The organism is Methylobacterium sp. J-030 (assembly GCF_022829545.1).
Classification (GTDB): domain Bacteria; phylum Pseudomonadota; class Alphaproteobacteria; order Rhizobiales; family Beijerinckiaceae; genus Methylobacterium.
Window position 1 is genome coordinate 1 of sequence record NZ_JAKSYM010000168.1, and the last position, 56919, is coordinate 56919.

Sequence of the window (56919 nt, forward strand, 5' to 3'; positions counted from 1 at the left end):
CGCTTGCCCCGCGCCTGGACCTTCAGGACGCAGAAGCCGGTCTCGGGGCTGTGAAAGGTGACGCGCTCGATGGTACCGGCCAGCGCCTCGATCTCTGGACCGGCCGAGCCGGGGAATGCGCGCGCAGCCACGGCGGCTATGGGATCCTACGAGCCTGCCTCGGAGATTGACGCCGCGACGCTTTACGAGGCGTTTCAGCAGTATGGGCCGCCGCTCACTTGATGTCATGGTGCTGATCGACTCAGCGGGCAGTGTTGGCGTTCACTCAGTCTGCAAGGCACCAGCCATGTTCGATGTGACGAAGATGCTGGCTGACGCGCTGGGCGAGCACCTTGCGCTAACCTACCAGCGTACCTTCGGCAGCCGCGAGCCAAGGTTTGCCGAGGTGATCGAGGCGTCCGCACGCTTGACCATTGAGCGCATCGTCGGCAGCGACGCGCTCTACCACGACGGCGACCACACCGCCCTCGTCACCCTCGTGGCTCAGGACATCCTGCGCGGCCGGTTCCTCGACAAGGGCATCACGCCGGAGGATTGGCTGCACATGATCCTGGCGGCCCTGTACCACGACATCGGCTACGTGCGCGGCGTCTGCTCAGGTGACCGGGCGAACGCCTTCGTCATCGATGCCCAGGGCACCACCATCAGTCTGCCTCGGGGAGCCTCCGACGCAGCGCTGGCGCCCTACCACATCGAGCGCTCGAAGCTGGCAGTGCAGGAGCGCTTCGGTACGAATGACCTCGTCGATGCGCAGCGGGTGATCCGGGCCATCGAGTTGACCCGTTTCCCCGTGCCTGCGGACGACGAGCATCGGGAGACCGACACCGAAGCCGGCCTGATGCGCGCGGCCGACCTGATCGGGCAACTCGGCGATCCTCTCTACCCACGCAAACTGAACGCGCTGTTCCACGAGTTCGCCGAAATCGGCTTCGACCGCCAGCTTGGCTACGCCGGCCCGGCCGACCTCGCGGAGAGGTATCCGGCATTCTTCTGGGGCAAGATCGAGCCGGTCATCGGGGACGCAGTTCGTTTCCTCGATCTAACGGTTGAGGGGCGGAGCTGGGTGGCCAACCTGTACAGTCATGTGTTCGCCATCGAGCATGACCGTCGCCGAATGGGTCCTCACTCCGGTTGAGCTATCGGAGTGGCTCTCGACGATATCGGCGCGGGCGATGATAGCGATCAGCAGGTTTCCCCTCGCGCACGCGAGGCCACATTGTCCAATAAAGTCCGGTACAAGCCGTTACGAAATGTGGGGCATAACGTGGGCTGACTACCTCAGCCGTCCCAATTTTAAGAGTTAAATCAGTAACTTAGGCCACCTGAGTGGCGGAGACGGAGGGATTCGAACCCTCGATACCCATTTCTGGGTATGCTCATTTAGCAAACGAGTGCCTTCAGCCGCTCGGCCACGTCTCCGGCGCCTTGGCTCTAGAAGGTCGGGCCGGGCGGGTCAACCCGATCCCGGCGGGCCGCCGCGAGGCGGCGGCGCTCGACGTGCTTGGCGATGCGCAGATGCCGCGAGATCGCGTAGTTCATCGCCGTCAGGAAGCCGTAGGTGCCCCGCACGAAATGCCGGCGGCCGAGATAGGCCTTCAGGAAATTGCCCGGCAGCTCGACGAAGACCCGCCAGCGCGGAATCACCACCCCCCGGGCCTCCAGGTCGTCCGCCTGCTGGTCGGAGTAGCGGTTGAGCTTGTCGAGCTGGTCGCCGAGCGAGCGAACCGAGAAATGGTGGATCACGCCCCTGAGCCGCCCCGGCGTTACCCCCGGCTCCAGCGCCACCCGGTCGTGGACCGGGGAGGCGGCGTAGCGGCCCCGGTCCTTCCGGTAGAGCCGCACCGGGGTCAGCGTATAGGCGAGCGGGTGCGGGCGCGCCTCGCCCGGAAAGATCTCGGCGATGCCGATCCGCCACGCCGGCCGGCGCGGCTCGCCCGCCGCGAACAGGGCCCGGATCTGCCGCGAAAGATCCGCCGGCACCACCTCGTCGGCGTCGAGGTTCAGGAGCCAGACGTGGCGGCACTGCTCCTCGGCGAAGCGCTTCTGCGGCCCGTAGCCCGGCCAGGGGTTGTGGATCACCCGCGCGCCGAGCGATTGGGCCAGCGCCTGCGTGCCGTCGGTCGAGCCCGAATCGACGACCACGAGGTCGTCGGTCAGGTCGCGCACCGCCCTGAGCGTCGCGCCGATCCGATCCGCCTCGTTGTACGCGATGACGAAGATCGACAGGGGGAGCGGACCGGCCGCGCTTGCCGCCAGGGCGCCTGTCGGCGCGCCGCTCACGCCAGCCAGTCCGGCACCCGGTCGAGGGCGACGAGCGCCTCGACCGCGACGCGCGGGCGCACGATCGCGGCCTGGCCGGCCCGCACCAGAACCTCCGGCACCAGCGGCCGGGTGTTGTAGGTGCAGGACTGGACCGCCCCGTAGGCGCCCGCGCTCATCACGGCGATCAGGTTGCCGGCCTGCACCTCCGGCATCTCGCGGTTGAGGGCGAGATAGTCGCCGCTCTCGCAGACCGGGCCGACCACGTCGGCGACCATCCGCGGCGTGTCGGGCCCCGGCTCGGCGACGGGGCGCAGGCCGTGATAGGCCTCGTACAGGGTCGGGCGGATCAGGTCGTTCATCGCCGCGTCGACGATCACGAAGGTGCGGCCTTCGCTGTGCTTCACGTAGAGCACCCGGGTCACCAGAATGCCGGCATTGCCGGCGATCATCCGGCCGATCTCGAAGACCGGGCGCAGGCCGAGCGGCGCGAAATGCGGCCGCAGGGTCGCGGCCAGCGCCGCCGGGTCGGGGGGCGGGGCGTTGTCGTCTCGGTAGGGGATGCCGAGGCCGCCGCCGAAATCGATGTGGCGGAGCGGGTGGCCCGCCGCCATCAGGTCCCGGGCGAGACCGGCCAGCAGCCGCGCCGCGTCCGCGAAGGGGGCGAGATCGGTGATCTGGCTGCCGATATGCATGTCGACGCCGTGCACCGCGAGGCCCGGGAGCGCCGCCGCCGCTCGGTAGACCGCCGGCGCCCGGGTGATCGGGATGCCGAACTTGTTCTCGTACTTGCCGGTGGAGATCTTGGCGTGGGTGCCGGCATCCACGTCCGGATTCACCCGGATCGAGACCGGCGCCGTGCGGCCGAGCGCCGTGGCGGTCGCGGAGAGGGCCGCGAGTTCCGGCTCGCTCTCCACGTTGAAGCAGTAGATGCCGGCATTCAGCGCCGCCTCCATCTCGGCGCGGGTCTTGCCGACGCCGGAGAAGACGATCTTGGCCGGATCGACCCCCGCCGCCAGGGCCCGGTGCAGCTCGCCGCCCGAGACGATGTCCATCCCGGCGCCCTGGCGCGCGAGGGTGCGCAGCACCGCCTGGTTGGAATTCGCCTTCATGGCGAAGCAGACCAGGGCGTCGTCCCCCGCGAAGGCCTCGGCGAAGACGCGGTAGTGCCGCTCCAGCGTGGCGGTGCTGTAGCAGTAGAACGGGGTGCCGACCTCCGCGGCGAGGTCCGTCAGGTCGACGTCCTCGGCGTGCAGCCGGCCGTCGCGGTAGTGGAAATGGTGCATCTCGGCCGTGTCTCGTCTGGCACCGGGGAGGCGTGTTTCCCGTGAAACATCCGGACTCGGACGGCGATACGGGGACCCGGCTCCCGCCCTCTACAGCAGCGGATCCAGAATGAAAGGTTCCTTCGGCACGCGGTAGCCCCGTCGTGCGCCGCGGCTGGTCTGCACCGGCGCATCGGTGCCGCCCGGCGGCACGGCCGCCGTCGACAGCTCGTCCCCGGCGCGGACCGAGGCCGGGTCCGGCTCCGGCGCACCGCCGCCGAGGCCGACCGAAACCGGCAGGGTCCGGCGGCCGTTCACCGTGTCGGAGCCCGCCGGCGCGGCGGTCGCTGCGGCGGGCGCGGTGGTCTGGGGCGGTTCCAGGGCGCCGCGCCGCCCGCAGGCGGAGAGCGCCAGGGCGGCAAGGCCGGACGCGGCGAGGATCTTCAGGGCGGGGTTCGACAACATCGCGCGCGGGTCCGGCGGTCTCGGCACCGGCGCGCGGGCGCCGGCGGGAGCCCGAGCTTAGCGGTTGCGGCGCACGGGCGCGAGCGCGCGGCCGCAACAGAGCAGGGCTGCCGGCTTCAGCCGCGGCGTTCCTTGCTGCCCTGGGCGCCCTGACGGCCCTTGGCGGGGGTGTTCTGCTTCTGCTCGGCCTCGTAGGCGTCGATCGCGCGGCGGCAGTTCTCGCTGAGCTTCTTCCAGTTCTTCTGGAAGCAGGCATCGGTGGCCGGATCGTCGGGGGCCAGGTTGCCGCAATAGCTCAGGTAGTCGCCGGTGCAGTACTTCTTCAGGGTCTCGTTGCCGCGCTTCGACTGTTGGGCCGCGGCCGGCAGCGTCAGGGCAGTGGCCGCCGCGACGGCGAGGACGATTGGCTTCAGGCGCATGGGTATCCGTACCATTGGTCGACAATGAACAGTGCAGAACGCGTCGGCGCTGCGATGGGGCCTTCGCGTGGTCGAAACAAGGCGGGCGGCGCGGGTTTCCGCGCCGGGTCCGGCCGGTGGGTTCGGTCAGACGCGCTCGGGCTGCGGCACCGGGTAGGCCGCCCGGGGCATCCGGCCCTGGCTGGTCACGGCGTCGGCCACCTCGGCGATTCGCCGGCGCAGATCCGCGTTCTCCCGCTCGATGCCGGCCTGCCGGTCCGCCGATCGGTCCGCCAGCGTCAGGGCCAGGGCCTCCTCGGCCGCCCGGAGGCTTGCGCGCAGGTCGTCGCGCTCGGCCGTCACGGCATCCGGGTCGGCCGCTCGGGATCCCGCCTGCCGCAGGCCCAGGAGCGTGTCGAGGAGGTCGGCATGGGCCTCCTCAAGGGCCTGGAGCGTGGCGAGACTCGCGGTACCGTCCTCGCTGGCCAGCGCGAGCTCGGTTTCGAGCTCGCGGGTCTTGGCCTGAACCTGGGCGATCTCGGCGTCCCGGGCCGCGACGTCGCGGGCCAGCGCGGCGACCCGCATCGTGCCGGCGCCGAGCGCCGCCATCTCGGCCTGGCGCTTGGCCTCCGCGGTCTCGGCCCTGCGCTCCAGGCGGCGCTGCTGGACGGCGAACTGCGCGCGCAGGAAGTCGCGCTCGGCGGCGATCTCGGCCGGCGAGAGGGGCAGGCGCGCCTCGGCCCGCCGCCGGGCCAGCCGGGCGGCGCGGGCATTGAGCGCCGGCAGCAGCAGCAGGCCGAGCAGGCTCGCCGCCAGGAAGCCCAGCGCGAAGATCATCACCGCTTCGATCACGAGGGAACAGCCCGCGCATCCGGCCGGACGACCCGGCCCGCCTTTACTCTAGCCCAGGTTGATCGGAAGGGTGAAATCCGATCTCGCCATTCCATCAGAACGGGTTCCAGGTCGGCTCCCGGGTGAACTTCAGATAGCCGACATTGATCCCCAGCCGGGCGCCCACGCCGCTGCGGATCGGCACCACGACGATCCGGTCGTTGACCACCGCGGTCATGCCGAAGCCGCCGACGAGGTAGGCCGAGCCGTCGATGCCGGCGAAGCGCCGGTACAGGTCGCGCACGTTCGGCAGGTTGTAGACGAGCATCATGGTGCGCGCGCCGTCGCCGCCGACGTCGAAGCCGACCGACGGCCCCTGCCAGTAGATGCGCCGCTGGCCGGCATTGCGGGTGTAGAGCGTGCCCTCGCCGTAGCGGACGCCGGCCACCACCGCGCCGCCGCCCTCCTGGCCGAGGATGTAGCCGTTCGGCTCACCCCAGCGCCGGCCCGCCTCCTCGACGGTCAGCGCGAGCCCGCGGGAGACCGAGCCGAAGAACCGGTGGCCCGATTCCACGATCTCGCCGGGGCGGAAGGTCTCGGGGGTGTCGGCATCCTCGCCGCGCGCCAGGGCGGTTCCCGGGATGCCGAGGGGGGCGCCCAGGGGCGCGCCGAGCGCCAGGGCGAGGCCCGCGCGCAGCAGGCGGCGCCGGTCGGGGCCGTGATCGTCTCGTGCCGTCATCGTTGTCTCCTCGCCCGGTTCGATTATCGGTTCGTGCGATGGATCTGTGCCGCGCTCTCGTCCCGCCCGGCCGGCACCGGCTGCGGCCCGGGGGGCTCGTCCCTCCGGGTCCACGGGGATCCGGTCGGATGAGTCGGAACAGCTTCCGGGGGAATTCGCAAGATGTGGTTAACGCGTCCCGACCCCGCAGCCCGCAGCCCGCGCCGGTCGGGCAGAGCCCGCGCGGTCGCCGTCTGCGCCGCCCTGCTGCTGGCCCGGCCGGCCGCGGGCGAGCCCGTGGGGGCGCCGATCGCGCTGCTGACGCTCAACGGCTTCGATCCGGTCAGCTATTTCCTGGAGGGCGGCCCGCAAGCCGGGACGGGCCGGTTCGAGTTCACCTGGGGCGGGCGGGTCTGGCGCTTCGCCAGCGGCGCCAACCGCGCGGCCTTCCGGGACGATCCAGCCGCCTACGCCCCGCGGCTGGGGGGCTACGACGCCGCCGGGATCCTCGAGGGCCGGCTGGTGGATGCCGATCCCCTGGTCTTCGCGGTGATCGGCGAGCGGCTCTACCTGTTCCGCGACGCGGGGCGCCGGGCCCGCTTCCTGGCCGATTCCGCTCTGGCCGCGCAGGCGGAGGCGGCCTGGCCGGGTCTGCGCGACCAGATGGACGGGCCGCCTAAGACGCCGCGCTGAGCGTCGGGCGGCCGGCGCCGCGGGTCCCGCAGGAGGCGGGCAGGGTGAGGCGCGGGGCCAGGGACGGGTCGCCGAGCGCCGCGAAGGGTCCGTTGCGGTGGTCTGACCCGTGCCGGCCGTAGCGGATCGGGCCGCCCCCCGGCACCACCACGCAGCCCCCGGCGGCCGCCACGATGTGGTCGCCGGCGGCCGTGTCCCATTCCATGGTCGGGCCGCAGCGCACGTAGAGGTCGGCCTCGCCGGCGGCGATCAGGCCGAACTTGAGGGCGGAGCCGACCTGTCGCGTCTCCATCACGGGGAGGGCGGCGAGGCAGGTGTCGGTCGCGGCGTCGCCGTGCCGCCGACTGCCGAGCGCCAGGAGGCCGGCCGCCGGCACGGTCCGGGCGTGCACCGGATGCCCGGCGCCGGGGCGCCCGGCCACGACCGGGGCCTCGACGGCCGCGGTGCCCGCCCACCAGACCCGGTCGAGACCCGGCGCCGCCAGGGCCGCCGCCACCGGGCGCTCGCCCGCCACCAGGGCGATGTTGACCGAGTAGTCGGGCGTGCCGGCCAGGAAGTCGCGGGTGCCGTCCAGGGGATCGACCAGGAAGAAGGTCCCGACCGCCGCCGCCGCGGCGCCCTCGGCCCGCGCGGCGGCCGCGCGCTCCTCGGCCACGACCGCGATGCCGGGGAACCGCTCGGCCAGGGCGGCGACGATCAGATCCTCGGCCTCGACGTCGGCGGCGCTCCACGGGGAGCCGTCCGGTTTCAGGGCGTGGGGGCAGGGACCCCGGTGGTAGCGGCGCAGGATCTCGCCCGCCGCGCAGGCGATCTCGGCGAGCGCCGCGGCAATCCGCTCGCGCTCCGGTCCCGAGATCGTCGCCGCGCTTGTCATCGTCCCTCCCGAGACCCCTTTGCATGCCCGAGCGGACGCGGGATGTCGACGGTTTTCCGTACGGATCGCCCCGGGGAGGATGCGGGTGCTGCTCAATCGTCCCGCCGCGGCCGCATTCCGGCGAACCGCCCGGCAGCCTGCTCCGCCGTCCGCAGCAGGTCCGTTCAGGCATCGGGCGGATTCCCGGCCTCGAGCATGCCGGCAAAGGTGGCGCGTCATTTCAATTCGCGCCGGATCCGCGCGAGCAGCGCCTGGCTCCGGCGCCGGTGGCGGCGCAGTTCCGCCGCGAGGCTGCGGGCATCCGGCAGGCCCACGGCCTTGGCGATCTGCCGGGCCGCCGTCTCCGCCGGCTCCGCGGTGGGGTCCGCCATCACCAGCCGCTGCCACTGGTAGACCGAATCGAGGAACCCGTAGGTCTCGGCGAGGGCGTCGGCCGACTCGGCCGGCAGCAGGCCGCGCGCCGCCGCCCCGCGGAAGACGGCCTCCGCGCCGAGCCCGATGCAGCCGGGCCAAGCGTGCGCGTGACTCAGCACGATGGCCTGGGCCAGGAAATCAAGGTCGAACAGGGCGCCGGGGGCGAGCTTCAGGTCGTAGGGCCCGGCATGACCGCGCTCCCGGGCGACGAGCGCCCGCATCGCCCTCGCCTCGGTGCAGACTTGGGCCGGCTCGCGCGGGCGGGCGAGGATCGCGGCGATCTCGGCCATGACGGCCGCCCCCAGGCCGGCGTCGCCCGCCACGATCCGGGCCCGGGCCAGCGCCATGTGCTCCCACAGCTCCGCCGCCTCGCGGTGATAGGTGGTGAAGCCGGTGCGCTGCACGGCCGGCGGGCTGTGGCTGCCGTAGGGCCGCAGCCGCAGGTCGACCGCGTAGAGCCGGCCGCGCCGGGTCGCCGTGGTGAGCGCCGCATGGAGGCGTTGCGCGAGGCGGTTATAGGCCACGACCGCGTCGAGCGGGCGCGGGCCGTCGCTGGTGCGGTCCACGAGGTCGAAATCGTACAGGAACACGAGGTCGAGGTCGGACCCGGCGCTGAGCTGGCGCGACCCCAGCCGGCCCAGCGCCAGGACGCAGCACCGCCCCTGCGGCACCGCGCCGTGATCCTGCGCGAAGCGGCGCGCCTCCGCCTCCAGGCTCAGCGCCACCGCCGCGTCGGCCACGGACGCGTAGGCCTCGCCGGCCTGCCGGGGCGTCAGGATGCCCGAGAGCAGGCGCGCGCCGGTCACGAAATTCATCTGCCGGGTAGCGCCCCGGCAGCGGTCCAGGAACTCCTCGTGGCTCCCCGGCTGCCCGACCAGCGCCCGGTACTGGGCCCGCACCGCCTCCGGATCCGGGCTCGGCGTGACGAAATCCGGGTCCAGCACGGTGTCGAGGACGTGCGGGCTCTGGCCCACCGTGTCGGCCAGGCGCGGCGCCGTGCCCAGGATGTCGGCGAACAGGAGCCGCAGCCGCTCGTGCGCGCGCAGGATCGCGAGCAGCTCCGCCACGGCCGGCATCCGCGCGAAGGCCCGGTCGAGGGCGAGCAGCGCCGCGTCCGGATCGGCGGTGCCGCCGAGCGCCCGCAGCAGGGCCGGCAGCATCCCGGCGAGGATCTCCCGGGCTCGGCCCGCGCGCAGGGCCGGGCGGCGACCGCGGTGCCAGCCCCGCACGGTCTCCCAGGCGCGCTCGGGCTCGCGGAACCCGAAGGCCGCGAGCCGCGCCAGGGTCTCGGGCTCCGGCGCCTCGCCCGCGCCGAAGACGAGGCTCGCTTCGGCGGCGGGGTCGTCGGCCTCGAACAGCAGGGCGTAATGGGCCTGGACCCGGCCGGCCTGATGGAGGAACGCCGCCTCGAAGGCCGCGCGATCGGGAAATCCCGCGAACAGGGCGAGCCCGGTCAGCGCCTCGGGGCCGGTCGGCAGGCGCTGGGTCTGCTCGTCGCGGACCATCTGGACGCGGTGCTCCAGGGTGCGCAGGAAGCCGTAGGCCTCGGTCAGCTCGTCGCGGGCGCGTCCGTCGATCCAGCCCGCCGCGGCGAGGCCGTCGAGCATCGCCACGGTGGCGCGGCCCCGTAAGGACGGCTTGCGGCCGCCGAAGACGAGCTGCTGCGTCTGGACGAAGAACTCGATCTCCCGGATGCCGCCGCGGCCGATCTTGATGTCGTGGCCGGCGACCGCGAGGGTCTCGTGGCCGCGGACCATGTGGATCTGCCGCTTGAGGGCGTGGATCTCGGCGATCGCGGGAAAGTCGAAGTGCCGCCGCCAGATGAACGGCGCGAGGTCCGCGAGGAACGCGTCCCCGGCCGGGATGTCGCCCGCGATCGGCCGGGCCTTGATGAAGGCGGCGCGCTCCCAGTTCTGGCCCAGCGTCTGGTAGTAGTCGAAGGCGAAGCCCGTCGAGAGCGCCACCGCGGTGGAACCCGGGTCCGGCCGCAACCGGTAATCGATGCGGTGGACGTAGCCTTCCGGGGTCCGGTCGGACAGGAGCTTCACCAGCCCCTGCGCCAGCTTGACGAAGAACGGTTTCGGATCGCCGCCGGTCGCGTCCGCCGCGGGGGCGGTCTCGTAGAAGATCACGAGGTCGATGTCGCTCGAATAGTTCAGCTCGCCGCCGCCGAGCTTGCCGAGCCCCAGGACGATCAGCCCCGATCCGACCTGCGGCGCGTCCGGATCCGGCGGCCGGAACCGCCCAGCCGCCATCCCCTGCCGCAGCAGCGCCTCGGTGGCCGCGCTCACCGAGGCGTCGGCGAAGTCGGACAGCGCCCGGGTGACGGCCGCGACGTCCCAGCCGCCGCCGAGATCGGCGAGCGCCACGAGGAGCGCGTGCGCCTCCCGGTTGGCACGCAGCCGCCGGCCGACCTCCGCGAGATCGGGATTCGGGCCGCAGGCGGCGCCGACCGCGCGCTGGCGGGCGATGATGTCGCGGCTCGCCGCGTCCGGCGGCTGCTCCAGCAGGGCGACGAGGCGCTCCGGCGCCCGCCGGCACGCCTGCCAGAGGAACGGGGAATGGTCGGCAAGACCCAGGAGCAGATCGCGCACTGCCGGCGTCAGGAAGCCCGGGGGCAGGGCGGGCGCGATCTCGGCGAGCCGGGCCTGCGCGGTGTCCGGATCCGCGACGCGGAGGCGGGGATTCAGGCTCTGACGCAGGGTAGGGGCGGGCTGCATGGGGCGGACCTCAGCGTCAGGAGCTGGCGGGTCTACGGATCGTCGGAGTCCTGGACCGTCGACCACGCGCCCTCCCGCACCCGCGGAGGGTAACGGATTCGCGCTTCCCCGTTGAAGAGGCAAGGCGCCAGCTCCGCGCGTCTCCCTCGCCCGCGGAGCCCGCACGGGAGAGCGGACCCGCGCTCCATCGTGCGGCGGCGTCGCCGGCGCGACGCGAATCGGACGCCGCCCGGCCGATCCCGCAATCCCGGTAACGCTTTTCAAAGGCGAGCGTGGCGTCTATCCGAGCGGACCGGTCGTCGCCCCCGGTCCGAAATGCCGCGCGCGGTATCCGTTGGGCGACGTGTACGCCGGATGCGGCGGTCGACGAACGGCCGCCAGTCGGGCCCCCGGCCCGCAGACGCCCGAACCAGACCCGCCCGGAGCGCACCATGTCGTCCCCGAACTCGCCGACCCTGACCCTCGACGGCCTCGACCTCGCGGCCCTGCTCTGCTCCCGCGTCTGCCACGACGTGATCAGCCCCGTCGGCGCGATCGTGAACGGGCTCGAGGTCCTGGAGGACGACCAGGACGAATCGATGCGCACCTTCGCGCTGGAGCTGATCGGCAAGAGCGCCCGGCAGGCCTCGGCGCGGCTGAAATTCGCCCGGATCGCCTTCGGGGCCGCGGGATCGGCCGGCGCCTCGATCGACCTCGCCGACGCCGAGAGCGTGGCCAAGGGGATGTTCTCCGACGACAAGACCAAGCTGACCTGGGCCGCCCCGCAGGCACTGTTCCCCAAGAACAAGGTCAAGCTGCTCCTCAACCTCGTGATGATCGCCACGACGGCCATCCCGCGGGGCGGCGTGATCGACGTCGTGGTCTCCGGCGACGGCGAGGCGCCGCACTTCGTGCTGAAAGCCAAGGGCTCGCACGCCCGCATCCCCCCGCACGTGGAGGAACTGATGGCCGGCAGCCCCGAGAGCGGCACGGTCGACGCCCACGGCATCCTGCCGTTCTACGCCGGCCTGGTCGCGCGCGCCGCCGCCATGGATGTTCGATTCGCCATTCAGGATGACGAGGTGACGATCACGGCCGCGCCGACAGTGATCGAAGCATCCGATGAGGCCTCCGGCACGGGTTCGAACACCACGCACGCCTGAAAATCTGAAAAACTCCGGCGCGGAGGTGGAACTGAAACGCTTCCCTAACCGCGCCCGAGTAAGTACGGTGCGCGAGACCTTCTTCCGGTAACGAGTTGCGCCTATGGACGACCTGCTTCGCGAGTTCCTGACTGAGAGCGGCGAGCATCTCGACACCGTCGATGCAGAACTCGTCCGGTTCGAACAGGATCCGAATAACGAGACGATCCTGCGGAACATCTTCCGATTAGTCCACACGATCAAAGGAACGTGCGGATTTCTCGGACTTCCGCGCCTCGAAGCCTTGGCGCACGCGGCCGAGACCTTGATGGGTCGGTTCCGGGACGGGCTGCCCGCCACCTCCGCCTCGGTGACGCTGATCCTGCTGACCCTGGACCGGCTGAAGGAGATCCTGGCCGATCTGGAGGCCACCGGCACCGAGCCTGCGGGGTCGGACGACGACCTCATTTCCGCCCTCGAGCGGATGGCCGAGGGCGCGCCCGAGGCGTCCGAGCCGGAGCCGGCGGCGCCCCCGCCGCCGCCCGAGCCGGTGCTGCCCGAGCCGGTGGCCCGCGAACTCAAGCCCGGCGAGGTGTCCCTCGACGACCTGGAGGCCGCCTTCCTGGCGGCGCCGGGACCGGACGAATCGGCTTTCGCGGCGGCCCCGGCACCCCAGCCTGCTTCTGCTCCCGCCCCCAAGGCGGGCGCGGCGCCGGTCGAGGCGGCCGAGGCCGAGCCGGCGCGCGCCGAGAGGGCCGAGGGCGGCGGCGGCGAGGGTGAGGCCACCACGGCCGCCAAGAACAACCAGACGATCCGCGTGAGCGTCGACACGCTCGAGCACCTGATGACGATGGTCTCGGAGCTGGTGCTGACCCGCAATCAGCTCCTCGAGATCGCCCGCCGGCACGAGGATTCGAGCTACAAGGTCCCGCTGCAGCGCCTGTCCCACGTGACGGCCGAGCTGCAGGACGGCGTGATGAAGACGCGCATGCAGCCGATCGGCAATGCGTGGCAGAAGCTGCCGCGGGTCGTGCGCGACCTCTCGGCGGAACTCGGCAAGCAGATCGAACTCGTGATGGTCGGGGCGGAGACCGAGCTCGACCGGCAGGTCCTTGAGGTGATCAAGGATCCGCTGACCCACATGGTCCGCAACTCGGCCGATCACGGCCTCGAATCGACGGCCGAGCGCGTGGCGGCGGGCAAGCCCGCCCGCGGCACGATCCGGCTCGCCGCCTACCACGAGGGCGGCACGATCACGATCGAGATCGCCGACGACGGCAAGGGCCTGAACCTCGCGGCGATCCGCCAGAAGGCGGTGCAGCGCGGGCTCGCCTCCCAGGCCGACGTCGACCGGATGACCGACGCGCAGGTCGCCAAGTTCATCTTCGATGCGGGCTTCTCCACGGCGGCGGCGGTCACCTCGGTCTCGGGCCGCGGCGTCGGCATGGATGTGGTCAAGACCAACATCGAGACCATCGGCGGCCTGATCGACATCGCCACCACGGCGGGCCGGGGCACCACCTTCACCATCAAGATCCCGCTGACGCTGGCCATCGTGGCGGCGCTGATCGTGCGCGCCGGCGAGCACCGCTTCGCCCTGCCGCAGGTGGCGGTGCTCGAACTGGTGCGGGTCGATGCCGGGGCGCAGCGGGTCGAGCGGATCAACGGCGCGCCGGTGCTGCGCCTGCGCGAGCGGCTGCTGCCGATCGTCTCGCTCACCGGTCTGCTCGGGCAGGATGCGGCCGGGACCGAGACGGAGCAGGCCGGCTTCGTGGTGGTTGCCCAGGTCGGGCGCGAGCGCTTCGGCATCCTCGTCGACGAGGTCTTCCACACGGAGGAGATCGTCGTGAAGCCGATGTCGGTGAAGCTGCGGCACATCCCGATGTTTGCCGGCAACACGATCCTCGGCGACGGCGCCGTGGTGCTGATCGTCGATCCCAACGGCGTCGCCCGGCAGGTGGCGCAGGGCAGCCAGGGCAGCGGCGGCCACGCGGATGCCGACGACGACGCGGCGAACGAGGTGGCGGATTCCAAGACCACGCTCCTGGTGTTCAAGGGCGGCCAGGGCAGCTTCAAGGCGGTGCCGCTGTCGCTGGTCACCCGCCTTGAGGAGATCGAGTGCGCCAAGGTCGAGTGGCTGGGCGGCCGCGCGCTGATCCAGTACCGCGGGCGCCTGATGCCGCTGGTCCCGGCCGATCCGGGCATCACGATCAAGTCGGAGGGGACCCAGGCCCTGGTGGTGTTCTCCGACGGCGAGCGCGCCATGGGCCTGGTGGTCGACGAGATCGTCGACATCGTGGAGGAGCGCCTCGACATCGAGATCGCGGCCGACCGCTCGGACCTGATCGGCTCGGCGGTGCTGCGGGGCCGGGCGACCGACATCATCAACATCGCCCATTTCCTGCCGCTCGCCTACGACGACTGGGCGCGCGGCCTGAAGCGGCCCGAGCAGTTCTCCACGATCCTGCTGGTCGACGATTCGGCCTTCTTCCGCGACATGCTGACCCCGGTGCTGAAGGCGGGCGGCTATCAGGTGGTCACGGCCGCGAGCGCGGAGGCGGCGCTCAGCACGCTCCAGTCCGATCAGCGGATCGAGGTGGTGGTCACCGATCTGGAGATGCCGGGCCGCAGCGGCTTCGACCTCGTAGCCGCGATGCGCCGGGCCGAGCCGCGGGTCGCCGGCCTTCCGGTGATCGGCCTCACCGGGGCGATCGGCGCCGACGCGGTGGAGCGGGCCCGGGCCCTGGCGATCACCGATCTCGTGGCGAAGTTCGATCGGGCCGGTCTGATCTCGGCGCTGGCCGAGCTCGGCGCCGAGACGGTCTCGAAGGCGGCCTGATCCCGCCGCCCGCCCCAAATCGATCGAATCGATCATCCGGAGAGTTCCGATGCAGGCAGCCAATGCCAACGCCACCGGCGCGAATGGCGCCACCACCAACGGCGCCGAGACCGGCGCCACCGACGACTTCGTGACGGTCTATGTCGGCGAGACCCTGTTCGGGCTGGCGATCGAGCGGGTCCACGACGTGTTCGTGCCCTCGGGGGTGACGCCTGTGCCGCTCGCGCCGGCCGAGATCGTCGGCCTCCTGAACCTGCGCGGCCGCGTGGTCACCGCCATGAGCCTGCGCCGGCGCCTGGGCCTGCCCGACGCGCCGGACGAGGCGGACGGCGCGAAGGCCAGTCCGAAGATGGCGATCGGGCTGGAGCAGGCGGGCGAGACCTTCGCCCTCGTGGTCGACGGGGTCGGCGAGGTGCTGAAGCTTGGCGCCGACAGCCGGGAGGCGGTGCCGATCAACCTCGATCCGCGCTTCCGCAACCTCGCCACCTGCGTCCACCGGCTCGACGGGCGCCTGCTGGTGATCCTGGACGTGGACGCGCTCCTCGGCTTCACGGCTGCCGGCGCCAAGGCGGCTTGAGGGAGGGGGCGATGAAGGCGCCGCACGAGACCAACTGCCTGGTCGTGGACGATTCCGCGGTGATCCGGAAGGTCGCCCGCCGGATCATCGAGGATCTCGGCATGAACGTCAGCGAGGCCGAGGACGGCAACGCCGCCCTGGAAGCCTGCGCGGCACACATGCCGGACGCGATCCTGCTCGATTGGAACATGCCGAACATGGACGGCTACGCCTTCCTCCAGGCCCTGCGCCGGAGCGAGGGGGGCGAGGTGCCGAAGGTCCTGTTCTGCACCACCGAGAACGACATCGGCGCCATCGCCCGCGCGCTGCGGGCGGGGGCGGACGAGTACATCATGAAGCCCTTCGACCGCGACATCCTGACCGCCAAGCTCGAACAGGTCGGGCTCGTGGCCGACGCGGCCTGATCCTCTCGCGCACCACATCTGTACCCGCATCCGCGGCCCCGTACCCGAGGCAAGCACCATGGCCCTGAGCCCCGCGGTCGCACCGCTGCGCACGCCGCCGAACCAGAGCACGACCGGTTCCGCCGCGACGATCCGGGTCCTGGTGGCCGATGATTCCGCCGTCGTGCGCGGCCTCGTGGCCCGCTGGATCGGCGAGGCGGGCTTCGAGCTCGTCGGCACGGCCTCGAACGGCCGGATCGCCATCGAGATGATCGCCAAGCACGACCCCGACGTGGTCCTGCTCGACATCGAGATGCCGGAACTCGACGGCACCACGGCGCTGCCGCGCATGCTCGCCATGAGTCCGAGCGTGCAGGTCGTGATGATGTCGACGCTGACCACGCGCAACGCCGACATCTCGCTGCGATGCTTGGCCCTCGGGGCGGTGGACTACATCGCCAAGCCCGAGAGCAGCCGCGGCGTCACCACGTCGGACGTGTTCCGGGCGGAGCTGATCGAGCGGGTGCGCGTGTTCGGCGCGGCCCGGGCCCGGACCCGCCGGCCGGTCTCCGCGCCCGCGCCGGCGGCCCATCCGGCGCCCGCCGCCCACGCCCCCGCGCCGGCGGCCCACGCGGTACCGGCGGCGGCGCGCCCGGCGACCCCCTTCACCCTGCGGCCGAAGGTCCGCGCCCGCACGGCGCCCCGCGCCCTGCTGATCGGCTCCTCCACGGGCGGGCCGCGGGCGGTGGGCGAGATGCTGGAGGGGATCGGCGCGGCGGCGCTCCGCCGGCTCCCGGTGCTGATCGTGCAGCACATGCCGCCGATCTTCACCGCGGTGTTCGCCGAGCACCTCACCACCCGCACCGGCGTCCAGGCCGCCGAGGGCAAGCCCGACGAGCGGATCGAGCCGGGCCGCATCTACGTCGCCCCGGGCGGCCGCCACATGGGCCTCGCCGCGGGTCCGAACGGCCCGACCATCAAGCTCACAGACGGGCCGCCGGTGAATTTCTGCCGGCCCGCGGTCGACGTTCTGTTCAAGGACGCGGCGGTCGTGTTCGGCGCCGCCACCGCCACCGTGATCCTCACCGGCATGGGCTCGGACGGCACCAACGGCGCCCGGGCGCTGACGGAGGCCGGCGGCCCGGTGCTCGCCCAGGACGAGGCCACCAGCACGGTCTGGGGCATGCCGGGCAGCGTCGCCCGGGCCGGCCTTGCCGAGGCGGTCCTGCCGCTGTCCGAACTCGCGACGGCGCTGCGCGCCATGATCACGGGTCAGGCGGCATGACCGAGCTCGAATTCGAATTCCTGCGCGGCTTCCTCAAGCAGCGCTCCGGCCTCGCGCTGACCGCCGAGAAGCGCTACCTCGTCGAGAGCCGGCTGACCCCGATCTGCCGCCGCTACGGGCTCGGGAGCCTCGGCGAGCTGATCGGCGCGCTCAAGCTCGGCCGGGTCGCCGCGATGGAGCGGGACGTGGTCGAGGCGATGACCACGAACGAGACCTTCTTCTTCCGCGATCGGATCCCGTTCGACCTGTTCCGCGACACGCTGCTGCCGGAGGCGCTGCTGCGCAACGCCAGCCGGCGCCGGCTGCGGATCTGGTGCGCGGCCTCCTCGACGGGCCAGGAGCCGTACTCGCTGGCGATGCTGCTGCAGGAGGCGGCGCCGCGGATGGCCGGCTGGCAGGTCGAGATCGTGGCGACCGACCTCTCGACCGAGGTGATCGAGAAGGCCAAGGCCGGGATCTACAGCCATTTCGAGGTCCAGCGCGGCCTGCCGGTGCAGTGGCTGATCAAGTACTTCACGCAAGTGGGCGAGCAGTGGCAGATCGCCCAGAGCCTGCGCAGCATGGTGGATTACCGCCAGCTCAACCTGCTGCACAGCTTCGCGACGCTCGGCCAGTTCGACATCATCTACTGCCGCAACGTGCTGATCTACTTCGATGCGCCGACCAAGTCGGACGTCCTGGCGCGGCTCGCCGCCCAGCTCGCCCCGGAGGGGGCGCTGCTGCTCGGCGCGGCGGAGACGGTGATCGGCCTGACCGACCGGCTCGCGCCCCATCCGAAGCATCGCGGCCTCTACGCGCACGCCGCACCGGCGGCGCGCCTGGGTGAGACGGCGGCGATACCACCGCTGCGGGTGGCGGCCAGCGTCTGATCCGGTCTGCGGCGGAGCTGCCACACGGACCACGGCAGCGCCCGATGGCGCGGTCACCTCGGGATGAAGGCATGGGTCGAACGGCCGATCTGAGCCGTCGCGGTCACGTGTCGTGCGCCGTGATGCTGCGCCATCGCTTTCGGGAAACGCGCGATCTTCCATGCTCGGACGTCCGTCCGAACGTCCCCCGGCGCCTCGCATTGAGAACACTCGAGAAACCCAGCTTTAAGAATCGCGTGGGTAATTTGCACACGGACCCGCCGCCGGGCGAATCCGGCAATTCCGTGCCCCGAGCGTTTCCATGAGTAGCATCAACGCCACCACGACGTCGCAGCTCTACACGCAGCGATGGCAGACCCAGGACAGCCCGCAGACGCGGATGGCCGACACGATCAGCAGCGAGCTGTCGGCCGGCACCCTCAGCAGCACCGACGCCACCGCGCTGACCAGCGCCCTGTCGTCGATCGGTTCGAGCCTGTCGTCGGACAGTACCGGCTCGACCGGCGGCACCCAGGCCAAGCTCGACCCGTCCTCCATGAAGGACCGGATCGACGGCCTGATCGCCGATCAGGTGAGCAGCGGCAGCCTGACCAGCGATCAGGCCACCGAGCTGAAGAACCTGTTCGCTAGCCACGGCCAGAGCACCCAGACCGCCGACGCCACCGCGGAGGATGGCGGCGTTTCCGGTGCCGGCGGTCCGCCCCCGGGGCCCCCGCCCGGCCCGCCGCCGGGCGATTCCGCCTCCGACAGCAGCACGTCCGGTTCGTCGAGCAGCTCCGACACGTCGTCGTCGAGCGACCTGCTCGCCAGCTTCCTCCAGCAGCTCCAGAGCAGCCAGTCGTCCAGTGCCGGCTACGGGGCGAGCGGCACCAGCACCAGCGCCAACATCTCGGCCCTGCTGGTCGACTTCAAGAGCTGACACCGTGGTGTTCCGGCGATGCGCCCGTCGTCCGGCGCATCGCCCGCCTGCGCCCGGCGGGGTCGACCCCGGCCGTGCGCCGCGGCATCGTCCGCCCCGCATTCGCGGGGCCAGGATGGCCGGGAGGGCGGTGGGGATGGCGGGACACGGAGCCGGGTTGCCCAAGGTGGCATTCATCGGGACGGGCGGGACGATCGCGTCCCTCGGGCGCGATGCCCTCGACATCCTCGACTACGGCGCCACCGACCGGCGCCTCGACGCCGTCGGTATCCTGGCGGCGGTTCCCGAGCTGGCGGCCGTGGCCACGGTGTTGCCGGTCCCCTTCCGGGCGGTTCCGAGCCCGGCGATCGGCTTTTCCGAGTGGCGCGACCTCGTCGGCCTGTGCGCGCATCTCGCGGCCGAGCATCCGGACCTCGCCGGCATCGTCATCGGCCACGGCACTGCGACCCTCGAGGAGACCGCCTACGCGCTCAGCCTGACCCTGACGGTGGACCTGCCGGTGGTGCTGGTCGGCTCGCAGCGCCCCCTGAGCGCGCTCTCCACCGACGCGAAGCTCAACCTCGTGGCGGCGGTCCGCACCGCGGCGGCGCCCGGATCCCGCGGGCGCGGCGTCCTCGTGGTGCTGAACGACGAGATCCAGGCGGCCCGCGAGGTGACCAAGACCTCGGTGGCCCGGCTCCAGACCTTTCGCACCCCGGATTTCGGGGTGCTCGGCCATGTCGACGGCGATCATGTCCGGTACTACCGCCGCTCCGAGCGGGCGCACGCGCCCGGCACGCCCTTCGACATCCGGGATCGGTCCGCGCTGCCGCGGGTCGACATCGCCTACGGCTACGCCGATGCCGACGGCACCGCCGTGCGGGCGTTCCAGGCTGCGGGCGCGCGGGGTCTGGTCTCGGCGGGGCTTGCGCCGGGCATGGTTCCGCCCGGCGAGGCCGAGGCCCTTGAGGCGGCGGCCGCCGCCGGGATCGTGGTGGTGATGTCGACCCGCGCCGGGAGCGGCGTGGTGCCCCTCTCCACCCGCCTGCGCAGCCGCGGCCTGCTCAGCGCCGACAACCTGACCCCGCAGAAGGCCCGGATCCTCCTCGCCCTGGCGCTGACCGTCACGGCGGAGCCGGAGGCGGTGGCGCGCCTGTTCGCCACGTATTGAGCGCCTGTGCGAACTGGGTTTCCAAGGAGTTCAGCCCCTTGGCGGGTTCTCGGGCGGAGCCCTGGGATCTTCGGCCCTGAGCGTTCTCCAGGGCACCGCCCCGGACCCGCGAAAGGTCTCGACCTTTCGAGACCAGGATTTGCGATGCCGATCACCCGGCGCTCCCGTCAAACACGCTCTGAGAGTTCGCTGCACCGATGCCGCTGATCGACCCCGCCCGTTCGCTGCTCCTCGTCATCGACGTTCAGGTCCGGCTGATGCCGGCCATCGCCGAGGGCGCGGAGGTGATCGCCCAGACCGCCCGCCTCGCCGCCGCCGCGAGACTCCTCGACGTGCCGGTGCTGGTCACCGAGCAGAATGCCGGCGGCCTCGGGCCGACCGTGCCGGACCTCGCCCCCGCGCCCGGCACGGCCATTCCGAAGATGAGTTTCGGCGCCACGCGGGCGCCGGGCTTCCGCGAGCACCTGCCGGACGGGCGCGACTGCGTGGTGGCCGGCTGCGAGGCGCATATCTGCGTGCTGCAGACGGTGCTCGGCCTGCTGGAGGCGGGGCGGCGCGTCACCGTGGTCGGCGACGCGGTGGGCTCCCGCAAGATCGGGAACCGGGATGCGGCGCTCGCCCGGATGGCGGCCCACGGCGCCGAGATCGTCACCACCGAGATGGTGGTGTTCGAATGGCTCGGCACCGCCCGGCATCCGCGCTTCCGCGAGGTCGTCCGGCTGATCAAGTAAGGGCGGTCAGCCCCCGTCGAGCGCCGCCCGGGTCTGCGCGTCGGGGCCGATATCGTCGGTCCCCGCCATGCCCAGCACCTCGATCAGCCGGACCCGCGCCCGGCTGACCCGGCTCTTGATCGTGCCCACGGCGACGCCGCAGATCGCCGCGGCCTCCTCGTAGGTGAAGCTTTGGGCGCCGACCAGCACCAGCGCCTCGCGCTGGGCTGCCGGGAGCTGGTTCAGGGCGCTCTGGAACTGCGCCATCTCCATCCGGACCTCCTGCGCGGGCAGGCTGGTCAGCCGGCCGGCATGGACCCCGTCGGCGTCCTCCACCTCGCGCTTGCGCTTGCGCTGCTCCGAGTAGAACAGGTTGCGCAGGATCGTGAACAGCCACGCCGTGAGGTTTGTGCCCCGGCGGAAGCTCGCCGCGTTGATCCAGGCCCGAACCAGGGTGTCCTGAACGAGGTCGTCCGACCGGTCGAAATCGTAGGTCAGGGAGAACGCGAAGGCCCGCAGCGCCGGGATCGCCCCCAGCAGGAGGTCGCGCATCTCGGCATCGGCGCCCGCCGGGGCCGGCGCGGGGCCGCTTCCCGCGGGAGCGGCTTGGAGCATCAGGGTCATGGCTGGGCCTCCGTGTCGGCGAGGGCGTCGAGGAGCGTCAGGAGGCGGTCCGGGACCGGCTGGGCCAGAATATCCGCGTAGTGCAGGCGCAGGCCGCGCCCGATCCGCTCCCGGACCGCCGCATCGACCGCGCGGCGCTGGGCGCGGGGGCGCTGGGCCGACGGGAACGCGATGACCGACCCGGCGGTCTCGGCCCGCGCGGCCTCCGGGACCGCCCGCTCGTCCTTGGTCCCTGTCATGGCTGCGCCCCGTGCCGTGCGCGATGCGGCCCCGCGGGGTCCTGCGGTCTACCGCGCCGGTCCGGGGACAGGCCGCGGCGAGACGCATCTCATCGCCTTCGGGAAGCGCTGATAGGCGGTCCAGATTTAATCGGTTCTGAATTATGCATTCAGGGAATTTTAATCTTCAAATGGCCCAGCTTGTCTAGATTTTTGCAAATCATGTCTGAGGTTACAATTCAGCAATACTTGTCTAGAGCTTGGCTGTAGTTAATATCGGTCACGCTGCCTGAACGGATGCTGAGCGGTGGGGCGGGGCGATTGATCCCGATGTCGCGCGTCTCCCTCCCCCGCAGAGGGGAGGGGGGAGGACGGGTGCGTCGGTTGTCGGCCGGTTATTCCGGCAACCGCCGAAATCAAAGGCCTCTCAGCGGACGTCCGGTCGCGGATCCGGAACGAAGCCGTCGCGATTCGGCATCCGCACCGCCGACAGGGCGTGCGCGTCGAGCACCGCCCCGTCCGGCACGAGCCCGTTCAGGTTCAGGATGTAGGCCGAGACGGCGTAGACGTCGTCGGTGCTGAGCGATTCCGGGGCGTTCATCGGCATGGCCCGGCGGATGTAGTCGAACAGCGTCGGCGCGTAGGGCCAGAAGCTGCCCACCGTCTTGAGCGGCTTGGCCGAGGCCAGGCTGCCCTGCCCGCCGACCAGCGGATCGCCGACGCCCCCCTCGCCATGTGCCCCGTGGCAGGCGGCGCACTGCGCCTCGAACACCGCCCGGCCGTGCGCGACGCTGCCGCTGCCCGGGGGCAGCTTCCGGCCGTCGCGGTCGATGTCGATGTTCCAGGCCGCGATCTCGGCCTCGGTCGCCGGCCGGCCGATGCCGTACCGCTCCGCGGCCCGCGCCGCGCCGGCCACGCCGAGCAGGAGGAGCGCGGCCGCGCGAGCGCGCGGGCGTTACGCGTAGCCATTGGTCACCTCGCCGCTGTCCGCGATGCGCCAGGGGATTGTCGCGTTGTTGTGGTAGAAGGACTTGAGCCCGCGCACGGCCGTGAGATCCGAAAAGCTCGGCTGCACGTAACCGGTCTCGTCGATCGCCCGGCTCATGATGGTCGTGGGCGTGCCGTCCCAGGTCCAGGGCAGGCGGAAGCGGGTCAGCGCCCGGGTCAGGACCGGCTCCTGCAGGGCCGCCTCCTGCCAGGTCTTGCCCCCGTCGGCCGTGACCTGCACGCCCCGGATCCGGCCGCGCCCGCTCCAGGCGATGCCGGTGATCTCGTTGAAGCCGGGGGCGATCCGCTGGGTGCCGGAGGGCCGCGTGATGATCGACTTCGCCTCCATCACGAAGGTGAATTGCCGCGCCGTGCCGTCCGGCATGGAATCGGTGTACTTCGAGGTTTCTTCGCGTGAGTAGGCCGGCTCCGCGCTCACGTTGAGGCGGCGCAGCCACTTCACGTTCATGTTGCCCTCGAAGCCGGGCAGGATCACCCGCAGCGGATAGCCCTGCTGCGGGCGCAGCCGCTCGCCGTTCTGGCTGTAGACCAGCAGCGCGTCGTCCAGGCATTTCGCGATCGGGATGCTGCGGGTGAGGGCGGCGGCATCCGCGCCCTCCGCCACGACCCATTGCGCCTCGGGCTTGAGCCCGGCCTCGCGCAGAACCGTCGCGAGGCGCACCCCGGTCCACTCGGCGCAGCTCACGAGGCCGACGAGGTCCGAGGCGGTCTTGCCCTTGATCGCCTCGAAGCTCGGATTGCCCGAGCATTCGAGGAAGTGGATGTGCGATTCCGACGGGAAGCGCCGGATGTCGTCCATCGTCAGAATCAGCGGCGTCTCGACGAGCCCGTGGATCATCAGCCGATGCCGGGCGGGGTCGATGTCGGGGATGCCGCCGTGGTGGCGCTCGTAGAACAGGCCGTTGGGCGTCAGGATGCCGTCGAGATCCTGCAGGGGCGTGCGGCTCGACGCGGAGGTGTACTGCTTGAGGCCTTTGGGCACGTTGCGGATCACGTCGGCCTCGAAGCGCGAGGGCGTGCCATAGGTCTGGCTGCCGACATCGGCGCCGGGCGTCTTCATCCACTCCGGGGTGGCGGGGGGCGCCGCCGCGTCGGCCTGCGCCCGCCCGCCCGCGAGGGCGGCGGCCGCGGCCGCGCCCTGGACGAGGAAGCGCCGCCGGGCCGGCGGGTCGTCGGGATCGCGCGTCATCGCTTGTCGCTCCAGTCGCTCGGTCGGGCTCCCCCGCGGGGAGGATACAGGGCCGGCCGGCGCGGGTCAGCGCGCCGGCGCTTCACCGGATCGCGAGCCCGGTGATGAGGCAGAGGCTCACCGCGATGAGGACGGCGAGCGAGGCGGTGACCGCCAGGGTGACCCGTCCGCCGACCCGGGCCAGCACGCGGACATCGACGCCGAGGCCGAGCGCCGCCATGGACAGGATCGTGAGCACCCCCGCGAGCTGGGTCAGCGGCTTCACGGCGGCGTCCGGCACGAGGCCCAGCGAGCGCAGGGTCGCGAGCGCCAGGAACCCGAGGATGAACCACGGCACCAGCTTGGTCAGCCCGGGCCGGGCCGGCCGGGCTTCGGCGCCGCCCGCCGCTGCCGACGGCAGCCGGGGGGCGATCAGCGAGAACGCCACCACGACGGGGCCGAGCATCAGCACGCGCACGAGCTTCACCAGGGTGCCGACCTGGGTTGAGAGCAGGCTCACCGGCACGGTGGCGGCCAGAACCTGCGGCACCGCGTAGACGGTCAGGCCCGCGAGCACGCCGTACTGGTTGTCGCTGAGGCCGGCCAGCGGCACGAACAGCGGCAGGCCGAGCACCATCAGCACGCCGAGCACGGCCGTGAACGCGATGGCCGCCGCGATGTCCTTCGGCTCGGCGCCGATCACCGGCGCGACCGCCGCGATGGCCGAGTTGCCGCAGATGGCGTTGCCGCAGGCCACCAGGATCGCCATCCGGGCCGGCAGGCCGAGCGCCCGGCAGATCCCGATGCTCGCCGCGATGCCGATCACCACGGTGCCGACGATGCCGGCGAGCAGGGCCGGGCCGGAGGCGAGGATCGCCCCGAGGCTCAGGGAGGCGCCGAGCAGCACCACGGCGACTTCGAGGAGCTGCTTGGCCGAGAACGCGATGCCGGTGCGGAAGCGCGCGTCCGGCGTCCAGGCGGTGCGCACCGCGATGCCGATCAGGATCGCCAGGACCAGGGCCTCGACGTAAGGGTGGCCGGTGGCGCGCTCCTCCAGCGCCTGGGCGGCCATCGCCACGGCGGTGATCGCCGCGCACAGGCCGATGCCGGGCAGGACCGTGGCGCTGGTGGTGGCGGTGGAGCGGGATGCGGCGTGCGGGGAGGTTTTCGGGGGGGCGTCAGCGCTCATGAGAATCGCTCCCGCAGTTGTCTTGACGTGACCGGCGGAACGGTTCCGCGGTTCTCCCTCCCCCGCAGAGGGGGGAGGGAGGGCGCCTGGCAGGTCCAGAGCGCAAAACCTGTCTGCGTTCCAAGCTTGCCCGTGCCGTACCAGCGCCAGCCCCGGTCAACGCAGGACCGACAGGTAGTGGACGTCCTGCGTCAGGCAGGTCGAGAGGCGCCACTCCACCGGCCGCTCCTCCAGGTCGATCGCGATGCGGTCGATCTCCAGGGCGGGCGTGCCAACCGGTGCCTGCAGCAGCGCCGCCTCCCGGGCGCCCAGCGCCACCGCCTTCAACCGCTCGTTGGCGGTGGCGATCGTGATGCCGTAGCGGGTCGCGTAGAGGCTGTAGAGCGTGTTGGGCAATTCGAGTTCACTGATGCCGGGAAACAGGCTCGCCGGCACGCTGATCGTCTCGGCCACGCAGAGCCGCGCGTCGACGGCGCGGACGCGCTCGATCCGCACCACCCGGGCCGCGCGCACGAGGTCGAGCCGCCCGCGCTCATCGGCGCTGGCGGCGGCCTCCGAAATCCCCGTGACGCGGCTCGTCGGCATGCCGACCCCGTCGTTGTCCGGGCGCAGCTTGAGGAAGCGGAACACGCTCTGCTTGTCGTCGTGGTCGGCCACGAAAGTGCCGCGGCCCTGGCGGCGCACCAGCAGGCTGTCGGCGGTCAGCGCGTCCAGCGCCTTGCGCACCGTGCCCTGGCTGACGCCGAGCTCGAGGGCGAGCTGCCCCTCGCTCGGCAGCATCTGGCCGGGCTGCCAGACCGCGTCGGCGAGGCGCTTCAGCAGCATGTCGTAGACCTGCCGGTACAGTGGCCGGAAGCCGACGCCGCCGGGGCGCCCCGCACCTGCCTGCCCTTCGCCTGACCGTTCCATCGCGTGACGACGCCGAGCCCCATCTGCGGGCAGAGCGTCGAAGGTCGTATCCAGCACCGCGCCCTCTCCTCGCTTACGTCGGCCCGCCGAGCGGGGCAATATGCTTCACAGCGCCCTGATCTCGGCCACGAGCGCGTCGGGCAGGTCGAGTCCCGCCTCCGCGGCCCGGCGGCGCAGGGCCAGCCGGCGGCTGCCCGGCAGCCGGGCCCCGTCCTGCGCCTCGATCGCCCCGGCCAGCACCGCGAAGCGCTCCGGCGCGTCCGCGCTGAGCGCCGCCGCGTCGAGCGCGAGGATCAGCTGGCCCGTGCCCGGCGGGTCCCCCGCGGCGTCGAGGAACGAGGAGGCCTCCCCTGCAAAGCGCGCGCCGACGAGCCCGGCGGCGAGCAGTTCGACCATCAGGGCGAGCGCCGTGCCCTTGGCGTCGCCCAGCGGCACCATCGTGCCGTCGAGGGCGGCCTTGGCATCGGTGGTCGGGCGGCCGTCCGCGTCGAGGGCCCAGCCCGCGGGGATCGGCTCGCCGCGCTTGGCCGCCCCGACGATGTTGGCCCGGGCGACCTTCGAGAGGGCGAGGTCGATCACGATCGGCGCCCGGCCCGGCAGCGGGCAGGCGAAGGCCAACGGGTTCGTGCCGAACACGGCCTGACGCCCGCCCCAGGGTGCCATGGCGGCCGGCGTGTTGGCGAAGAGCAGCGCGACGCAGCCCTGCTCGGCCAGGGCCTCCACGGGCCGCCCCGCGGCGCCGCAATGGTGCGAGCGGCGGATGCCGGCCGCCGCGATCCCCTGGCCGCGGGCCAGCCCGGGCAGTGCCTCCAGGGCGAGGTCGAGGGCCGGGTAGGCGAAGCCGTGGGCGGCGTCGATGGCGACGAGGCCCGGCCGCGGATGCTCCGCCCGGGGGACCGCGTCGCCCGCGACCTTGCCGGTGCGCACCTGCGCGCCGTAGGGCGCGACCCGCGACAGGCCGTGGCCCTTCAGGCCGTCGGCCTCGGCGCCGACCAGCGCCCGGGCGACGCTCCGCGCGGCGGCCTCGGCGGTGCCGCAGCGGATGAGCGCCTGTGCGGCGAGGTTCTCGGCGTCCGGAAGGGTGAGAATCGGCATCGGCTCAGCGTTCCGTGAGGTGGCGGCGCACGGCCCGAGCCGTGACCGACGAGACGCGCACGTTCGATTCCTGGGTCACCCCGGCGATGTGCGGCGTCAGGATCAGGTTCGGCACGTCGGCGAAGACGGCGCCGGCCTGCGCGTCCAGGGGCTCGCGGTCGAAGACGTCGAGCGCTGCGCCGCCGAGATGGCCGGCCCGCAGGGAAGCCGCGACGGCCGCCTCGTCCACGATCCCGCCCCGGGCGGCGTTGATGAGCACGGCGCCCTTCGGCATCCGGGCGAGGGCCGCCGCGTCGATCAGGCCGCGGGTCCGCTCGGTGAGCGGCACGTGGAGCGAGAGCACGTCGCTCTCCGCGATCAGCGCAGTGCGGTCGAGGTTGCGCACCGGGCCGTGATCCGGCGTCCAGGCGGGGTCGTCGGGCTCGACGAACGGGTCGTGGGCGGCGACGTCCATGCCCAGGGCCGCGGCCCGGCGGGCGGTCTCCCGGGCGATGGAGCCGAAGCCCAGCAGGCCGAGGCGTTTGCCGCCGATCTCGCGGCCCATCAGGGCGTTGCGCGGCCACGTGCCCGCGGCGACGGCGGCGGTCGCCCCGTAGGCGCCGCGCAGCAGCAGCATCGCGGTGGCGACGACGTACTCGGCCACGGCACCGTCATTGGCGCCGGTCGCCGGGTAGACCGCGATGCCCCGGTCCCGGCAGGCCGCGCCATCGATGTTGTCGAGCCCGACCCCGAGGCGGCCCACCACCTTGAGGTCCCGCGCCGCCGCCAGCAGGGCGCCGCGCACCTGGGTCCGGTTGCGCACGATCAGGGCGTCGGCCCCCGCGAGCGCCGCCGCCAGCGCCTCCGGACGGTCGACGAGGCCGGGATCGTACAGGGTGTCGAAGCCCGAAAGTTCCGCGGCGATCGCCGCCTCGTCCATGAACTCGCTGATGACGACTTTGGGCATGACCAGTCCTTCTCAGGTCGCCGGCACGGCGGCCGGCAGGGGACGGCGGAAGGCCGCGGCCGGCTCGCCGGGGGGACGCGCGTCGGCGGGCTCCTCGTCGTCGAGCAGGTCGAGATCCGGCGTGATGCGGCCGTCGAGCACCGCCCGGGCCTGGGCGAGGTCGATCTTGCCCTCCCAGCGGGCGATCACCAGGGTCGCCACCATGTTGCCGACCGCGTTGGTCACGCAGCGCAGCTCGTTCAGGATGCGGTCGATCCCGATGATCAGCGCGATGCCCGCCACCGGCAGGAGCTGCGAGGCTTGGAGCGTCGCGGCCAGCACGAACAGGATGGCCCCCGCCACCCCCGCCACCCCTTTCGAGGTGACCAGCGCGATGGCCAGGATGCCGAGTTCCTGCTCCCAGGTCAGCGGGATGTTGAGGGCCTGGGCGATGAAGCCGACCGCCATGGTCAGGTAGATGCACGAGCCGTCCATGTTGAACGAAAGGCCGGCCGGCATCACGAGGCCGGTGACGCTCTTGTCGACGCCGAGCCCGTTGAGCTTGGCCATGATCGGCGGCAGCACCGATTCCGTGCTCGTGGTGCCGAGCAGGATGAACAGCTCCTCGCGGGCGTAGCGGAACAGCTTCCACAGGCTGAGACCCACGTAGAACCGCATCACGCTGCCGAGGAAGACCGCGATGAACACGAAGAAGGTCAGGTAGAGCGAGACGACCAGCAGCCCGTACTGCGCGAGGATGCCGAGGCCGAACTTGCCGATGGTGAAGGCCATCGCGCCGAAGGCCCCGATGGGCGCGACGTGCATGATCAGGTTGACGACCTTCATCAGCACGTCCCCGAAGGCGTGGACCACCTTGAGGGGGAACTCGCCCTTCCTGCCCAGCATCGCCAGCCCCATGCCGACGAGCACCGAGAAGAACATCACCTGGATCAGGTCGCCCTTGGCGAAGGCGTCGACGGCGCTGTGCGGGATGATGTTGGCGACGATCTCCATCGGCGACTGCGCGTGGGCCTTGCCGGCGATCCCGGCCACCAGCTTGGCGTCGAGGCTCTCGACCGTGGCGTTCACGCCGTCGCCGGGCCGCAGCAGGTTGACGAACAGCAGGCCGGCGCCGAGCGCCACCGTGGTCGCGGCCTCGAAGTACACGATCGTCTTCAGGCCCATCCGGCCGACGCTCTTCAGGTCGCCGACATGCGCGATGCCGACCACGACCGTGCAGAAGATGACGGGGGCGACGATCATCTTGATCAGGTTGATGAACATGTCGCCGAGGATCTTGCAGTTCACGGCGATGTCGGGGGCGACCACGCCGAGCGCGATGCCGAGGGCGATGCCGAGCAGAACCTGGCCGTAGATCGACCGCAGCAGCCTCATGCGTTCCTCCAATGTGACGGGACGGAGGCCGCCGCGACGTCTCCCGCGGTCGTGCGCTCCCTCGTGGTCCCGACCCCGTGGCGTTCGGGGGGCGCCCGCGGAAACCGATCCGCGGGCGCCGGACGTGCGCGTCAGGCGCTGCGGTAGAGCTTCGTCATCACGAATTCCCGGTGGCCGAGGGACTCGGCCGCCGTAAGCCGGCCGTTGGCGGTGCGCACCACCATGTCGATCAGCGCGTCGCCGGCCTGCGGGATCGTCATCTCGCGGCTGAGCACGCCCGAGACGTCGACGTCGATATGCTCGCCCATGGTGCGCACGGTGCGGGGATTGCCGGTGATCTTGATCACCGGGACGACCGGGTTGCCGATCACGTTGCCCTGTCCCGTGGGGAAGGTGTGCACCACGTAGCCCGCCGCCGCCATCAGGGTCACGCACTCGGCCGCCGCCGAGGACGTGTCCATGAAGTAGAGGCCGGGTCCCTTGGCGGGGGCCTCTGCGGGCTGCAGGGCGTCGATGAACCGGCATTCGTGGCCGATCTTCTCGAGGTTTCCGAGCGCCTTCTCCTCGATCGTCGTCAGGCCGCCCGCGATGTTGCCCTTGGTCGGCTGCGAGTCCGAGAGATCGTCGGTCTTGTGGGCCTCGATCACGTCGTCCTGGTAGGCCTTCCACATCGTGTACCACTTGTCGGCGATGTCCGGGCTGGCCGCCCGCTCGCGACAGAGGTGCTCGGCGCCGGTGATCTCCGAGGTCTCGCCGAACACCCCGTAGATCCCGCGCGGGATCAGCTTGTCGTACATGTTGCCGACGGTGGGGCAGGAGGCGAGGCCGGTGGTGGTGTCGGACTCGCCGCACTTGGTCGAGACCCAGAGGTCGGCGATCGGGCATTCCTCGCGCTGAAGCTCGGTCGCCCACTGCACGAAGCGCTTGGCCTGGTAGCTCGCCTTGGCGACGATCGCGATGTCGCCGTGGCCCTCGATGCCGAAGCCGACGACCGGCTTGCCGGTCCTGGCGATGCCCTCGACCACGCGGTTGGTCCACTGGTCCTCGATGCCGATCACCACGACGGCGGCGACGTTCGGGTTCGAGCCGATGCCAATCAGGGTGCGGAAATGCAGGTCCAGATCCTCGCCGAACTGGAGCCGGCCGTAGGCGTGGGGCAGCGCCATCGTGCCCTTCACATTGTTGGCGACCGCCTCGCAGGCGGCGTTGGAGAGATCGTCGAGCGGCAGGAGCACGACGTGGTTGCGCACGCCGACCCGGCCGTTCTCCCGGCGCCAGCCCATGAAGGTGGCGGCGGTGTGATCCTGCGAGGCGCGCTTGGTCGCGAGCGCCTTCGTGGCGAACTGATCGGGGGCCCCGCCCACGAAGGGGGTGGCGATCTCGTGTTCGAGCTGAGCGGCTTCCTTGAACATCGTCACCTCACCAGCGCTTCGTCTTGACGTTGTGGACGTGGACGTGCTCGCCCTTGGCGACGTCCTTGATGACCTTGCCGATATCCTGGCCGTACTTGATGGCCGTATCGCCGGCCTTCAGGTCGGTGAGCGCGACCTTGTGGCCGATCGGGATGTCGTGGCGGACATGGACCGCGAAGGTGGTGTCGTTCTCGGTGATCACCCCGAAGGCATCGGTGTTCGCGCTCAGGCCCTCGATCACCGCGACGGCGACGTTGTCCTGCGGGGAATGGGCGAGAAGATGCGGCTTGCGGTGCCCCTCGCCGGACGCGGCGTGGCTGCTCATGCGGTCCTCCTGACAGTTGTCGTCGGCTTCTTGGCGTCGACTAGTCTTATATAAGACCTATGAGAGGGCGGGCGTCAACGGGTGATCGGGAGCTCGGGGCGATTTCGTTGTTCGAGGCGCGATCAGACCGGCGCGTCTCTCCCCCTTGGCGGGATGCGGTATTCATACATCTCTCACGCCGAAAAGGTCGCCGGAGCCCTTTCCCATAAGTGGGGCGAGGGGGTTGTCGGCGGCCATCGTGGGTGCAGCGGATTGATGTGTGAAACCGCAGCCCCCGCGGGGGAGGGAGGGCGCGCGGCAGGTCTGGACGGCCCGTTCCATCGAGCGAACGAAGCCATCGACGAGGGTCTGTCCGAGCAGCACCCCAGAATTTCCGCGCGGCGCCCATGCCTTGCTCCACGCGCCGAGTCTTATATAAGATATATACAAAACGCAGCCCGCCCCGGCGGGGCACAAGCCGGGAGGACGCGATTGGCAGTTGCGCACCCATATGGCATCGGCCGGGCGGGGCGCACCGTGTGACCGACACGCTCCCGCTCCTCCTCTGCGTCGGCTGCGCCGGTCTGGTCTCCGGGCTGACCGGCTTCGCCTTCGCGCTGATCGCCTCCGGCACGCTGCTGTCGATCCGCACGCCCGTCGAGGCGACCGCGCTGGTGCTGGTCTGCAGCATCCTCTCGCAGGTGATCTCGATCCTGCGGCTGCGGATGTGGCCGCCGCGGGGCACCGCCTTCGCGATGATCCTGCCGGGCCTCGTCGGCGCGCCGATCGGCATTCACCTGCTGCACGACCTCGATCCGCGATTCATCAAGGTCGCCATCGGGGCCTTCCTGGTGCTCTACAGCGGCGGCATCAGTCTGCTGCGCGCCGATTACCGGGTGGGGTTCGGCAATTCCTGGAGCGACGGCGCGGTCGGCTTCCTCGGCGGCGTGCTGGGCGGCATCGCGGGGCTGAGCGGTGCCCTGCCGACCGCCTGGAGCCTCGTGCGCGGCTGGGAGCCCCGCACCCAGCGGGCGGTCTACCAGTCCTTCACCCTGGTGATGCAGGTCTGGGCGCTGGCGATCCTCGTCGTTCTCGACCCGATCCCGCCCGACCTCGTCGGCGACCTCGCCCTGGCGCTGCCGGTGGTGCTGGTGAGCGTGCTGGCCGGCCTCGCGCTGTTCGGCCGGATCGACCAGCGCCGCTTCCGAACCCTGGTCCTGGCGCTGCTCGCCGCGATCGGGCTGACCACCACGGCCCTGGCGCTCCCCGGCCTACTGCAGGGCTGAGCGCCGGGACGGGTCAGCTCCCGTCCCGGGCCTGGGCGCCCGCGAAAAAGAGGTCCTTCCAGCTCTCCGGCCGGCGGCGGATCGTGCCGGTGCGCGCCATGAAATCGGCGACCTTGCCGACCGCCCGGGGCGTCGCCGTGAAGGAGACCTGCGGGTCATTCAGGATTTCGGTGATCAACCCGACATCGCTCCCGTCGCGGGCGAGGCGCACATAGGCGCGCGCCGCCTCCGACGGGTCGGCCGTCATCGCGGCGAGCGCCTCGTCCAGGGCGGCGCCGAAGGCCGCGAACACCCGGGGATTGGCCGTCGCGAAGGCCGCGGAGGCCCAGACCACGTTGAAGGTCGAGGGCTCGCCCAGCACGTCGAACGAGTTGAGCACCGTGCGGATGCCGGGCCGGCGCAGCTCCAGCTCCTGGATCGGCGCGGCGGTGAAATGCGCCGTCACCTCGGTGCCCCCGAGGAGCGCCGCCATCCCGTCGGGATGCGACAGGGTGACGGTCAGCCGGTCGAGGTCGTTGCGGTGTCCGGCGCCCAGTTCCTTCTCGGCCGCCATCTGCAGGAACATGGCCTGGACCGAGACCTTCACGGCGGGGAGCGCGATCTTGTCCCGGTCGGTGAAGTCCGCGAGCGTGCGCACCTTCGGATTGCTGGTGTTCATCAGGAGCGGCATGCTGTTCATCGCCGCCACGCCCTTCACCGCCATGGCGGTGCCGTCCGTCTTCGACCAGAGCAGCACGAGGGGCGGCACGCCCCCGGCCGCGAACTGGATCTGCCCGGAGAGCAGGCCGTCGTTCATGGCGGCTCCGCCCGCGAGGGTGAGGTAGCGGGCCTGGAGCCCCGCCACGCCGCGGGCGGCGGCCGCCTTCTGCAGCAGGCCCTGCTCCTCCATCAGCATCAGCGGCAGGTGGCCGAGGCTCGGCTGGCGCGCGATCGCCACCGCGCCGGTCTCCCCGGCCCGCCCCGGGGTGGGGCTTGCCAGGAGTGCTGCGGCCCCAACCAGAACGTCGCGTCTGCGCATGAGATCCCCTCCCTGAGCCCAAGGTCCGCGACCGTCGCGCCGACGCACGCGGCGGGTGCGACCTGCCCCTGCTCCCGAGCGCGCTTGCGGATTCACGCCTCGGGTTCGGACTCCCGTCCCGTCGATCGATAGGGCAGTCCAAAGGCCTACGCGCCATCCCTCCCCCCGCAGAGGGGGAGGGTGGCCCCTGCGTCAGCAGGGGTCGGGAGAGGGGAACCCGGCTTCCGGAACAGGCGCGCCCGTCATGAAGGCCGGCGTTCAATCCTGTACCGTCGCTCCCCTCTCCCGGCCCCCTTCGCGAGTCTCCCTCCCCCGCAGAGGGGGGCGGGAGACCCGCGCCTCCTTCGGAAGGCCGCGCCACGGTCATGCCGTGCCCTGGGACTGCCCCCCTCAGCCGGGGCGGCGGATCATCGGCGCGGGCACGCTCTCGATCATCACGTTGACGCAGGCCGGCAGGCCGCTGGCGTGGGCCGCCGCCAGCGCCGCCGGGAGGTCGGCGGCCTCGGTCACCAGCGCCCCGAAGCCGCCCAGTGCCTGGACCACCGTGTCGTAGCGGGTCGGGAGTAGGTCGCAGTGGCGCGTCCGCGCGGGTCCGTAGCTGCGGAGCTGGATCTGGTGCTCGGCGTTCCAGCGCGCGTCGTTGCCGACCACCGCGATGAACGGGATCCGATAACGCACGGCCGTGTCGAACTCGGCCATGTGGAAGCCGAAGGTGCCGTCGCCCAGGACCGCGACCACCGGGGCGCCGGGGCGCTCCAGGGCGGCCGCGATCGCGAAGGGGATCGACGCGCCGATCGTGCCCGAAACGCCGTTGATCAGCCGGCGCCCGGCGCGGACCAGGGCCTGCGGCCACTGGCCGATCTCGCCGCCGTCGCAGATCAGTGTGCCGTCCGGATGGTCGGCCAGGAAGGTATCGACCGCCCGGCACAGCTCCACGGGGTGCAGGCGCCCTTCGCTCCCGTGCAACTCCCCCCAGCCTGGCGGCCGGTAGGCGAGGGCGGCCCGCGCCTCTCGGTGCCAGGCGTCCCGGCGGGGGAGGGCGGTGCCGCGCGCGGTCAGCGCCGCCAGCACCGGCCGCGGATCGGCGAGCCCTGAGACGGCGAGGCGGTCGGCCGGCGCGCGGGCGAGGAGCGCCGGGTCGGAATCGACGATGGCGAAGTGGCAATCGGGCGGGAAGGCGGGCACCCCGCCGAAGCGCAGGGTGAAGTCGAGGGGCTTGCCGAGGAGCACGAGGAGATCGACCCGCGCCAGGACCTCCGCGAAGGCGCCCAGCGCCGGATCGTTGGTCCCGCGCGGGCTCTCCATGCCGACGACCGGCAGGCCCAGGGTTTCCTCCAACGCCGCCATGGCGGCCCGGCCGGAGGCGTCGCACAGGGCCGGGCCGCAGGCGACGAGGGGCCGTTCCGCCCCGGCGAGGGCCGCGCGCAGGTCGGCCACGAGATCCGGCGCCGGCTCGGCGGCCCGGATCGCGGCCGCCGCCCGGTCCGGGATCCGCACCGCGGCGGCGGGGACGGCCGTGTCCAAAAGGTCGACCGGCAGGCTGAGATGGACCGGGCCGGGCCGCCCCTCCCGGGCGGTCCGGAAGGCCCGGGCGAGGTCCGGCCCGAGGGAAGCGACCGATCCGGCGGTCCAGGCCGCCTTGGTCATCGGCCGGGCGATGTCGGCCTGGGCCAGCTCCTGGAAGGCGCCGCGCCCGAGTTCGGACAGGCCCGCATGGCCGGAGAGCAGCAGCACCGGCGACTCGGCTGCCAGCGCCGTGGTGAGCGCCGCCGCGCCGTTGGTGTGGCCCTGCCCGCCCGTGACCAGCGCGACGCCGACTTCGCCGGTCAGCCGGCCCCAGGCGTCGGCCATGTGGACGCAGGCCGCCTCCTGGCGGGTATGGACCAGGGCGATCCCGGTCTCCAGCAGGGCGTCGAACACCGGCATGATGTGGTTGCCCGACAGGGTGAAGATCCGGGTGACGCCGAGCGCCTCCAGGGTCCGGGCCACGATGTCGGCGCCGCGCAGGGTCTGCATGGACGGGCTCTCCTCAGGCGGCGGCGTCGAGGAGGGAGCCGCCGGGCCGCACATGCGTGAAGTGCACCGGCTCCATCGCGAGGTCGAGCGCCCCGCCGCGCTGACGGACCACCGTGTAGTGCGAGGTCGCGAGATCCGAGGCCTCCGGGAAATCCTCGCGAAAATGCGCGCCGCGGCTGTCGGTGCGGGCGAGGGCCGCCCGGGCGACCGCCTGCGAGACCAGCACGAGGTTCTCGAGGTTCAGCCGGTCCATCCAGGTCAGCGCGTAGCGGCGGTCGCCGTCCGGCGCGCCGGCCCGGGCGACCGCGTCGGAGAGCCCGTCGAGGGTGGCGAGCGCCCGGGTCAGGCCGGCCTCGTCCCGCAGGATGCCGACGTCTCCCCACATCGTCTCGTAGAGCGCCTCGCGGATCTCCGGCAGCGATGCCGCCGGCCGGCCGAGCGGCCCGTAGGCGCGGGCGAGGCCCGCCTCGATGGCGGCCGGGTCCGGATCGGCGAGGGCGCCTCCGCGGCGCACGGCCCGGGCCATGGACTGGCCGGCGAGCCCGCCGAACACCGTGGAATTCGCCACGCCGTTGCCGCCCAGCCGGTTCGCCCCATGGACGCCGCCGGTATCCTCGCCGGCCGCGAAGAGGCGAGGCAGCGCAGTGGTGCAGTCGACCGCGAACTGGAGGCCGCCCATCATGTAGTGGGCGGTGGGGATGACCTCGACGAGGCCGCCCGCGAGGTCGAAGCCGCAATCGGCGCAGCGCTCGACCATGCCCTTGAACCGGCGGCGCACGTCCTCGGGGCCGAGATGGCTCATCGCGATGTGGACGCCCCCGCTCGGCGTGCCAAAGCCCTCGCGCAGCCGCCGCATGATCGAGCGGCTGACCACGTCCCGGGTCGCCCGCTCGGCCCGCGGGTCGTAGGCCTCCATGAAGCGCTGGCCGGTGGAATCGAGCAGCCAGCCGCCCGCCCCGCGCAGGCCCTCCTCCAGCACCGTCCCGGTCATGCGGGTGCCGGCGCCGGCCAGCAGCCCGGTCGGGTGGAACTGCACCATCTCCATGTCGCGCAACGGCAGCCCGGCGCGCAGCGCCATGGCGAGCCCGTCGCAGGACTTGTCGCCCGACGGCGTGTGGTACTTGTACATGGTCGGCCCGCCGCCGGTGGCGAGCAGCACGGCCTTCGCCCGCACGAGCTTCGGTTCCCCGGTGCGCATGTCGAGCATCAGCACGCCCGCCAGCCCCGAACCGTCCCGGGCCGGGATCAGCTCCAGGGCGCGGTGATCCTCCAGGCGGTGCACGTCCCGCCGCCAGACCTGCTCGGACAGGCGGTTGATGATCTCGATGCCGGTGAGGTCGCCCTTATGCACCGTCCGGTCGAAGGTCTGGCCGGCAAACGCCTTCTGGTGGACGCTGCCGTCCGGGTTGCGGTCGAAGAAGCAGCCGAGCTCGGTCTCCAGCTCACGGATCCGCACCTGCGCCTCGGTGACCAGCGTCCAGGCGAGCGCCTGGTTGTTCAACCACTTGCCGCCCTCGATCGTGTCCATGAAGTGCCGCTCGACCGAGTCGCCCGGTGCCAGCGCCACGTTGTAGCCGCCCTGGACCATGCGGGTGCAGCCGCACTTCCCCAGCAGGCCCTTCACCGCGACCGTGACGTCGAGGTCGGGCGCGGCCTTCTTGGCGTGGAGCGCGGCGAACAGCCCGGCCCCGCCGGAGCCGAGGATCAGGATGTCGGTCTCGATCGACTCGGGGCTCATCGGGCGTCCTCCAGGGAGGCGATGACGGCGTCGCGCCGGGCGGCGACGTCGCGCTGCACCTCGGCGAAGAGCGAGCCGCCGTGCGAGTCCATGCCGACCAGCAGCGGGCCGAAATCGCGGATCGCGAACTGCCACAGGCTCTCGGGGTGGAGGTCGTCGAGGTCGACATCCACGATGGTCTCGATCCACGTGGTCTCCAGCGCCGCCGCGCCGCCGACGATCGCCAGGTAGGCGCCGCCGCGCCGCGCGAAGGCGTCGAGGGTCGCCGGCCCCATGCCGCCCTTGCCGACGATGAGGCGCACGCCCTCGCGCTCCATCAGGGCGTCGGTGAAGCGCTCCATGCGCATCGACGTGGTGGTGCCGATGCAGAACGGCGCGAAGCCGACCGGCGCCTCGTTGGAGACCGGGACGCGGTGGACGTTCGGCGCGGTGTGGATCACCGCGTGGCCGTCGAGATCGAGCCGGGTGCGGCGGTCGCGGTCGAACATGTGGATCAGGGTCGCGTCGCGGATGCCGAACAGCCAGCGCCGCAGGGTGACGGTGTCGCCGATCCGGAGAGCCCGGATCTCGGCCTCGCCGGCCGGCATGTCGAGGACGTGGTGGGCCACGGGGTGCTCCTCAATCGAACGCGATGCCGCCCGGCGTGAGCGTCGCGCGGGCGCGGCGGGCCGAGTGGCACTGGATGTTCACGGCGACCGGGTTCTGGGTGATGTGGGTCGCGGCGAGCTCGACATGGACCGCGAAGCTCGTGGAGCGCCCGCCGAGCCCCTGCGGGCCGATGCCGAGTTCGTTCACCGCCCGGGACAGCTCGGCCTCGATCCGGGCGCCCTCGGGATCGGCGCAGACGGAGCGCAGCGGCCGGGTCGCCGCCACCTTGGCGAGGTGCATGCACAGGTCCGAGGTGCCGCCGAGCCCGACGCCCACGATGGTCGGCGGGCAGACCCGGCCGCCGAGTTCGATCACCCGGTCGATCACGAAGCGCTTGGCCGCGCCGATCCCGTCCGAGGGCAGCAGCATCTGCAGGAACGAGCCGTTCTCCGAGCCCGAGCCCTTCGGGATCATCTCGACCGCCACCGTCTCGGGCCGGTCGTCGAAGTCGATATGGATGATCGGCACCCGGATGCCGCAGGAGGTCTGCTCGTTCGTGCGGGTGATCGGATGGACCACCGAGGAGCGCAGGGAGAACTCCTTCGTGGCCCGCTCGCAGCCGCGCCGGATCGCGGCCTTGAGCGCGGCACCGTCGAGGCGCACGTCGGCGCCGATCACGACGTTGTAGATCGGGATGCCGGTATCCTGGCAGAGGATGTTCTTCGTGCGCTCGGCGACCGCGACGTTCTCCACCATCGTGTCGAGGATGGCGCGGCCGGTGGCGTTGGTCTCGGTCCGCTGCAGCTCGGCGAAGCCCGCCTTGATGTCGGGCGGCAGGATCTTCAGGGCGCGGACGTAGAGGTCGCGGCAGACCTCCTCGAATTCGCGGATGTCGAGATCCATGGCGGGTCTCCGCTGGCGAGAGGCGGGGGATCAGGCCCCGCTGAGGAGGAACAGGAGGCCGACCGCGAAGGCGGTGGCGAGGCAGCTCGAGACGACGAGGGCGGTGCGCTCGCGGTAGCGCAGCCACTCGATCGCGAGCACGCGCAGGCCGAGCGCCATGTGGACGGCCAGCGCGCAGACGAGGCCCCATTCGGCGGTGCGGACGAAGCCGTTATGGGTGAGGCCGAGGAAGCTCTCGAGCCGGTCGGCGCCCTTGAGCGCGGTGCCGAGCGCGATGAAGTGCATCGGCAGGAACAGCGCCAGGGCGATGCCCGAGAGGCGATGGATCAGGGCGGCGGCGAAGCCCGGCCGGCGCAGGGAGGCGCGGGTCAGGCCGGTCCGCATGGGAGGCGTCGTGGAGGTCCTCATGCCCAGTACACCGCCAGCGCCGCCCGCAGGCCCAGGCCGGCGAGCAGCGCCGAAAGGGCGATCATGCTGAGATCGAGGGAGCGGCCGCGCCAGCCGGTCCACTCGCGCAGAATGCTGCGCAGGCCGATCGGGGCGTGGATCGCGGCGGCCAGCACGAAGACCGCGTAGAATAGCAGGAAGGCGAGGTTGCCCTGCGTCCGGCCCAGGATCTCCCCGGCCGTGAGCCCGCCGCGCACCGCGTAGACGATCGTGCCGAGATGGACCGCGACCGTGACCGCGAGGATCGCCGCGGTTCCGCGCTGGGCGAGGTACAGGAGCGGGCTCATCGGCGCCTCCAGAACCGGCGCAGCGCCGCCTTGCCGGTCTCGCGCTTCAGGCCCGCGATCGAGAAGGTCGGGCTCAGGCCCTTCGGGCAATGCTCGGTGCAGCTCATGTGGCTGTGGCAGGAATGGCAGCCGGCATCGCCCGCCACCGCGGCGAGCCGCCCGTCGCGATCCTGGTCGCGCACGTCGTTGACCAGCGTCCAGGCCCGGTTGAGCGCCGCGGGACCGAGATAGTCGGGGTTCCACGTCACCAGATCGCAGGCCGCGTAGCAGACGCCGCAATTGATGCACTCGATGCCGGCATCGACCTCCTGGCGCGCGGGCGAATCCGGCGCGACCGTCGCGAAATCGTCGGGCGGATTCGCGCCCGGCTCGAAGAAGCCGTGGGCGCGGCGCCACTTCTCGAAGAAGGGCTCCATGTCGACCGCGAGGTCCTTGACGACCGGCAGGTTGCGCAGGGGCTCCAGCAGGAGTTCACCGTCCAGTGCGACGGCGGCGACCCGGGTGCGGCAGGTCCAGCGCGGGCGCCCGTTCACCGTCATGCCGCAGGAACCGCACATGCCGACCCGGCAGGCGAAGCGGTAGGCGAGCGTGGGATCCTGATCGCGCTGGATCTCGGTGACGACGTCGAGCACCGTCTGGTTGGCCCGGCGCGGCACCACGAAATCCGCGAGGGTCTCGCCCCGCCGGATGCGCACCTGCAGCGCCTCGGTCGCACCCTGCCCGACGGCCGCGTGATCGACGGGCACCGTCACCGGGTCGCCTCCCTGGGGGTCGCGGGCACCGGGAAGAACAACTCGGCATCACTGTCGGCCTTGGCCGAGACCAGCCCGGCGCGGTTCATGTAGGCCAGATAGGCGAGCATCCGCTCGGGCTTGGTGGTCCAGGCGTTCTGCGGCGCGCGGATGATCGCCACGGCCTCCTCGGGCGAGATCTTTGCCCCTTCGGCCTTGATCCACAGGGCGGCGGCCCGGGCGGGGTCGTCGCGGATCAGCGCGAGGCTCTCCTCCAGCGCGGCCCGGAAGGCAGCCGTGACCTTGGGGTTGTCGGTGACGAACCGGCTGGTGGCCCAGACGAGGTTGAAGGTGTGGGGGCCGCCCATCACGTCGTAGCTGTCGAGCACCTTGTGCGCCCGCGGATCCTTCAGCTCCATCTCCTGGAAGGGCGGCGAGCCGAAATGGGCCGTGATCTCGGAGCGACCGCCCATCATGGCGGTCTGCGCGTCCGGGTGCCCCATCGAGACGGTGAGGGAATCGAGCTTGGCCTGCTGGCCCGGCCCGAAGGCCTTCTCGGCGGCCATCTGCAGGGTGATGGCCTGGATTGAGGTCTTGGCGGTGGGGAGCGCGATCTTGTCCTGCGGACCGAAATCCCTGATCGACTTGACCGCTGGATTGATGGTCACCAGCCAGAGCGGCATGGCGTTCAGCGCCGCCACGCCCTTGACCTTGAGGTTGGCCTGCGTCCGGCCCCAGATCGTCAGGAACGGGCCGACGCCGCCGGAGGCGAGGTCGAGGTTGCCGGAGAGCAGGGCCTCGTTCATCCCCGAGCCGCCGGTGAAGCGCAGCCACTCGGCCTTGAGGTCGAGGCCGCGCTGCTTGGCCTGCTTCTCCAGCAGGCCCTCCGCCTCCATCACGGTGAGCGGCAGGTAGGAGATCCCGAACTGCTTGGCGAGCCGCACGGTCGAGACCTCGGCCCGGGCGGCGCCGAGCGCCCCCAGCATGACCGCGACCGTCCCGACGAGCCGGATGATGCCCCGTGCCGTCATGGCGTTCCTACCCGTTTGCGCGCCGATCTTGGCAGAGCCGTCAGCGTCGGATTGAGGATACGCCCCAGGTCGGGTCTGTCAACAGTCATGTATCATATATATGACTTGACCGATCGAACCCGGCTTCCGGTCAGGAGCCGGAAAGGATACATCATTTATAGGACTTGCCGGCGGCCCTGCGCGGCCGCACCTCGACCTGATCGAACCGCGCGCGTCGGAATGTGTTGCGCCGGCCGATGCGTCGCCGCGGAGAACGCTCCGGTGGCGCACGGCCGGACGATTCGCCATCATCCGCCCGGATGTCCGCCGCCCGTAACCGCCTCATCGGGGTCGGCGATGGGCCCGATCTCCGGGCCTGGCGGCTCGCCATGAACAAGGGCACGGCGCAGTCCGCGCGCTTGTCGCATGGGCCCGTGGGACGGGCCGGGGCTCCGCTGGGATCTGACCGGTGCCGGTGGAGAGGATCGAACTCCCGATTTACGGTATAATCACCGCTCATTTGCCGTTGATTGCAGTAAAGAGACGCCTCAAGAACGACAACCTTGATACCATTTGTGCTAGAGTTCTGTAGCATCGTCAAGCCTAACCTAGCGCTATCATCTATCTGATGCCTTGAAAGGTCATTTAATACGCTGAGCAATGAAAAGTCGTCTACCGTTCGTCGTCTATGGTGTTCATGTAACAAACCCACAAAACAGTTGAATCGAATCGTGTTAGAGCTTTCTGACTGACTCAGAAAATAACAGTTGTATCAAAACAAAAATCTACAGTTGGTCTAAGTACAACTTTGCGTGTAAGTTGACAGAGCGTTAATACTAGTCTATACCGACATCGTACCTACCGGTTAATCGGAGGTAGTTCGCGGCTCATGGCGATTGTATGAACCTATTTCCACATTGCCCATTTTTATAAGTGACCCTCTATTTCAGCGGGCGCTACATCTCGAGAAATCGGCTCAACACAAAGTATAATACTATGATTTCGATGAACTGTTCCGGCCTGAGGGCCGGTGCTGGAAAAACTCATGCCTATGCTTCTATTGCTATTGAAAGATCGCAAAACAAGTTTAATACAATCATCATATCTCCAACGGTGAAGCTTCTTACCGAGACTGATAGCGTAATAAGGTCGCTGAACCCAATCGGTCGCATCGTAAAGTTCTATAGCGACGATGGCGGGGATGGATCGGTGACCATAAGAGTTCTGGCATACCTCAAACATCACGTATCCCCGGGTGATATTCTTCTCATAACCCAACAATGTTTTATTAATCTGCCGTATTTCTATCACAAATCGAAATGGCGACTGTTGGTAGATGAAGATATTCCGGTTTTCGTTAGTGAAACACTCAACTTACCTGACAGCCACAATCTGATAACTGACCACATTGAGTTGGGGGAAACGGGGCCGAACTATGCCCGTGTGAGGATCGTTGACAGTTCAAAACTCAAGCGTATCGTCGATAACAAAAACAGAGATGATGTCTGGTCAAATCTACGTCCGATGTGTTCGCTAATGTTGCAAAGCGACTGTGAATGTTATGTCAACAGCAAGCAGCTAAATGACCTAAAATCAAATGTTAAGTCGAAAGGACAACTCACCGTCTATGGGTTCCGAAAGCCCGACAGATTTCTAGGCTTCGATGGAGTAACGATAGCTTCGGCATGGTTCGAAGATTCGCTTACATACTATCACTGGAAGAACCTCGGAGTAAACTGGCGGGAGGATGATGATATCAAGCGATCCATCCTGAGGCCGAGGCACCCTGAGAACCCGCGCCTAACCATCTACTATGGGTATGAGGGACGAAACTCGAAGAACCTGCAGCATCGACTGGAAAAAGAAGGAAACACTGACCTACGGGATGCTATCAAACAGCTGATGGAAGGTAGGCCGTTCCTGTGGGTCGAGAACAAGGACAGGGCAGACACTAGCATCCTCAATCAATGCGAGAACGGGGTGCCTCTACCGCCGGTCTCCGCTGGTCTGAACGCCTACAGCGACTACAGGAACGCCGCTGTGCTGATGGCTACCAACTATGATCCAGGCCAGTCCGAAATCCTCAAACAGGTGATTGGGTTCGATGGTGAGAAGCAAGCACGGGCAATGGTAGGCAATCTCTACCAAGCCTTCTTGCGGACCGCTTTGAGGAAGGATGAGATAGGGGACGAAGCAAAGTGGGTAGTCACCTGTCTCGAAGAAGCAAAACTGTTGTCAGAGCGGTTCCCTGGATCAACGATAAAGCCGCTGGGTCTCGCGCCTCTACCAGACAGAAAGACTGGTAGGCCACGGAAACACACCAGCGACAATGACAGGAAGCGCAACTATGAGCGACGGAGAAAAGATGAGTTAACGCAAAGCGTGGGCTTCGCCCGTAATCTCGCACCTGATTTGCTTGAGCGAGTCGTTTTTTTGGATGAAACAGGACGAAAGACTTATAACTCTATAGGCACTTTCGTCCGCGATTTTAGAGGCTCCTATTTCAAGACATGGCACGAAACTAATCCATTATGTATCACTATGACAGAAAATCAGTTCATTGGTTATTTAAAGAAAAGATTCAAAGAGGTCTATTCCCAAAAAAACGACATTCCCTGTATTGCCGGTGCGCTGTTTGATCCTGCACTCACGAAGAACGAGAACACGCGGTATCAGGGGAACGTGGCGCTATCACGGGGGATATGGATAGACATCGAGGACGGGGATTTGACACCTAAGATGTTTGAACAAGCTTTTCCAGCGATCCCTTTTATTGCCTATAGCACCTTTCGTCATACCAGACAAAAACCGAGGTTCCGGATCTACATTCCAACAGATAGACCAATGTTATTCGAGGAGAGTATTGCAATCTATCATGAAATAAGGTATACTCTAAAAACTCAAGGATGGATGAAAGGAAAGAAGACCGCGAAGCGATGCGCAAGCATTGACCGTCGGTTTGATGGTATCGATTGTAGACCGAATCCATCTCAGCTTTCCGTTCTCCCCTGTCAGTCGCAAGATCGTAAGGCAAGCTTCTTCCTCGACTACACTAAAGAAAAAGAGTCTCTGACGGTCGACGTATGGCTTAAACAGCGATCCTGGTTCGAAGGCGATGATGACTTCTATGATCTTCCCGCTGTATCCGACAATGGTGAAAACGCGGAACTCACTCCGGAACAGTCAGTCATTATCAGGGCGGCAACAGACAGATGGGAAACCTTCGGAAAGCAAAACGGGAATGGCGATGCGGGTATCTTTGCACTTTACCTTGAACTGAGAAGGGCGCGTATCTCATCGATAGAAATGGAATGGCGCCTGTATCGTGCCGCCGAACAATCATCATCGCCCAAAGACAGGAAGGATCAAATTCGAAGGCTGATTCAAAATTTGAGACGGAAAGCATTCTAGTCACAGTAAGAGGCGGTAAAATCTAAGCTGATACAACATGCCGACTCTTATCTTTATAAGATTTTTTGACCTAAGGGAACATCATTTTACAATGCTAAATCAAAACTCTAACATCATCTGTAGGATTTTGGACCGCGCATACGATAACACAAGTAGCGATTTTAGGTTCGTTCTGCGCAACATTCTCTCAAGGGGTGCAGAAGAAGCGAACTACTTATCCTATCAATGCGACGGGAAGATGGGCGAAGCGTTCAGGCACGAAAAGAACTGCCTTGAGGGAATCATCTCTGAGTTGCCTTTTCTGCTAGACAGTGCGGGCAACGTGCTTCGGCGTCATCGTCCCACCGTCCGCATGGCTGTAGGAACTGCACGCTACCTTATTGCCATCGAACGGGAGCAGACCGCTGGTCAGTTGGATATGCTGGATGAACGACTCAGGAATCCTCGACGCGGTCAGGAACGTCCGATATTGAAGGCCGCGTAAGAGGCGATAGGAGGCACCGGAGCCAACCATTCGTCTCCGGTGCCCCCACGGTGCTTGTAGCGACCGCAAACAGTTCCAAGGCCATCAATCGCCATCTGTCCGCCTCAGGTTCATCACCGATCCACGATGCCTTGCGGATTGCTCACGGTCGCCCTTAGAGCCTTCGAACAGATCAGGTGGTCCCGTTCCTCCTGGGTGGTCTGCCGGTTCTGGTGCGTCCAATCTGAGGGTCGTTGCCCGCCTGGGTCCATGACAGTTGTTGTAATAATCGCTGATCCCCTTGCATCACCCTTCACCATCCCTGAGAAGGTTCAGATCGATCCCCAAGGAGCACAGATCGATAGCGTGGGAGTCAGTCGGGTGCAGGCGACGGTTCGGTCTAGGCTGTCCATAGTCGTCGGATTAGCCTTGGTCTCTGGTGTTCTTTCCTTCCTGTGGGTCGGGTATGGGCCCCGGTCTCAAGGCGTTCAGGATCAGCGGACAACGCCAGCCCTACCTCTGTCTCAGCAATCACGATCTGGACTGGACGCTAACGGCCAACCCATTCGCGTCATAGCGCCGGGATTATCGTCCGAGTTGGGCATAGAAGGGAAGGCGCCTAGCAGTCCGTAAGCCCCATCGGATGATCGGTCTATGTTCAGGGCCGGTCCCACTTGCCCATGGAATCGCTCAGGATCGTCTGTAGCGCCCTTGAAGCGGCTGGACGGATCATCGGCCCTATAAATAGCGGGCCGAACCTTGGTGCCCCCGATCCAAGAACGGCCACGGATCAAGGCCCACAACAGTTATTGGCATCGGCTCTCACTGCCCTGCATCGTCCCTGCGCCCCTGAGAAAGCGTAGGTCGGTGCTGTGGGCTCTCTACGGGTCAGCGGTGGGAAACTAGGTGGGCTAAAAAGGAAGGGGCGAGCCACAACGGGGTCCGTATGAGCGGTCCTGGCAGATCGTCTTGGGCGTCCCCAACCCCACCCTTATGATCGTCCGTGGCTCCCTGATGCCTCCGCAAATCCCTCAGGATCGCTGCATCAAGCTTGAGGTCTCCACGCCTGTCGAACGATGTGGCACCCGCGATCCGTGTCTCTCCGCGTAAAGTTGGCGAACGCATCTCAGTGCATTGCTGCTAGGCGTGCCTACTTGCCGAGATGCAGGAGCGCCAACAGGTCACAAAGAGTTGAACAATCTGTCGCATTTTGGCACAAAGTCGACCGGCATATCCCTTGCCTGCCACAACTAACTATCGTCCTAAGTTGCCTGTATTGATGATCGACGCGTTTCCGCCAGTCTTTACTTAAATAGACTAATCTCGACCGCCTGTAGATCTGGGATTGCTAGAGAACATATGATGTCATTGGTTGATGAGAGTGCCCGGACTATAGTTGATAGCGACTGGGTGGCCGATAGATCCAAGCGTGCTGATCCTGTCAAGCTAACAGAAGAGTTCCATAGATCTGTGCCAGTCCTCGCGTTCTTAGACTGGAAGGTATTGGATACACAGAGAGGATATGCAAAGACTGTATTGCCACTAAACGTTAACGGCTCAAATCAGCACATAGCACATCAGGCCGCTGTGATGATGATCGCTGCTGATTATACCGGCGGTATTGCTCTTGGAACTATCTTAAATGGAGTTCCGCTTGTCGGCATCCACGCTCAAGAGACCGATTACGGTGCTTACCTCTGGGGCGCGCGGGCTGATACTAAGTGGATCAAACCAAGTACGGACGATCTTATCTGCACAGCGCGTATATCCTCGGACCGCCACCCACTTATTGCAAAGAGATTCTTCCAAGGGCGGCGCGTCTTAGAGACCGTTCGGATTGAAATGCACAATGGTCAAGACCTAGTTGCGGAGGCAAACTTCACTTATTGGGTGCAGGACACTTATGCTCTCCGACGAAATGCGTTCGATGAAGCTAAGATACATGCTCTGTTTGAGCATCGCACGAAAGCATCTGCACGATTGATCGCTGGACTTCGCGCTTTAGAACAGGATCGTCCTGCGGAAGATCGGTTGTTTGAAGACACCTTGGCTTCTAAGATTGCAGAACGTCATGGTAGGCTGCTAGCAGAACGGTTCTGTCTTATCGCACCACAGCTTCAACCTATGGTCGCTGCAAGAACTAAGCACCTTGATGACACGCTTGAGAACTTCCACAAAGGGTCCAGCTGTCAAGTTATAAACATAGGCTCTGGATTCGACGTTCGGTTCAATCGAGTCGCGCTTCCTGCCGGGTCGAAGATTTTCAATCTAGACCTTCCTCATATGCTGCGGCGCCGATCTGAGTTAATGGTCGCCCTAAGACTAGACCAAAGCAATAGCTTCACCGTTCCTGTCGATCTGAATGAACACGACATCTCTGAAGTCTTATTCGACCACGCTGATTTCGACCCAGATCAAGCTACCCTGGTGATTTGGGAGGGTGGATCGATGTATTTCACGCCAGAGCAGTGCACCATTATTTTGGAGTCCATATCCCGTATCCTGAGAAACACCAGATCGCGGTTTTGGATGGACTATGTGCGTCCTGAGGTCGTCTCAGGGTATAGCGATTTTGAGGCTGTTACCAAGTTTGTAGACGCAATGCGGTCGCTAGGTGAGCCGTTCATTCACGGTATAGATGGGATCGATGAGTTTTTTAACCAAGCCGGCCTCAAACTGATTTCCGATGATCCATCAGGAACGTATCAGACTAATGAGGATCAAGTATATCAGTTATATAGATTTACCACTTCACGTTTGAGTGTCCAATAGGTCGCGTAAATCAAAAGTTCAATGTTGCAGCACTGAACTAGATGCCCGTGCAATGCGGTAGGGAATGGTCAGCTATGTTAAAAGCCATGTCGTCCCCACCGTATGTAATGAGGAGATATGGCGACTGGCGCGTAGTCATCCCCGTAAGGGGGAAACTTTCGCCGTATTTAGCAGGGCCTCACTTCAAAACAGAGTTGCAAGCCGTAGCGTGGCTCAATAGTTCTGAAGGCCAAGCTGTCATCGCGCAATCGGTGAGTCACAAGACAACGGTTGATGTCTAGAGTTTCACACTGATGTCATTCTGTGCTACAATCCTTCATGCGCCATCATACCGTCATAGCCCGCCTTAAGAACGGTAGTGCGGATCTTACGGAGGATCCTACATCGATCCTACCCTCCGCTATCTTCCAGTGCGAACAGCTATGGCAAGAACGGGGTAGGCGCCGCTTTTGGAGCAAGGAGCAGTGGCCGCTTGTTCGAAGATCCGTCGAACCGTTGCTATACGCGCGGATCGAACCTGAGCCTGAGCATCGCGAGAATGGCCTGTTGCATCCTGAGAGGGCTATCCAGGCGCGATCCGTACAACTGTTATCGTGCAGCTTCGAAAACGGTCCGCTCCCTATCATATCGGCCTATGCGGAGTTCCAGCTAGCGTTCGACCGGTCATTCAGGGACACGGGCGAACTATACGATTGGATGGAACAGACCGATTGGTTAGATTGGACCCTGTGCTTTGGCTTTCGGCTACAGGACGGGGGTGAATGGGACGCCACATGGGAACATGGAGGCATAGATTTTGAAGTTGTAGTCCCCTGACGCGCAGACCAAAATCCTGTTTTTTAACTTTTTAAGTCTGATTATCTAGTATCAATGTAGTAATCGACTTTGATGGCCAAAAAACATAGTTGTCAGCTTCTCGGTGACATCGCATTCCAAGCCATTCGGTACTATTCACAGATGGCCGGACAGCTAACGGCTATTGAAGGGTTCATTAGGGATTTTAGTGCACAGTCGTATCACCGCGCAACTTCGGATCGAGTATCGGTTGAGCTTCCAATAAGGACTTTTCTCTATCAATGGCACGTTGATCGAAATGCATTGGCCGGCTTGGGAAACTTCCGTATCGACATGGCGGCCTTCACTGATGCGCTTCGTGAGACAACGATTGATCTGGACTTACTGGTGGAATACAAGCTCTGGACGGATAGGTTCAAAGTCGCGTCGGATGTAAGCCGCATAAAACAAATCATCGGCGCTGTTAAATCACTGGCCGGTCACCAAGATCTTGATATTGGGGGATATGTAGTCGTATGTCCGCAGTACTACCAAGGATTGAGCGCTGTTGACGGTGCGATGTCTGACTTTTCAAATAGATTTCCCCTATGCTATCAGCGAACTGAGTCTTTACTCGCGCGGAATGGCGTCACATATGGGGTTGGAGTAGCCGTTATTGACGTTCATCAATGCCAGCCCGGCAACTTCGGTTAGTTCCAAGGTGCTGATTTCAAGCCCGGTTCATCAGACGATAAACGGACGCCCGCGCAACATTCAGTTCCTTGGCTATCGCGGTTGCTCCCATGCCCTGTGACGCAAGCGCCTTGATCCGTTCGGCGTCGATGGTTGGTTTCCTGCCCTTGTAGATGCCTTCCGCCTTTGCCTTCGCGACACCTTCAAGCTGTCGCTCACGTCGGATGGCCGTTTCAAACTCCGCAAACACGCCTAGCATCTGTAAAAAGCACCGCCCTGCCGCACTGGACGTATCCACAGGTTGCTCAAGGACCCTCAGGGATACGCCCTTCGCTTCCAGGCGCTGCACGATGCCCGCAAGGTCCCCCACCGATCTGGCAAGCCTGTCGATCCGTGTAACAGTTATCGAGTCACCGGGCCGTGCGAACTGGATGAGGGTTTCAAGTTCGGTCCGCCCATCCAGCTTCGTGCCAGTCGCCTTCTCGGATCGGATCACATCACAACCGGAAGTTTCCAAAGCCTCTTGCTGTATCGCTAGGCTCTGTGATGAACTGCTGACCCGGGCGTAACCGTAGATAGCCATCAGCGAGGCATCCATCTCTTATGGTTCTAGACCCTCCCACCATACTGTCTCGCAATGGCGTAGGCAACCCAAATGAGACGCCGTTTGGGTGGGGGAACTGTCTCGCGCCACTGTGCTGCTAGGGTTTACCTCCAAAAGACGTAATGAAACTCAACGAGGCGGCGCTGCCTCAGAAAAAGCGACATAGGTTCGGGTTAGCTGTCAATCCGTTTGAACATTATAAGCTCTATAAGTATCTATCTCTCAAAGTAAGCTAACATCTTTGAAGTAAGGTCAAGCATGAAGACCGATGCGCTGCGTGTATTTATATCCTACTCCCACGCGGATGAATGGCTCAAAAATGAACTTATCAAGCATTTTTCTGCCTTGAAAAGGGGTGGATTTATAGACGTTTGGCACGACCGAATGATTCCTCCGGGAGGGCTGCTCGAAAATGAAATAGACTCGCGTCTTCATGAAAGCCAAATATTTTTGTTTCTGATAAGTAATGATTTCATAACTTCTGATTACTGTTTCGAGAAGGAATATTTGGAGGCGGTGAAAATCCGTGATGCTGGAGAGGCAGAAATCATCCCGATTATCGTGCGGGATTGCGATTGGGACGTTGGAAATCTTAGAAAGTACAATGCGCTGCCGCCGGACGGCACGCCGGTAACTCGCGGCGCAAGCTCACGTACGGATGCTCAACAACGTGATGCGGCTTGGCTTGAGGTTATTAAAGGGATCAAAGTCGTTGTATCCGCCCTAAAAAAAAAGCTTCAACCGCCTGAGTTGAGTGTGGAATACCTTTCCAGGTTGTATCATATAGATTTCATTCGGCATGTAAACCTACAGGTGTTCGATGAAAAACTAGTCGCGATTGGCCCAAACGTCTACGCCGAAAGTAATAAGGAACAAATCACAACCTTTGAGCGTCTTGTGGAAGTTTGTGAGGCGGAGCAGGCTGTTCTTGTTACCGGAACGGATAGATCCGGTAAAACGTTAGCTGCAAAAGTTATGCAGGAAAAACTCACAGAGACAGGCAGTCCATGCATTCTGATTAGTGGTAAGCAAATCAAGAACAGGTCTATTGAGAAAATCATTGATACAGCAAAGGTTAAGCAATATGGTCTGACCGATTTCCCAAACGGTAAGTTCAAAATAATCATCGACGACTTTGATGAGTGCACATTAAGTGACCGTATAAAAGAGATAATCGTAAAGACGATACATGAGGTATATGCCGGATCAATAATAACTTCGTACTCTAGTGCGCCTTCGGTGCTGTTTGCCTCTAATGACCTTCCAACGCCATTTACTGCCCAAATAACCCCACTGAATGATGCAAAACTGTTCGAACTTGTTAGAAAATGGCTAAATGTTGGATACTCTGAGGAAGAGTCTGCTAGCGATTTGGCAGTTCTTACAACATATGAAAAGCTTCAACTTGTTTTTGGTCAAACTGAACTGGAAAAGTTTGCATATACAGCGATTACTTTCCTTGAGCTGATCGATACTGCAACCGGATCCGATATTGCCTTCTCTTCGTTTGCGGCTTGTTATGATACGCTCATAACGAGCCGACTACAAAAGGCCAGTATTAACTGGCGATCTTTTGATGAGGCTAAAAACTTTTTAGCTCTTGTTGCGTATCGCGCATATAACGAAAATGCGGCTGGTTGTATTTCAAGAGATAGTTTCGATGAATGTCTAGATATTTTTGAGGATCAGTACCTTTCATCCAAACAATCTCTTAAAGCGATGGCCATTGGCTTGTTCATTAGAGAAGATGAGGATGGCTACAGTTTTTATGAAGAATATTTGTGGTATTTCCTTTGCGCTAGATTTGTCGTAAAGACTTTGCAAGTTAATGATCACGCCAAGTATGTCGAGTTTGTGAGTTCATGCGCAGAGAACATATTCCAAAAGAAGTTTGCTAATATAGTAATATATATTGCATATTTCTCAAATGACAACTTTGTCCTGACATCATTACTAACGACACTTGATCAGTTATTTTCAAAAGCGGACGATTGGGTCCTATCTGACGATACTCGCGAAATAACACTTGGGCTGGCGACAAAAGAAAACCTGCTGATCGATGCAAAATCCGATGTTAACGAAAACAGGGTCGCCCTTTTGCAGGAGAAAGTGGCTGATATTATCGAGGACGCCGAACGCGTGGTTGCAAGATACACGCTACCATTCTTAAACTCAAGTATTGGTGACGGAAAGTTTAACACTAACATCGAAGATGGAGCGACCGACGCGGACTCATATATGAAAAGTGTGAATGCCCTGCTGCGTATACATTCGATAATCGGGCAGATATTAAACTCACGAACGGGCACTTACGATGCTCGGTTGATCCTAGACTGCATTACAAGGATGGTGCAGGCCAGCGGTAGATATGCGTCGCTTAATCATGCAATAGCGACGGTCTTATTGCATGACAAAGAGAATCAGAAAGATGTTATTAGCAAAATCTATCACAAATCAAAACTCACAGATGAAGAGAAATACGAAAAAGTAACCAGAATATTTGCCTTTTGGTCGATATATTTGTCCCATGCAGGCTTAGCTCGGTATCTTGGCCAAGAACATTCAATACGTGCATTAGCAAAACTGTCTAGTAAGTACGAAAATGGGGATGCTCTGACACTGAAAGGCAATATCCCGTACAACTTTTCGTTTGTGTTGTTAGTTGCTCGGTTGTATCATACGGGTAAGATTGACAAAGACTATGTTGAGGACTGTTTGAGGCGATACGGTGATGAGAGTTCTATCATGGCTCTACTTCGTGTTGTGATGCATATATACGCTTATTATTTTCCGTTAGAGATAGAAGACAAGCAATGGATAGCAGGGAAGTTAAAAATGTCGCTTAAAAAGATAGAGGTTCAGAAAATGAAAAGTAGCGGTCTAGCCAGAGTAAGGCATGTAGTGCGATGACGATAAACTGACAGGATGATAATAGTTCATGTAATGTTGTCATCCTACGTGTTGATGCTTTTCTGTTACTGTTGCGACAAGTTAGTTTTGTTGTGTTTTAACGATTGGCATCATGTAGCGGGGGAAACGCCTCATAGCGTCCGCGAGCATCCTTAAAGTCGGCGTTTCGTATCGCCGACCTACTGACGCAACACGATGACCGGTGATTGCGTCGCGTAGGCGTTCTTCGATACCAACTGCAAGCGCGTGCGTCTTCCAAGTGTGTCGCCAGCCGTGGTTCGGATCGACGCCTTGATCCAGCTTGACGGTCTCGCGCACCCACTTACCAACCTTGTGTCCCTGTAGCTCTGCCGGTGAGGTCGATGATCGTTCACCGTGGCGCTTCGGATCATAGAACAGCGGTCCAGGCCCACACACTTCCACGAACGCTAGGAAGCCCTGTTCAATCAGGTGGGCATGGATGGGGACGGTTCGGGCTTCGCCTGTCTTCGTCACCCTGAGATGCATGAATGCGACTCCACCTTCGCTCCGTATGTCCTCACGGCGAAGGTTCGTCAGTTCGGCTATCCGGGCCCCGCTATAGGCCGCAAGCCAAGGACACCATCGACGGGCCGCGCTACGGGTCGGGTTCCGGGGATCTGGCGTGACCTGTAGGGCCGCCAAGAGGATGGCCGCTATCTCACAGTCTCGAAACGTCCGCTCCCGCTGTAGGACGATTCTAGGCTCATCTAGGGATATGCCAGTGGCCGGGTTGGTCGACAGGATCTGACCCGAAGCCCGGCCGGCACCCCATCGAAACACCGAACTCACGGCTACCAGATCGTTCTTGTTGATCGCGCGTGGGCTGATGCCTTCCCTGTCTCGTCTATGCACGGCCCACGCAAACACATCGTCACCGGTCAGGGTTCGAATGTCCCGCCCCTTAGTGAAGGCATCAAACGACCGGATGCTCCCACGGTAACGCTTGATCGTGTTGGGGGCCCGCTTGTCCGCACGATCCGTTGCCCATCGTTCGAATAGGTCGCCCACGGTGGAGAGAGGTCCAACGGTTGCGGTAGGGGAGGGGACCACAGGAAGGGTGGTAAGGCGTGTAGGAGAGGAAGCTTCGACCGCCTGTGCGACAATCTGCGCTTCTGATGGGCTTCCACACCTTTGAGCCTGCCAGAACCCTTTGAGGGCACCATCAGCTATCGAGTGCCGAACCCGTGCTTCCCGTGGCTCTTTGGTCCTGAGCGAGGCCTGTACGATGGCGCCTACGCTGACTGCGACCCAAGCCTCGCCGATTGGAAGCCGGACGGTCCCGCCTTTCAGCCGTGCGACAAGATCGGCGGGGGTTCGTTGGCGGAGATGGTAGACCCCTGTCTTAGGGTCCCTCCACGGTCGGGCGATTCGGAGGGACAATGTGTGATGCCGCTGTGTGAGAGTGCGGTCATCGTTCCCTTGGGACTGGCCTAACCTACTGCAATCGTTGAACGAAATGCTGGTGCCGGTGGAGAGGATCGAACTCCCGACCTTCGGTTTACAAAACCGCTGCACTACCGCTGTGCTACACCGGCTCCGGATGCGTTTGCTACCAGCCGCCGCGCCGCCGCTCAACCCGGCGGACGCGACGATCGCCCAAGCCTAACCGCAATCTCCACGACCGCGTGCCGGATGCCTGCGGTGTCAGGCCGCGAGCGCGCGCCGCACCGTGGCTCGCAGATCCGCCAGCGAGAAGGGCTTCGTCAGCACGTCGGTGACGATCGCGTCGAGCCCGCGTGCCCGCTCGCGCTGGTCCGCGAAGCCGGTCATCAGCAGGATGGTCAGATCCGGGAAGTCGCGCTTGGCCGCCAGCGCCAGGGCGATGCCGTCCATCAGCGGCATGCGGATGTCGGTGAGCATCAGATCGAAGCCGCCATCCGCCTCGTTCAGGCGGTCGAGCCCGTCGCTTCCATCGTTGGCGGTGACGACCGCGTGCCCGTCGATCTCGAGCCCCCGCTTGAGGAAGCCCCGGACAGTCTCTTCGTCATCCACCAGGAGGATGCGCGCCATGTGGTCCCGTGAACGTCCTCGATCCCCAGGCCCCGTCGCGACGACGTCGAGCCCTCGACAGACGACAGACGCAGACCGATCCGCTGCCTGTCAAGACGGCATGCGCCGAAAACAGGCGTGGCGGCCGGGCCTGCGGCAAAAATGCCGCGGCGCCCTGCGGTCCGTCAGGGATCGAACAGGTCGGGATCGCCGCTGCCGTAATCGACCACCCCCACGAAGGGCAATTGCCGGAAGGCGTGGGCGGCATCCATCCCGTAGCCGACCACGAACACATCGGGGCAGGTGAAGCCGACGAAATCCGCGTCGATGGTCACGGCGCGCTTGCCGGGCTTCTCCAGCAGCACCGCGGTGAGCACCCGGCGGGCGCCGCGGGCCATCAGCAGGTCCTTGGCGAACACCACGGTCCGGCCGGATTCGAGGATGTCGTCGACGAGCAGCACGTCGCGCCCGCGCACCTCGCTCTGCACGTCTTTCAGGATCGCGACCTGCCCGCTGGAGACCGTTCCGGTGCGGTAGCTCGACAGGTGCACGAACTCGACCTGCGGCGCGAGCCCGACCCGGTGCAGCGCCCGCAGCAGGTCGGCGGCGAACATGAAGCTGCCCTTGAGCACGGCCACGACCAGGAGGTTCTCCGGCCGCGTCGCTAGGATCTCGCGGGCGAGTTCGTCGTTGCGCTTGGCGATGGCCGCCTCGTCGAAGAGGGTTCGCACGCGCCGTTCAGGGATGCTCATCTCACATGTCCCGGCAAGCCCGGTCGCGGGGCGGGATCCGCCGCCGCGTTCAGGAGCGGTCTTAGCGTCCCCGGGGGGCGGGGGGAACTGCGGATGCGCGAGCGCGGCACCACAGCGTCATCGAGCGGACGAACCCCGGACGCAAAAGGGGCCGGCGATCCGCCAACCCCTTGCGCTGCCCGGCTGAATGGATGGTACCACCGCCCCGGCTCGAACGGGGGACCCCCAGATCCACAATCTGGTGCTCTAACCAACTGAGCTACGGCGGCACTGGCGGGGGGTGTATCGTGGGCCGCGGCAGTTTTCAAGCGAGGCGCGCGGCCTTTGCAGCGTCGAGGTCGACGCGGCCGAACCGGCGTCCACTTCGGCACGCAGCGCTCTATAGTGGGACCATCGGACCGGGGTGAACGGACGGCGGGGTGAACGGACAAGCCGTGAGCGCACGACAGCCAGCGACGGCCCAGGGTGGCAACACGGGCAGGGACCGCACCACAGCCGACCGGCCGATCGACCCACCGGCACGGGGGGCCGGGCCACAGGCGCATGCCCGGCGCCGCTGGTCCGGCGCCGGGATCGTCCAGGCGCCGGGGCGGCTGCGCAGCCTCGTCCGCCGCAGCGAAGGCGGCCTCGTCGCGCTCGCCACCCTGGTGGGCTGCGTCGCCGGGGTCGCGGTCTCCGCCATGAACTGGGCCACGCAGAGCCTGCGCGAGCTGCTCTTCCTCCTGCCCTCGGGGATGCGGCTCAGCGCGGCCGAGACCGTGTCGCCGGTGCTCCTGCTCGTCGGGCCGTGCCTCGGCGGCGCGCTGCTCGGGCTGGTGATCGTCGCGGCAGGCTTCATCCGCGGCCCGCGCAAGCGCCCCGCCATCGATCCGATCGAGGCCAACGCCCTGCACGGCGGCCGGATGTCCCTGCGCGACAGCCTCTACCTCGCCCTCCAGAACGTCGTCTCGAACGGGAGCGGTGCCTCGGTGGGGTTGGAAGCCGGCTACACGCAGCTCGCCTCCGGCCTCGCCTCCCGACTCGGCATCGCCTTCGAGGTCCGCCGGGGCGACCTGCGGACCCTGGTCGGCTGCGGCGCCGCCGGGGCCATCGCGGCCGGGTTCGGCGCGCCGCTGGCCGGCGCCTTCTACGCCTTCGAGCTGATCATCGGCACCTACTCCATCGCCACGCTGACCCCGGTGGTGGTCGCCGCCCTCTGCGGCAACCTGATCGCGCAGTCGCTGATCGCGACGCAGCCGCTGGTCGATTTCGGCGACGTGCAGGCGATCACCACCTCGCACGTCACCAGCATGGAGATCCTGCCGAGCCTCGCCCTGGGCCTCGTCTGCGCCGGGCTGGGGATCCTGATCATGCGCGGGGTTACCCTGGTGGAGCGGCTGGTCCAGGCGTCGCGGATCCCGCGGGTGGCCGCGCCGGCCTTCGGGGGGCTCTGCGTCGGGGCGCTGGCGCTCGTCGCGACGCCGCAGGTGCTCTCGGGCGGCCACGGCGCCCTGCACATGCACTTCGCCGCCGAGGCGCAGGGCCACGGGATCGCGGCGCTCGCCGGGCTGTTCGCCGCCAAGGCGGTGGCCTCGGCGATCTCGATCGGCTCCGGCTTCCGGGGCGGCCTGTTCTTCGCCTCGCTGTTCCTCGGGGCGATTGCCGGCAAGCTGTTCGCCGCCGCCGCGCCCCTGCTGGTGCCGGCGCTCGCGGGCTTCGGCCTCACGCCGCTCGCCTACGCGGTGATCGGCATGAGCGCGCTCGCGGTGGCGGTGATCGGCGGGCCGCTG

50 protein-coding genes and 3 tRNA genes (1 of these 53 only partly in view) are annotated in these 56919 nt (G+C 66.9%); 18 read left to right on the top strand and 35 right to left on the bottom strand.

Annotated elements, in window-relative coordinates; translation table 11 throughout:
* The first annotated feature begins 286 nt into the window (after nt 1-286).
* Nucleotides 287-1135 carry a metal-dependent phosphohydrolase gene (locus MKK75_RS10330; RefSeq protein ID WP_244042544.1) on the top strand — a complete coding sequence of 283 codons (849 nt, stop codon included), beginning with the start codon at nt 287-289 and terminating at the stop codon, nt 1133-1135.
* A gap of 192 nt (nt 1136-1327) precedes the next feature.
* Here the strand turns inward: MKK75_RS10330 and MKK75_RS10335 are convergent.
* The 7 genes from MKK75_RS10335 to MKK75_RS10365 all read right to left on the bottom strand — a co-directional run bounded on the left by MKK75_RS10335 (nt 1328) and on the right by MKK75_RS10365 (nt 5957).
* Nucleotides 1328-1419: transfer RNA gene (locus MKK75_RS10335), tRNA-Ser, on the bottom strand.
* A gap of 12 nt (nt 1420-1431) precedes the next feature.
* On the bottom strand, nt 1432-2280 hold the full coding sequence (locus MKK75_RS10340; protein ID WP_244042499.1) for a glycosyltransferase family 2 protein: 849 nt from the start codon (nt 2278-2280) through the stop codon (nt 1432-1434).
* A complete protein-coding gene (lysA, locus tag MKK75_RS10345; protein ID WP_244042500.1) occupies nt 2277-3545 on the bottom strand; it encodes a diaminopimelate decarboxylase in 1269 nt (422 codons plus the stop codon). The genes MKK75_RS10340 and lysA overlap by 4 nt, the downstream gene beginning before the upstream one ends.
* A 90-nt stretch (nt 3546-3635) precedes the next feature.
* Nucleotides 3636-3989, bottom strand: a complete 354-nt coding sequence (lptM, locus tag MKK75_RS10350; protein ID WP_244042501.1) for an LPS translocon maturation chaperone LptM — start codon at nt 3987-3989, stop codon at nt 3636-3638.
* 116 nt (nt 3990-4105) lie between these two features.
* Nucleotides 4106-4408, bottom strand: a complete 303-nt coding sequence (locus tag MKK75_RS10355; RefSeq protein ID WP_244042502.1) for a 3',5'-cyclic-nucleotide phosphodiesterase — start codon at nt 4406-4408, stop codon at nt 4106-4108.
* Between the two features lie 126 nt (nt 4409-4534).
* Nucleotides 4535-5224, bottom strand: coding sequence for a hypothetical protein (locus MKK75_RS10360; RefSeq protein ID WP_244042503.1), 690 nt, complete (start codon nt 5222-5224; stop codon nt 4535-4537).
* A 109-nt stretch (nt 5225-5333) separates the two neighbouring features.
* Entirely contained in the window at nt 5334-5957 is a 624-nt protein-coding gene (locus tag MKK75_RS10365; RefSeq protein WP_244042504.1) for a DUF1134 domain-containing protein, read from the bottom strand.
* A 162-nt stretch (nt 5958-6119) separates the two neighbouring features.
* Here MKK75_RS10365 and MKK75_RS10370 point away from each other — a divergent pair, with 162 nt between their 5' ends.
* Nucleotides 6120-6629, top strand: a complete 510-nt coding sequence (locus MKK75_RS10370; protein ID WP_244042505.1) for a YHS domain-containing (seleno)protein — start codon at nt 6120-6122, stop codon at nt 6627-6629.
* Here MKK75_RS10370 and MKK75_RS10375 read toward each other — a convergent pair.
* Together MKK75_RS10375 and MKK75_RS10380 are read right to left on the bottom strand one after the other, a co-directional pair.
* Nucleotides 6613-7503: a 3'(2'),5'-bisphosphate nucleotidase CysQ gene (locus MKK75_RS10375; protein WP_244042506.1), complete on the bottom strand. Its 891-nt coding sequence runs from the start codon at nt 7501-7503 to the stop codon at nt 6613-6615. The two genes, MKK75_RS10370 and MKK75_RS10375, sit on opposite strands and share 17 nt — an antisense overlap.
* 215 nt (nt 7504-7718) lie before the next feature.
* On the bottom strand, nt 7719-10637 hold the full coding sequence (locus MKK75_RS10380; RefSeq protein ID WP_244042507.1) for a bifunctional [glutamine synthetase] adenylyltransferase/[glutamine synthetase]-adenylyl-L-tyrosine phosphorylase: 2919 nt from the start codon (nt 10635-10637) through the stop codon (nt 7719-7721).
* 431 nt (nt 10638-11068) lie between these two features.
* Between MKK75_RS10380 and chpT the strand changes: the two genes are divergently transcribed.
* The 9 genes from chpT to MKK75_RS10425 all read left to right on the top strand — a co-directional run bounded on the left by chpT (nt 11069) and on the right by MKK75_RS10425 (nt 20511).
* Nucleotides 11069-11779, top strand: a complete 711-nt coding sequence (chpT, locus tag MKK75_RS10385) for a histidine phosphotransferase ChpT (RefSeq protein ID WP_244042508.1) — start codon at nt 11069-11071, stop codon at nt 11777-11779.
* 103 nt (nt 11780-11882) lie between these two features.
* Entirely contained in the window at nt 11883-14597 is a 2715-nt protein-coding gene (locus tag MKK75_RS10390) for a hybrid sensor histidine kinase/response regulator (RefSeq protein ID WP_244042509.1), read from the top strand.
* 49 nt (nt 14598-14646) lie between these two features.
* Entirely contained in the window at nt 14647-15174 is a 528-nt protein-coding gene (locus tag MKK75_RS10395) for a chemotaxis protein CheW (RefSeq protein WP_244042510.1), read from the top strand.
* Between the two features lie 11 nt (nt 15175-15185).
* Nucleotides 15186-15578 carry a PleD family two-component system response regulator gene (locus MKK75_RS10400; RefSeq protein ID WP_244042511.1) on the top strand — a complete coding sequence of 131 codons (393 nt, stop codon included), beginning with the start codon at nt 15186-15188 and terminating at the stop codon, nt 15576-15578.
* A gap of 58 nt (nt 15579-15636) precedes the next feature.
* Entirely contained in the window at nt 15637-16842 is a 1206-nt protein-coding gene (locus MKK75_RS10405) for a chemotaxis response regulator protein-glutamate methylesterase (RefSeq protein WP_244042512.1), read from the top strand.
* Nucleotides 16839-17711 (top strand): CheR family methyltransferase, encoded by an 873-nt coding sequence (locus MKK75_RS10410; protein WP_244042513.1) that lies wholly within the window; start codon nt 16839-16841, stop codon nt 17709-17711. The genes MKK75_RS10405 and MKK75_RS10410 overlap by 4 nt, the downstream gene beginning before the upstream one ends.
* A gap of 301 nt (nt 17712-18012) precedes the next feature.
* A complete protein-coding gene (locus MKK75_RS10415) occupies nt 18013-18630 on the top strand; it encodes a hypothetical protein (RefSeq protein ID WP_244042514.1) in 618 nt (205 codons plus the stop codon).
* A 136-nt stretch (nt 18631-18766) separates the two neighbouring features.
* On the top strand, nt 18767-19780 hold the full coding sequence (locus tag MKK75_RS10420) for an asparaginase (RefSeq protein ID WP_244042515.1): 1014 nt from the start codon (nt 18767-18769) through the stop codon (nt 19778-19780).
* 197 nt (nt 19781-19977) lie between these two features.
* A complete protein-coding gene (locus MKK75_RS10425; protein WP_244042516.1) occupies nt 19978-20511 on the top strand; it encodes an isochorismatase family protein in 534 nt (177 codons plus the stop codon).
* A 6-nt stretch (nt 20512-20517) separates the two neighbouring features.
* Here the strand turns inward: MKK75_RS10425 and MKK75_RS10430 are convergent, their stop codons facing one another.
* The 11 genes from MKK75_RS10430 to MKK75_RS10480 all read right to left on the bottom strand — a co-directional run bounded on the left by MKK75_RS10430 (nt 20518) and on the right by MKK75_RS10480 (nt 30758).
* A complete protein-coding gene (locus MKK75_RS10430) occupies nt 20518-21114 on the bottom strand; it encodes a sigma-70 family RNA polymerase sigma factor (RefSeq protein WP_244042517.1) in 597 nt (198 codons plus the stop codon).
* On the bottom strand, nt 21111-21353 hold the full coding sequence (locus MKK75_RS10435; RefSeq protein WP_244042518.1) for a NepR family anti-sigma factor: 243 nt from the start codon (nt 21351-21353) through the stop codon (nt 21111-21113). The genes MKK75_RS10430 and MKK75_RS10435 overlap by 4 nt, the downstream gene beginning before the upstream one ends.
* Before the next feature lie 406 nt (nt 21354-21759).
* The gene (locus MKK75_RS10440; RefSeq protein ID WP_244042519.1) at nt 21760-22248 is read right to left on the bottom strand and encodes a c-type cytochrome; all 489 of its coding nucleotides are present in this window, start codon (nt 22246-22248) and stop codon (nt 21760-21762) included.
* 39 nt (nt 22249-22287) lie between these two features.
* Complete coding sequence (gene soxC, locus MKK75_RS10445; RefSeq protein ID WP_244042520.1) at nt 22288-23529, bottom strand: sulfite dehydrogenase; 1242 nt, start codon at nt 23527-23529, stop codon at nt 22288-22290.
* An 82-nt stretch (nt 23530-23611) separates the two neighbouring features.
* Nucleotides 23612-24697, bottom strand: a complete 1086-nt coding sequence (locus tag MKK75_RS10450; protein ID WP_244042521.1) for a YeiH family protein — start codon at nt 24695-24697, stop codon at nt 23612-23614.
* 156 nt (nt 24698-24853) lie between these two features.
* Nucleotides 24854-25663 (bottom strand): GntR family transcriptional regulator, encoded by an 810-nt coding sequence (locus MKK75_RS10455; protein WP_244042522.1) that lies wholly within the window; start codon nt 25661-25663, stop codon nt 24854-24856.
* Between the two features lie 48 nt (nt 25664-25711).
* On the bottom strand, nt 25712-26701 hold the full coding sequence (locus MKK75_RS10460; protein ID WP_244042523.1) for an Ldh family oxidoreductase: 990 nt from the start codon (nt 26699-26701) through the stop codon (nt 25712-25714).
* A 4-nt stretch (nt 26702-26705) separates the two neighbouring features.
* Nucleotides 26706-27647, bottom strand: coding sequence for an NAD(P)-dependent oxidoreductase (locus MKK75_RS10465; RefSeq protein WP_244042524.1), 942 nt, complete (start codon nt 27645-27647; stop codon nt 26706-26708).
* Nucleotides 27648-27659: 12 nt separating this feature from the next.
* On the bottom strand, nt 27660-29021 hold the full coding sequence (locus MKK75_RS10470) for a cation:dicarboxylate symporter family transporter (protein ID WP_244042525.1): 1362 nt from the start codon (nt 29019-29021) through the stop codon (nt 27660-27662).
* Between the two features lie 131 nt (nt 29022-29152).
* A complete protein-coding gene (locus MKK75_RS10475; RefSeq protein WP_279593771.1) occupies nt 29153-30433 on the bottom strand; it encodes a UxaA family hydrolase in 1281 nt (426 codons plus the stop codon).
* Between the two features lie 7 nt (nt 30434-30440).
* Nucleotides 30441-30758, bottom strand: a complete 318-nt coding sequence (locus MKK75_RS10480; RefSeq protein WP_243905841.1) for a UxaA family hydrolase — start codon at nt 30756-30758, stop codon at nt 30441-30443.
* 518 nt (nt 30759-31276) lie between these two features.
* On the opposite strand from MKK75_RS10480, the gene MKK75_RS10485 reads away from it, so the two are divergent.
* Nucleotides 31277-32023: a sulfite exporter TauE/SafE family protein gene (locus MKK75_RS10485; protein WP_244042526.1), complete on the top strand. Its 747-nt coding sequence runs from the start codon at nt 31277-31279 to the stop codon at nt 32021-32023.
* A gap of 13 nt (nt 32024-32036) precedes the next feature.
* Here the strand turns inward: MKK75_RS10485 and MKK75_RS10490 are convergent, their stop codons facing one another.
* From MKK75_RS10490 to MKK75_RS10530, 9 genes are all read right to left on the bottom strand, one after another.
* A complete protein-coding gene (locus MKK75_RS10490; RefSeq protein ID WP_244042527.1) occupies nt 32037-33041 on the bottom strand; it encodes an ABC transporter substrate-binding protein in 1005 nt (334 codons plus the stop codon).
* 390 nt (nt 33042-33431) lie between these two features.
* Nucleotides 33432-35057 (bottom strand): thiamine pyrophosphate-binding protein, encoded by a 1626-nt coding sequence (locus MKK75_RS10495; protein ID WP_244042528.1) that lies wholly within the window; start codon nt 35055-35057, stop codon nt 33432-33434.
* Between the two features lie 13 nt (nt 35058-35070).
* Complete coding sequence (locus MKK75_RS10500; RefSeq protein ID WP_244042529.1) at nt 35071-36795, bottom strand: L-aspartate oxidase; 1725 nt, start codon at nt 36793-36795, stop codon at nt 35071-35073.
* Nucleotides 36792-37403, bottom strand: a complete 612-nt coding sequence (locus MKK75_RS10505; RefSeq protein ID WP_244042530.1) for a fumarate hydratase C-terminal domain-containing protein — start codon at nt 37401-37403, stop codon at nt 36792-36794. Before MKK75_RS10505 ends, MKK75_RS10500 begins: the two co-directional genes overlap by 4 nt.
* Nucleotides 37404-37413: 10 nt before the next feature.
* Nucleotides 37414-38286, bottom strand: a complete 873-nt coding sequence (locus MKK75_RS10510; RefSeq protein WP_244042531.1) for a fumarate hydratase — start codon at nt 38284-38286, stop codon at nt 37414-37416.
* A 30-nt stretch (nt 38287-38316) separates the two neighbouring features.
* Nucleotides 38317-38670 (bottom strand): succinate dehydrogenase, encoded by a 354-nt coding sequence (locus tag MKK75_RS10515; RefSeq protein WP_244042532.1) that lies wholly within the window; start codon nt 38668-38670, stop codon nt 38317-38319.
* Between the two features lie 20 nt (nt 38671-38690).
* Nucleotides 38691-39020 (bottom strand): succinate dehydrogenase, encoded by a 330-nt coding sequence (locus tag MKK75_RS10520; protein WP_244042533.1) that lies wholly within the window; start codon nt 39018-39020, stop codon nt 38691-38693.
* Nucleotides 39017-39772 carry a succinate dehydrogenase/fumarate reductase iron-sulfur subunit gene (locus tag MKK75_RS10525; RefSeq protein ID WP_244042534.1) on the bottom strand — a complete coding sequence of 252 codons (756 nt, stop codon included), beginning with the start codon at nt 39770-39772 and terminating at the stop codon, nt 39017-39019. Before MKK75_RS10525 ends, MKK75_RS10520 begins: the two co-directional genes overlap by 4 nt.
* A complete protein-coding gene (locus tag MKK75_RS10530; protein WP_244042535.1) occupies nt 39769-40782 on the bottom strand; it encodes an ABC transporter substrate-binding protein in 1014 nt (337 codons plus the stop codon). Before MKK75_RS10530 ends, MKK75_RS10525 begins: the two co-directional genes overlap by 4 nt.
* Before the next feature lie 984 nt (nt 40783-41766).
* Between MKK75_RS10530 and MKK75_RS10535 the strand changes: the two genes are divergently transcribed.
* From MKK75_RS10535 to MKK75_RS10550, 4 genes are all read left to right on the top strand, one after another.
* Entirely contained in the window at nt 41767-44172 is a 2406-nt protein-coding gene (locus MKK75_RS10535; protein WP_244042536.1) for a DEAD/DEAH box helicase family protein, read from the top strand.
* 238 nt (nt 44173-44410) lie between these two features.
* Complete coding sequence (locus tag MKK75_RS10540) at nt 44411-44656, top strand: hypothetical protein (RefSeq protein WP_244042537.1); 246 nt, start codon at nt 44411-44413, stop codon at nt 44654-44656.
* A gap of 1389 nt (nt 44657-46045) precedes the next feature.
* Entirely contained in the window at nt 46046-47407 is a 1362-nt protein-coding gene (locus MKK75_RS10545; protein ID WP_244042538.1) for an SAM-dependent methyltransferase, read from the top strand.
* A gap of 888 nt (nt 47408-48295) precedes the next feature.
* Entirely contained in the window at nt 48296-48895 is a 600-nt protein-coding gene (locus MKK75_RS10550) for a hypothetical protein (protein WP_244042539.1), read from the top strand.
* A gap of 16 nt (nt 48896-48911) precedes the next feature.
* Here the strand turns inward: MKK75_RS10550 and MKK75_RS10555 are convergent, their stop codons facing one another.
* The gene (locus MKK75_RS10555) at nt 48912-49457 is read right to left on the bottom strand and encodes a recombinase family protein (protein WP_244042546.1); all 546 of its coding nucleotides are present in this window, start codon (nt 49455-49457) and stop codon (nt 48912-48914) included.
* Nucleotides 49458-49736: 279 nt separating this feature from the next.
* On the opposite strand from MKK75_RS10555, the gene MKK75_RS10560 reads away from it, so the two are divergent.
* A complete protein-coding gene (locus MKK75_RS10560) occupies nt 49737-52388 on the top strand; it encodes a TIR domain-containing protein (RefSeq protein ID WP_244042540.1) in 2652 nt (883 codons plus the stop codon).
* Nucleotides 52389-52469: 81 nt separating this feature from the next.
* On the opposite strand, the gene MKK75_RS36340 is transcribed toward MKK75_RS10560, so the two are convergent.
* The 5 genes from MKK75_RS36340 to MKK75_RS10580 all read right to left on the bottom strand — a co-directional run bounded on the left by MKK75_RS36340 (nt 52470) and on the right by MKK75_RS10580 (nt 55419).
* The gene (locus MKK75_RS36340; RefSeq protein ID WP_409567548.1) at nt 52470-53789 is read right to left on the bottom strand and encodes a DUF6538 domain-containing protein; all 1320 of its coding nucleotides are present in this window, start codon (nt 53787-53789) and stop codon (nt 52470-52472) included.
* Nucleotides 53790-53869: 80 nt separating this feature from the next.
* Nucleotides 53870-53944 (bottom strand) — tRNA-Thr (locus MKK75_RS10565).
* A 109-nt stretch (nt 53945-54053) separates the two neighbouring features.
* Nucleotides 54054-54419 carry a response regulator gene (locus MKK75_RS10570; RefSeq protein ID WP_007567202.1) on the bottom strand — a complete coding sequence of 122 codons (366 nt, stop codon included), beginning with the start codon at nt 54417-54419 and terminating at the stop codon, nt 54054-54056.
* A 164-nt stretch (nt 54420-54583) separates the two neighbouring features.
* Complete coding sequence (gene hpt, locus MKK75_RS10575; RefSeq protein ID WP_244042541.1) at nt 54584-55150, bottom strand: hypoxanthine phosphoribosyltransferase; 567 nt, start codon at nt 55148-55150, stop codon at nt 54584-54586.
* Between the two features lie 192 nt (nt 55151-55342).
* A tRNA-His gene (locus tag MKK75_RS10580) sits at nt 55343-55419 on the bottom strand.
* Between the two features lie 165 nt (nt 55420-55584).
* Here MKK75_RS10580 and MKK75_RS10585 point away from each other — a divergent pair.
* A protein-coding gene (locus tag MKK75_RS10585) for a chloride channel protein (RefSeq protein WP_244042542.1) crosses the window boundary here: on the top strand, nt 55585-56919 show its 5' portion. The gene runs 606 nt beyond the window's last position; only the first 1335 of its 1941 coding nucleotides appear in the window; it begins with the start codon at nt 55585-55587; its stop codon lies off the right edge, out of view.

Bases quoted from the DNA above. Each gene is read 5' to 3' on its own strand.
- soxC (WP_244042520.1), bottom strand. From the start codon at position 23,529: ATGACGCGCGATCCCGACGACCCGCCGGCCCGGCGGCGCTTCCTCGTC.
- MKK75_RS10510 (WP_244042531.1), bottom strand. From the start codon at position 38,286: ATGGATCTCGACATCCGCGAATTCGAGGAGGTCTGCCGCGACCTCTAC.
- MKK75_RS10530 (WP_244042535.1), bottom strand. From the start codon at position 40,782: ATGACGGCACGGGGCATCATCCGGCTCGTCGGGACGGTCGCGGTCATG.
- MKK75_RS10490 (WP_244042527.1), bottom strand. From the start codon at position 33,041: ATGCGCAGACGCGACGTTCTGGTTGGGGCCGCAGCACTCCTGGCAAGC.
- MKK75_RS10550 (WP_244042539.1), top strand. From the start codon at position 48,296: ATGGCCAAAAAACATAGTTGTCAGCTTCTCGGTGACATCGCATTCCAA.
- MKK75_RS10515 (WP_244042532.1), bottom strand. From the start codon at position 38,670: ATGCGGACCGGCCTGACCCGCGCCTCCCTGCGCCGGCCGGGCTTCGCC.
- MKK75_RS10330 (WP_244042544.1), top strand. From the start codon at position 287: ATGTTCGATGTGACGAAGATGCTGGCTGACGCGCTGGGCGAGCACCTT.
- MKK75_RS10390 (WP_244042509.1), top strand. From the start codon at position 11,883: ATGGACGACCTGCTTCGCGAGTTCCTGACTGAGAGCGGCGAGCATCTC.
- MKK75_RS10480 (WP_243905841.1), bottom strand. From the start codon at position 30,758: ATGAGCAGCCACGCCGCGTCCGGCGAGGGGCACCGCAAGCCGCATCTT.
- MKK75_RS10500 (WP_244042529.1), bottom strand. From the start codon at position 36,795: ATGAGCCCCGAGTCGATCGAGACCGACATCCTGATCCTCGGCTCCGGC.
- MKK75_RS10540 (WP_244042537.1), top strand. From the start codon at position 44,411: ATGGGCGAAGCGTTCAGGCACGAAAAGAACTGCCTTGAGGGAATCATC.
- MKK75_RS10420 (WP_244042515.1), top strand. From the start codon at position 18,767: ATGGCGGGACACGGAGCCGGGTTGCCCAAGGTGGCATTCATCGGGACG.
- MKK75_RS10570 (WP_007567202.1), bottom strand. From the start codon at position 54,419: ATGGCGCGCATCCTCCTGGTGGATGACGAAGAGACTGTCCGGGGCTTC.
- MKK75_RS10425 (WP_244042516.1), top strand. From the start codon at position 19,978: ATGCCGCTGATCGACCCCGCCCGTTCGCTGCTCCTCGTCATCGACGTT.
- MKK75_RS10555 (WP_244042546.1), bottom strand. From the start codon at position 49,457: ATGGCTATCTACGGTTACGCCCGGGTCAGCAGTTCATCACAGAGCCTA.
- MKK75_RS10535 (WP_244042536.1), top strand. From the start codon at position 41,767: ATGAACTGTTCCGGCCTGAGGGCCGGTGCTGGAAAAACTCATGCCTAT.
- hpt (WP_244042541.1), bottom strand. From the start codon at position 55,150: ATGAGCATCCCTGAACGGCGCGTGCGAACCCTCTTCGACGAGGCGGCC.
- MKK75_RS10560 (WP_244042540.1), top strand. From the start codon at position 49,737: ATGAAGACCGATGCGCTGCGTGTATTTATATCCTACTCCCACGCGGAT.
- MKK75_RS10475 (WP_279593771.1), bottom strand. From the start codon at position 30,433: ATGTTCAAGGAAGCCGCTCAGCTCGAACACGAGATCGCCACCCCCTTC.
- MKK75_RS10365 (WP_244042504.1), bottom strand. From the start codon at position 5,957: ATGACGGCACGAGACGATCACGGCCCCGACCGGCGCCGCCTGCTGCGC.
- MKK75_RS10520 (WP_244042533.1), bottom strand. From the start codon at position 39,020: ATGAGCCCGCTCCTGTACCTCGCCCAGCGCGGAACCGCGGCGATCCTC.
- MKK75_RS10465 (WP_244042524.1), bottom strand. From the start codon at position 27,647: ATGCCCAAAGTCGTCATCAGCGAGTTCATGGACGAGGCGGCGATCGCC.
- MKK75_RS10405 (WP_244042512.1), top strand. From the start codon at position 15,637: ATGGCCCTGAGCCCCGCGGTCGCACCGCTGCGCACGCCGCCGAACCAG.
- MKK75_RS10400 (WP_244042511.1), top strand. From the start codon at position 15,186: ATGAAGGCGCCGCACGAGACCAACTGCCTGGTCGTGGACGATTCCGCG.
- MKK75_RS10415 (WP_244042514.1), top strand. From the start codon at position 18,013: ATGAGTAGCATCAACGCCACCACGACGTCGCAGCTCTACACGCAGCGA.
- chpT (WP_244042508.1), top strand. From the start codon at position 11,069: ATGTCGTCCCCGAACTCGCCGACCCTGACCCTCGACGGCCTCGACCTC.
- MKK75_RS10395 (WP_244042510.1), top strand. From the start codon at position 14,647: ATGCAGGCAGCCAATGCCAACGCCACCGGCGCGAATGGCGCCACCACC.
- MKK75_RS10370 (WP_244042505.1), top strand. From the start codon at position 6,120: ATGTGGTTAACGCGTCCCGACCCCGCAGCCCGCAGCCCGCGCCGGTCG.
- MKK75_RS10360 (WP_244042503.1), bottom strand. From the start codon at position 5,224: ATGATCTTCGCGCTGGGCTTCCTGGCGGCGAGCCTGCTCGGCCTGCTG.
- MKK75_RS10460 (WP_244042523.1), bottom strand. From the start codon at position 26,701: ATGCCGATTCTCACCCTTCCGGACGCCGAGAACCTCGCCGCACAGGCG.
- MKK75_RS10380 (WP_244042507.1), bottom strand. From the start codon at position 10,637: ATGCAGCCCGCCCCTACCCTGCGTCAGAGCCTGAATCCCCGCCTCCGC.
- MKK75_RS10410 (WP_244042513.1), top strand. From the start codon at position 16,839: ATGACCGAGCTCGAATTCGAATTCCTGCGCGGCTTCCTCAAGCAGCGC.
- MKK75_RS10375 (WP_244042506.1), bottom strand. From the start codon at position 7,503: ATGACAAGCGCGGCGACGATCTCGGGACCGGAGCGCGAGCGGATTGCC.
- MKK75_RS10450 (WP_244042521.1), bottom strand. From the start codon at position 24,697: ATGAGCGCTGACGCCCCCCCGAAAACCTCCCCGCACGCCGCATCCCGC.
- lysA (WP_244042500.1), bottom strand. From the start codon at position 3,545: ATGCACCATTTCCACTACCGCGACGGCCGGCTGCACGCCGAGGACGTC.
- MKK75_RS10495 (WP_244042528.1), bottom strand. From the start codon at position 35,057: ATGCAGACCCTGCGCGGCGCCGACATCGTGGCCCGGACCCTGGAGGCG.
- MKK75_RS10435 (WP_244042518.1), bottom strand. From the start codon at position 21,353: ATGACAGGGACCAAGGACGAGCGGGCGGTCCCGGAGGCCGCGCGGGCC.
- MKK75_RS10470 (WP_244042525.1), bottom strand. From the start codon at position 29,021: ATGAGGCTGCTGCGGTCGATCTACGGCCAGGTTCTGCTCGGCATCGCC.
- MKK75_RS10430 (WP_244042517.1), bottom strand. From the start codon at position 21,114: ATGACCCTGATGCTCCAAGCCGCTCCCGCGGGAAGCGGCCCCGCGCCG.
- lptM (WP_244042501.1), bottom strand. From the start codon at position 3,989: ATGTTGTCGAACCCCGCCCTGAAGATCCTCGCCGCGTCCGGCCTTGCC.
- MKK75_RS10355 (WP_244042502.1), bottom strand. From the start codon at position 4,408: ATGCGCCTGAAGCCAATCGTCCTCGCCGTCGCGGCGGCCACTGCCCTG.